Origin of the sequence: Vibrio sp. 10N.261.55.C5, assembly GCF_041470505.1 — a bacterium.
In the GTDB taxonomy this organism is placed as follows: domain Bacteria; phylum Pseudomonadota; class Gammaproteobacteria; order Enterobacterales; family Vibrionaceae; genus Vibrio; species Vibrio crassostreae_C.
Genome location: NZ_JBFRMS010000052.1, coordinates 62,612 through 117,057, shown reverse-complemented (window position 1 = coordinate 117,057; position 54,446 = coordinate 62,612). Strand labels below are relative to the sequence as shown.

Below are 54,446 nucleotides of genomic sequence, written 5' to 3'. Positions count from 1 at the left end.
GCTCGGCGCACCATAAAAAAACCGCTGACGAATCAGCGGTTTTTAAAAACATTAGCGAGTGGCTAAAGGAGAATTACTTCTTCTTTTTCACTGCTTTCTTGTTTGGAAGGTCAGTGATTGAACCTTCGAATACTTCCGCAGCAAGACCAACAGACTCGTGTAGAGTTGGGTGAGCGTGGATAGTAAGAGCGATATCTTCTGCATCACAACCCATTTCGATTGCTAGGCCGATTTCACCAAGAAGCTCACCACCGTTAGTACCAACAACAGCACCACCGATTACGCGATGAGTATCTTTATCGAAGATCATCTTAGTCATACCATCTGCACAGTCAGAAGCGATTGCACGACCAGAAGCAGCCCAAGGGAAAGTCGCCACTTCGTAGTTTAGGCCTTCCGCTTTCGCTTCTTTCTCAGTCTTACCTACCCAAGCAACTTCCGGCTCAGTGTACGCAATTGATGGGATTACTTTAGGGTCGAAGTAGTGCTTCTTACCAGAGATAACTTCAGCAGCTACGTGACCTTCATGCACACCTTTGTGAGCAAGCATTGGTTGACCAACAACGTCACCGATCGCGTGGATGTGAGGAACGTTTGTACGCATTTGCTTATCAACGTTGATGAAGCCACGCTCGTCAACTTCGATACCTGCTTTTTCAGCATCGATAAGTGCACCGTTTGGAACACGACCGATAGCAACAAGAACAGCATCGTAGCGCTCAGCTTCAGCTGGTGCTTTCTTGCCTTCCATTGAAACGTAGATACCGTCTTCTTTCGCTTCAACTGCAGTTACTTTAGTCTCAAGCATTAGCTTGAACTTGTTCTTGATACGCTTAGTGAAGACTTTAACGATGTCTTTATCCGCAGCAGGGATAACTTGGTCGAACATCTCAACTACGTCTACTTTAGAACCTAGAGAGTGGTAAACCGTACCCATTTCAAGACCGATGATACCACCGCCCATGATAAGCAGTTTTTCAGGAACTTCTTTCAGCTCAAGTGCATCCGTAGAATCCCAAATACGTGGGTCTTCATGTGGAATGAAAGGAAGTTTGATTGGGCGAGAACCCGCAGCGATGATTGCGTTATCGAAGTTAACTGTTGTTGCTTCACCTTGGCCTTCAACTAGGATGCTGTTAGGACCAGTGAACTTACCGAAACCGTTAACAACAGTAACGTTACGCATCTTAGCCATACCGCCAAGACCGCCAGTTAGTTGATCAACTACTTTTTCTTTCCAGATACGGATCTTGTTGATGTCCGTTTGTGGCTCGCCGAATACAACGCCGTGCTCTGCCATCGCTTTAGCTTCTTCGATTACTTTAGAAACGTGAAGAAGTGCTTTTGATGGAATACAACCAACGTTTAGACATACACCACCAAGAGTGCTGTAACGTTCAACTAGTACTGTTTCTAGACCTAAATCCGCACAACGGAATGCCGCTGAGTAACCAGCAGGACCTGAACCAAGTACAACAACTTGGGCTTTAATTTCTTTGCTCATTGTGACCTCTTGTAGTCATTATCCCTAACAGGCTGAGTAGATGTTCTTAAAATTATTGGGCTTTCAAACAGGAAACATTTTACAGAGATGTTAACAGTGTGAAAGTAGCTTTAAGTTAGCCTGTGAGCTAGACAACAATTCCCCATCAGATTATGAGAAATGCAGGAAACTGTTGTCTAAAAATAGTCTTTGTATAAAGAATTAAGGTGACCCGAAAGTCACCTTAATAATTACTTTCTCAATTACAGTACTAGACGACGAATGTCAGATAGTGCGCTGTTTAGGAAAGTAATGAAGCGTGCACCTTCAGCACCATCGATCACACGGTGGTCGTATGATAGAGACAGTGGAAGCTGTAGACGTGGTTGGAACTCTTTACCATTCCAAACTGGCTTAATTTCAGACTTAGATACACCTAGGATACCTACTTCTGGAGCATTTACGATTGGAGTAAATGCAGTACCGCCAATACCACCAAGGCTAGAGATTGTGAAACAACCGCCTTGCATGTCTGCCGCTGTTAGCTTACCAGAACGTGCTTTCTTAGAAACAGCCATTAGCTCTTCAGATAGCTCGTAAATGCCTTTCTTGTTCACGTCTTTGAAGACAGGAACAACTAGACCGTTTGGTGTATCAACAGCGATACCCACGTTTACGTACTTCTTAAGAATGATGCTTTCGCCATCTTCAGAAAGAGAAGAGTTAAATGCTGGGAATGCTTCTAGCGCTTTAGCAACAGCTTTCATGATGAACACAAGTGGAGTGATCTTCATGCCAGTGTCTTTCTTCGCTTCGATTGCGTTCTGTTCTTTACGGAATGCTTCTAGCTCAGTGATGTCTGCGTTGTCCCATTGTGTAACGTGAGGGATCATTACCCAGTTACGGTGCAGGTTAGCACCAGAGATCTTCTTAATCTTAGAAAGCTTCTGAACTTCAGTTTCGCCGAACTTGCTGAAGTCAACTTTTGGCCATGGTAGTAGACCAAGAGCAGAACCGTCGCCGCCTTTGCCAGATGCAGCTGCACCAGACTCAAGACGCTTAAGTGCATCTTTAACGTAAGACTGAACGTCTTCTTTAAGGATACGGCTCTTACGACCAGTACCTTTAACCTTAGAAAGGTTAACGCCAAATTCACGAGCTAGACGACGAACTACTGGAGAAGCGTGCGCGTAGTCACCGTTCTCTTGGAAGTCGCCAGCTGCTGCAGGTGCTTCTGCTTTAGGAGCAGGTGCCGCCGCTGGAGCTGCTGCTTGTGCAGGTGCTGCAACAGGAGCAGGAGCTGCGCCTTCAACCGGAGTGCCGGCCACGACGAAAGTCATGATTAGAGAGCCAGTTGACACTTTGTCGCCAGCTGCAATCTTGATCTCTTTTACTGTACCAGCGAATGGTGCAGGAACTTCCATTGAAGCTTTGTCGCCTTCAACAGTAATTAGAGATTGCTCTTCTTCTACTGTATCGCCAACCGCTACCATGATTTCAGTAACTTCTACTTCGTCACCACCGATATCAGGAACGTTCACTTCTTTTTCAGCTGCGGCCGGCGCTCCGGATGCTGTTGGAGCCGCTGCAACTGGTGCTGCCGCCGCTGGAGCAGGAGCTGCTGCAGGTGCTGAACCAGCAACCTCGAATACCATTACTAGAGAACCAGTAGAAACTGAGTCACCAGAAGCGACCTTGATTTCTTTAACTGTACCAGCGAATGGTGCAGGAACTTCCATTGAAGCCTTGTCACCTTCAACAGTTAGAAGAGATTGCTCTTCTTCTACTGAATCACCGATAGCAACCATGATTTCAGTAACTTCTACTTCGTCGCCACCGATATCTGGAACGTGAACTTCTTTAAGCTCTGCCGCTGCAGGAGCGGCTACTGGAGCTGCCTCTGCTGCTGGAGCAGGTGCAGCTTCAGCTGCACCCTCGGCTTCGAAAATCATGATTAGAGAACCAGTAGAAACTGAATCGCCTTCAGCTACTTTGATTTCTTTAACGATACCTGCTTGAGACGCTGGAACTTCCATAGAAGCTTTGTCGCCTTCAACAGTGATCAGAGACTGTTCTTCTTCAACCTTGTCGCCAACGCTTACAAGAATCTCAGTAACTTCAACCTCGTCAGCACCGATGTCTGGTACATTAATTTCGATTGTCATTGTATTTACCTACCTTAATGCCAGTCTTATGCGTATTGCGGGTTTGTTTTTTCAGTGTCGATATCGAATTTAGCAATTGCTTCAACAACTACAGATTTCTCGATATCACCACGTTTAGCCAGTTCAGTTAGAGCTGCAACTACGATGTAGCCAGCGTTAACTTCGAAGTGACGACGTAGGTTTGCACGGCTGTCAGAACGGCCGAAACCATCAGTACCAAGTACTTTGTAAGACTCGCTTGGCATGTAAGCACGTACTTGCTCAGCGTAGTTCTTCATGTAGTCAGTCACTGCGATTGCAGGTTCTTTACCAAGTACAGTTGTGATGTACGGTACTTTCTCTTCAGCTTCTGGGTGAAGCATGTTGTCACGCTCTACCGCTTGGCCGTCACGAGTTAGTTCGTTGAACGACGTTACAGAGAATACGTCAGATGCTACGCCGTACTCTTCGCTTAGAATTTCAGCCGCTTTACGCGCTTCGTTCATGATAGTACCAGAGCTCATTAGTTGAACTTTGCCCTTAGCACCAGCGTGAGATTCAAGCTTGTAGATACCCTTACGGATGCCTTCTTCAGCGCCTTCTGGCATTGCTGGCATTGCGTAGTTCTCGTTCATTACTGTTAGGTAGTAGTAAACGTTCTCTTGCTCAGGGCCGTACATGCGACGGATACCGTCTTGCATGATTACTGCTAGCTCGTAAGCGAATGTTGGATCGTAAGAGATACAGTTCGGGATAGTGTTCGCTTGGATGTGCGAGTGACCATCTTCGTGCTGTAGACCTTCACCGTTCAGTGTTGTACGACCAGCTGTAGCACCTAGTAGGAAGCCGCGAGCTTGTTGGTCACCTGCTAGCCATGCCATGTCACCAATACGTTGGAAACCGAACATAGAGTAGTAGATGTAGAACGGGATCATTGGTAGGTCGTTCGTGCTGTATGAAGTTGCCGCTGCAACCCATGAAGCCATAGAACCTAGCTCGTTGATACCTTCTTGAAGAACTTGACCAGATGTTGCTTCTTTGTAGTAAGAAACGATGCCTTTATCTTCAGGTGTGTATTCTTGACCGTGTGGGTTGTAGATACCAACCTGACGGAATAGACCTTCCATACCGAATGTACGAGCTTCATCACAGATGATAGGAACGATGTTCTTACCAATGTTCTTATCTTTAAGAAGGATGTTTAGCGTACGTACATAAGCCATAGTTGTAGAGATATCACGCTTCTGTTCACCTAGTAGAGGTGCGAATGCGTCTAGCTCAGGAACCTTGAACTCTTGAGTAAACTTAGGAAGACGTGCAGGTGTGTAACCGTGTAGAGCGTTACGACGAGCGTGCATGTATTCGTACTCAGGCGTACCTTCTTCCAATTTCAGGTAAGGAAGTTCAGCGATCTTCTCATCTGAAAGGATGTCTTGTAGGCCTAGGCGATCACGTAGGTGTTGAACATGAGTCATGTCCATTTTCTTAACACCGTGTGCAATGTTCTTACCTTCAGCTGCATCACCCATGCCGTAACCTTTAACAGTCTTAGCTAGGATTACAGTTGGCTTACCGTTTGTCTCTTTAGCATTGTTGAATGCAGCAAACAGTTTAGAAGAATCGTGACCACCACGCTTAAGAGCGAAGATTTCGTCATCAGTCATGTCTGCAACTAGTGCAGCTGTTTCTGGGTACTTACCAAAGAAGTGCTCACGTACGTATGCGCCATCTTTAGATTTGAATGTCTGGTAGTCACCATCGATAGTTTCGTTCATTAGTTGAAGAAGCTTACCAGTCGTGTCTTTAGCCAGTAGAGAATCCCAGTTGCTACCCCAGATAACTTTAACAACGTTCCAACCTGCGCCTTTAAATAGGCCTTCAAGTTCTTGGATGATGCTGCCGTTACCCATTACAGGGCCGTCTAGACGCTGTAGGTTACAGTTGATTAGGAAACATAGGTTGTCTAGCTTCTCACGCGCAGCGAAAGAGATAGCACCACGTGATTCTGGCTCATCCATCTCACCGTCACCTAGGAACGCGTATACGCGTTGCGCTGAAGTTTCTTTCAGGCCACGGCCGTCAAGGTACTTAAGGAAGCGCGCTTGGTAGATAGCAGAGATAGGGCCAAGACCCATAGATACTGTCGGGAACTGCCAGAACTCAGGCATCAGTTTCGGGTGCGGGTAAGAAGGGATACCTTTACCATCAACTTCTTGACGGAAGTTATCTAGCTGTTCTTCAGTTAGACGACCTTCAACGAATGCACGAGAGTAGATACCTGGAGAGATGTGACCTTGGTAGTAAACTAGATCGCCACCGTCTGTCTCGTTTGGAGCACGGAAGAAGTGGTTGAAACATACTTCGTAGAACGCTGCTGCTGACTGGTAAGAAGCCATGTGACCACCAAGGTCTAGGTCTTTCTTAGAAGCACGCAATACGATCATGATTGCGTTCCAGCGAATAATCGAACGAATACGACGCTCAAGAGTTACGTCACCAGGGTAAGCTGGCTCTTGTGCTGCTGGAATTGTGTTGATGTAGTTTGTGTTGATGCCTGTAGCCATATCAACACCATCTAAACGCGCTTTATCTAGAACTTGTTCTAGTAAAAACTGTGCACGTTCTACACCTTCTTCACGTACTACTGACTCAAGAGCTTCTAACCAATCTTGAGTTTCCAGAGCATCAACGTCATGCTTCATGTCAGACATGGCGATCTATCCTTTTTGTTAGTTGGATTCTACTAAACACGTAAAAAGCCGAAGTATTACGGCTATTTACCCTGTTGAATTCGACGTAGAGAACGTTCGCGGCGCGACTCTTCCTTCGTCAAATCCAGCAATGTTTCTTCGATGTAAGCTAAATGAGAGTGTGACATTTCACGCGCCTTCTCAGGCTGGCCAGAAACGATCGCATCTACGATATTAGCTCGATGTATACTCACTTTCTCCACAACGTCTTTACGACGATGCAACAGCTTTAAATTTTCTAAGACGTTTTGTTCGAGTAACGGAGCCAAGCTACGAACAATGTGCAATAACACCACATTGTGCGCTGCCTCTGTTAAAGCAATAAGAAAAGCCATCACCGCTGCAGATTCGGCTTCAATATCACCCTTTTCTTGCGCGCCGTGAATTTTTTCTTGGCAGGCTTGAATACGAGCAAAGTCTTCATCGGTTCCACGCAATGCCGCGAAGTAAGCCGAAATCCCTTCCATCGCATGACGCGATTCCAACAAGTCTAGTTGGGTTTCAGAATGGGACGACAACAAATTAAGCAAAGGATCTGAAAAGCTTTTCCAGATATTTTCGCTAACAAACGTACCTCCACCTTGACGGCGAGTAAGCAAGCGTTTTGCTTCTAAACGTTGTATCGCTTCTCGGATCGAAGGACGAGACACATCGAACTGTTTCGCCAGTTCGCGCTCAGGCGGCAGCTGCTGCCCTGGAGCCAGTGTTCCTTCCACTATCAACCTTTCTAACTCTTGTTCGATAACATCGGAGAGTTTTGGCTGACGAATCCTTTGATAAGCCATAGTTTGTTGTTCTTCTTTTTCTTCGCTGACAATTGGTAATACCAATTTTAAGTTGGGCAGAAATTAACATAATTAAAACGCCACTGTCCAGCCTAAAATTGACCTGCATCATAGAATACAGCGTGAATTAACCATGATTTAACAAATGAAATTTAAAACAGCAACCAAATTGGTCTTACCATTTACAGGGGTAATACTTTTGGGGAGTGTTCTTGCTAGAAAGTTTCAGGATAAAAATGAATTGTTTCAGAAAGATTAGTGTCACTCGTTTAAAAATCGAACCAAGCGCACATTTAGGGTGGAAATTCTGTTCATAAGTTTTAATAAATGAGTGTTTGATAAGTTCGTCACACTCTCAATTTATTGATGCGCTTCTCTCCACCACTTTCTTTACATCGCAACAACAAAAATTCACAAGTCATTATGCCAGGCGTTGACTATTCAACGCCCACCAGCGGTAAACCCATCGTCAAAAACTGAGGCTTAAGCTTTGAGATTTTTTTTAAACTTCTGCCAATCAAACACCAAGCCAGGGTCAGTTTTACGCAAAGGCGCTATATATTGATGGCCAGTGATACGCTCACTGGTGATTTGAGGAAACGTCGATACGAGCGTTTCTGTTAATTGGCTAAGCGCTTGATACTGCTGCTCGCTATAAGCTACAAAGTCACTACCTTCCAGTTCAATACCAATAGAGTAATCATTGCACCTTTCACGCCCTGCAAAACTCGACTGGCCAGCATGCCAAGCTCGGTCTAAGAAAGAAACGAACTGCACCACTTCCCCATCGCGACGAATCAAACAGTGCGCCGACACGCCCATTTGGTGAATCACCTTAAAAAACGGGTGTTCCTTCGGGTCGAGTTTGCCCGTAAAAAACAGTTCTATGTAAGGCCCACCAAATTGACCCGGAGGCAAGCTAATGTTGTGAACCACCAGCAGAGAAATATCGTCGGCACTCGGTCGAGCATCAAAATACGGAGAAGGAACATGCCGAGCGTTGTCGTACCATCCGTTGGAGCTGATCGTCATCTTGGTCTCACTTTCTTTTCTGCTAGCACAATAAGATGTGACCTTGCCCATAGAGCAGTCGCGCTAGCCTCTTTAATTTGAAGTTAAGCAAGAGTATCATTCCATTCCCACTCCCTTTCAAGATTAGATTTGCGATGAAAAACACACATAACAGCCACCAACGCCTTGACTACTTAAAAGAGCAACTGCCTCTAGAGATCACTCGTGCAGTAGCCGAGACTATCAAAGAAGACCTAGGTGGCACGTTAGATCCAGCGGCTGACATCACAGCAAGTCTAATCCCAGCAGACGCAATCAACAGCGCAACCATCATTACTCGTGAGCACGGTGTGTTCTGTGGTAAAGCTTGGGCTGATGAAGTGTTTAAGCAACTGGGCGGTGAAGTGACTATCGAGTGGAATGTAGAAGATGGCGACAAGGTTGAACCAAACCAAACGCTTTGCACCCTAACTGGCCCAGCACGCGCGCTACTAACGGGCGAGCGTAATGCAATGAACTTCATTCAAACACTGTCTGGTTGTGCGACAGCAACAGCTATCTACGCTGACAAAATCAAACACACAGAGTGCCGCCTGTTAGATACGCGTAAAACGATTCCTGGCTTGCGCAGCGCACTAAAATACGCAGTCGCTTGTGGCGGCGGTTTCAACCACCGTATCGGTGTTTTCGATGCGTACCTAATCAAAGAAAACCACATCATCGCTTGTGGTGGCATTGAGAAGGCTATCTCTACTGCAAAAGAGCTGAACCCAGGAAAGCCTGTAGAAGTGGAAACCGAAAGCCTAGAAGAGCTAGAGCAAGCTATCAACGCGGGCGCAGACATCATCATGCTAGACAACTTCACTACTGACATGATGCGTGAAGCTGTGAAGATCAACGCTGGCCGTGCTGCACTAGAAAACTCTGGTAACGTGACACTAGACACCATCGCAGAATTTGCTGAAACGGGTGTTGATTACATCTCGGTAGGTGCGCTGACTAAGCACCTAAAAGCAATGGATCTATCAATGAGATTCAAAGCGTAATTGACTGAATAATAATTAATTTCTGTAAAGGCACTGTTGATAACGGTGCCTTTTTTATTGCCTGAATTATCAGTATTTCAAGCAGTTATTTAAGCTGATCGCATAATTTTGCCTGCTATATGAAACACTACACCAATAAATACCAAACCGCTCGCGACCACACCTGAACACCATTCCACTCCCCCATCTCAACTTCTATTCTTTCCATCAACCAGTGCCTGCACTGAAACAAACTAAAGAATGGAATTAGACAATGAATAACAAAAGTAAAAGAACAAATCAGAAAGGCTTTACGCTGATTGAATTGATGATTGTGGTGGCGATTATTGGTGCTTTATCAGCTATTGCTGTACCTGCTTACAAAGACTATGTATCAAAAAGCCAAGCATCTTCAGCATTAGCAACACTAAAAGCACTAATTACACCAGCTGAATTACTAATCCAAGAGGAAGGCAGCATTAGTGGCGGCGTTAGTGCATTGGGGATTTCAGCTAGCTCAAACACTCTAGGGACTATCTCAGCTTCAGGAACTACCATTTCATTTTCGTTTGTAGACGGTAGCCTTGATGGTGACAGTATGACCATGACAAGGAGTGCAGATACTGGTTGGTCATGTTCACTATCAGCCTCAAGCGCAATCCCTTCAATAGAAGGCTGCAACTAATTTGGGACTCACCAACCTCCCAACCGTTCTTCGTCAGGCTGGTTTACTTAGCCTAACTCAAGAACAAGCCGTTGCGGAACATGTACAAGCTTCAGGTGTTTCTACACCTGAAGCTTTGCTCGTTCTTGATTTCTTCACAGGCGACTCCCTAGCACATAATATTCAAGCCATTTTCGGTGTGCCGTTAGTTCAGCTTGCCAATGTTGACTATGAAGTATTGTGCGACCAATTAGGGCTTCGCGAGCTGATCACTAAGTATCACGCTATCCCAGTTTCAACCTCTAGTTCGACTCTCACTCTAGCTTCTGCCGACCCAACCGATTTACAAGCAGAAGATGACTTCCGCTTTGCGACCGGATTGCAGATAGAACTCGTTGTCGCTAACTACTCTGAATTAGAAGGCGCAATACGAAAGTTGTATGGTCGCTCTATTTCAGGGCAAGACTCTAAGCGTAAAGAGATCACCCAAGACGAACTTGCCAACCTTGTTGAAGTCTCCGACGATGAGATGACTTCAATTGAAGACCTCAGCCAAGACGACTCCCCTGTCAGCAGATTTATCAATCAGATATTGGTCGATGCGGTACGCAAAGGTGCATCAGATATTCATTTTGAACCTTACGAAGAGCACTATCGCGTGCGCCTGCGTTGCGATGGCATCCTTGTCGAGATTCAGCAACCCGCCTCTCATTTAAGTCGCCGGTTATCTGCTCGCTTGAAGATTCTCGCCAAGCTTGATATTGCGGAGCGTCGCTTACCCCAAGATGGACGCATTAAGCTCCGTTTGAATGATGAACTCGCGATTGATATGCGCGTATCAACGCTACCGACTTTGTGGGGGGAAAAGATCGTATTGAGGCTGCTCGATAGCAGTGCGGCCAATCTCGATATCGACAAGCTTGGTTACAGCGACGATCAAAAAGCCCTCTACCTCAATGCGCTAAAACGCCCGCAAGGGATGATCTTAATGACAGGTCCAACTGGCAGCGGAAAAACCGTCTCCCTTTATACTGGCCTTCGCGTTCTTAACACTACGGAACGCAACATCTCAACAGCTGAAGACCCAGTGGAAATTAACCTGTGTGGTATCAATCAAGTACAAGTAACACCTAAGATCGGCTTTGGGTTTGCGGAAGCGCTACGATCATTTTTACGACAAGACCCTGATGTTGTGATGGTGGGAGAGATCCGCGACTTGGAAACCGCAGAGATCGCGATCAAAGCATCGCAAACCGGTCACTTAGTGCTTTCGACACTGCACACTAATTCCGCCGCAGAAACCGTCACTCGACTCGCTCATATGGGGATAGAACCTTTTAACCTCGCTTCATCATTAAGCCTGATTATCGCCCAACGACTGGCAAGACGACTGTGCGACCAATGTAAAACAGCTGATGACTCACCAGACATATTTCTGCGTCACTCGATTCCTAACAGCCAAACCATCTACAAAGCCAATCCTCACGGCTGCAATGAGTGTAACCAAGGTTATTCGGGTCGAGTGGGTATCTATGAAGTGATGCCGTTTAGCGATCAACTGAAAAGCAGCCTAATCGACAAACCTAACGCGTTAGCCATTGAAAACTTGGCTCGTCGAGAAGGCATGAGAACTCTGCAAGAGTCAGGGTTAGATAAATTGCTTGAAGGCACCACCAGCTATCAAGAGCTGCAACGTGTTCTGTACATATAAACCCATGGAGCACCAATGAGTAGCAAATCCAAACAATCACAACTAAAAAGCTATCACTGGAAAGGCATTAACAGCTCAGGCAAGAAAGTGTCTGGGCAAACCTTAGCGCTCACTGAATTGGAAGTACGAGAAAAGCTCAAAGAGCAGCATATTCAGATTAAGAAAATCAAAAAGAAAAGTATTTCAGCCGTGGCTCGTTTAACTCATAGAGTCAAAGCCAAAGACATCACTATTTTAACTCGCCAACTGGCTACCATGTTGGCGACTGGTGTGCCGATCGTGCAAGCCATCAAGTTGGTGTCAGACAATCACCGCAAAGCTGAAATGAAATCGATTCTATCGCATATCTGCAAAGGTGTAGAAGCCGGAACGCCAATCTCAAAAGCAATGCGAACCGCAAGCCGTCACTTTGATGATCTGTATACCGACTTAGTCGCAACGGGCGAACTTTCCGGTAATCTCGCGCAAGTATTCGAACGCTTGGCAACTTATCGAGAAAAGAGTGAACAGTTAAAGTCTAAGGTTATAAAAGCACTGATCTACCCAGCGATGGTGGTCATTGTTGCACTAACTGTCTCCTACCTAATGCTAACCATGGTAATCCCCGAATTTGAATCTATGTTTTCAGGCTTTGGTGCAGACTTACCTTGGTTTACTCAGCAGGTACTCCACCTTTCCCATTGGATGCAGGCTTACAGTTTTTATACGGCTGTAGGCATCGGGCTTGTTGTTCTGATTATTTACCAACTATGCCAGCGCTCCCACTCGTTCAGACTGTCTGTCAGTCGGCTAGGATTGCGTTTCCCTGTTCTCGGTGGCGTATTAGCGAAAGCCTCAATAGCCAAATTCAGCCGAACCTTATCAACAAGCTTTAGTTCCGGTATTCCTATTTTAATGAGCCTAAAAACCACAGCCAAAACCGCAGGCAACCTACATTATGAATCAGCAATCATTGAGGTTCACCGAGAAACCGCAGCAGGCATGCCGATGTATATCGCGATGCGCAATACCAATGCCTTCCCTGAAATGGTGTTGCAGATGGTGATGATTGGTGAAGAGTCGGGCAACCTTGATGATATGCTCAATAAAGTCGCTTCCATTTACGAGTTTGAAGTAGACAACACCGTCGACAATTTAGGCAAAATTTTAGAACCATTGATCATCGTATTTTTGGGAACGGTTGTTGGCGGGCTTGTGGTTGCGATGTACTTACCGATCTTTAATCTTATGAGTGTGTTAGGATAGCCAAAAGCAACTTAACACCCATGAGTAGCAAACTTCTGCTCATATAGATCAAGTGGTAAAGGACACTATGGAAGTATTTCACTACTATCCTTGGCTATTCCCCGTATTAGCTTTCATTTTTAGCCTTCTTATCGGCAGCTTCCTCAATGTAGTCATACACCGCTTACCGATTATGATGGAGCGAGAGTGGCAACAAGAGTGCTCGGAATATTTCTCTCAATATAAAATTCCAGCGCCAGAGGGAAAGTTCAATCTCAGCATTCCTCGTTCAACCTGCCCGAAATGCAAAACCCAATTAAGAATCGTCGACAATATCCCAGTGTTAAGCTGGTTGCTCTTAAAGGGTAAGTGCCACAGCTGCGCTAATCCAATCAGTGCTCGCTACCCTTTGGTCGAACTGCTTACAGCAATACTTTGCACAATGGTTGCTAGCCACTTTGGTTTCAGTTACTACGCCATTGCTTTGATTCTTTTCACCTTCGCACTGATTACCGCGACCTTTATCGATCTCGATACCATGTTGTTGCCTGATCAAATCACCTTGCCTTTGGTATGGTCCGGTATCGCATTAGCACTGTTTAATATCGGCCCAGTATCGCTGCAAGATTCCGTGGTTGGCGCAATGGCTGGTTACCTCGCTTTATGGTCTGTTTATTGGTTGTTCAAACTACTGACAGGCAAAGAAGGCATGGGTTACGGTGACTTCAAACTCCTGGCTGCGCTTGGCGCATGGCTTGGTTGGCAGCACCTACCGATGATCATCCTTTTATCTTCGCTTGTTGGCCTTGTGTTTGGTTTGATTCAACTTCGCCTGAAACAGCAAGGCATCGATAAAGCCTTCCCATTTGGTCCTTACCTCGCGATAGCTGGTTGGGTAAGCCTATTGTGGGGCAATGACATCATGGGTTGGTATTTCACTTCTGTGCTAGGGATTTAATCATGGCAATCATTATCGGATTAAGTGGTGGTATCGCCAGTGGCAAAACCACGGTAGCCAACCTATTCAATCAGCATTTCAATATTGATATTGTCGATGCTGATATCGTGGCACGCGAAGTAGTGGCATTGGGCAGCGAAGGCCTAAAACAGATCGCCGCTCATTTTGGCGAAGACATATTGCTTGAAGATGGCATGCTAAACCGAGCTAAACTGCGCGAAGTAATCTTCTCTGATCCCACCGAAAAACAATGGCTCAATGATCTTCTTCATCCCATGATCCGCGACAAAATTGACAGTGACCTGTCTAAAGTCACATCCCCTTATGCTTTATTAGTCGCACCGCTATTGGTTGAAAACCAAATGCAAGGCATGGCCGATCGCGTTTTAATCGTTGATGTGCCTACAGAAGTGCAAATAGAACGCACAATGAGTCGTGACAATGTTTCGAAGGAACAGGTTGCCGCAATTTTAAAATCACAAGCTTCAAGAGAACAGCGCTTAGCGGTTGCAGATGACGTGATTAAAAACCATACTAAAAACCAAGAACTTTTGCCTCAAATCACAGATTTACATCAAAAGTATCTGGCAATCAGTACAGTAGATGGGTCAGAATAGAACTATGTTGAATGAAGGTTTGCTCGATGATCACCCATAAATTTGAACATCCTCTAAATGAGAAAACACGCATCTACTTAAGAGTCGAATCACTCTTGAGGCAGCTACACTTGTCTTCTACATTTTCCGATGCTCAACAGTATCAACTCTTTTTCCGTTCCATCTTTGATCTGATTGAAATCTTCGAACAGATCCAACTCAAGAGCGAACTCGCAAAAGATATTGAGAAGCAACGTGTAACCTACAAAAGTTGGTTGGATGTTGAAGGTGTCGATCAAGAGATGCTGACATCACTACTTAATGACATTGGTAACATCTATCGTGATCTGATGCAGGCAGAGCGTTTTGGCCAGTCACTTAAAGAAGACCGCTTCCTAAGTGCAATTCGCCAACGCTTTAATCTTCCTGGTGGTTCATGCTGCTTTGATCTGCCCGCACTGCATTATTGGCTGCACCTTCCTCTCGATAAGAGAATGCGAGATGCCAAAGCTTGGATGGATAGCCTACAGCCTCTCTATGAAGCGCTAACACTGTGGTTGAAGCTCACCAGAGAGACGGGTCACTTCAAAGAGCAAATCGCTCGTGCTGGCTTCTTCCAGAGCGATGCCGATGAAGCGAATATCCTTCGTCTTTCTATTCCGATGCAATACGGTGCCTACCCGATGATCTCCGGTCACAAGAACCGCTTTGCTGTTAAGTTCATGAGCTTTGAAACTGGGCAAGCCTGTACTCAAGACATCGAATTTGAATTGGCAATCTGCACCTAATTAATTTCCTTTTATAGTTTGGCTTGAGTCCTCACTCGAGCCTAAACTCACTATTATTACACCTTCAAATTAAGAATCACTATGTCGAAGAAAATCACCATCGTTAAATGCCCTCAATGTAATGCTGACGTTGAATGGGGCGAACAAAGCCCGCACCGCCCGTTTTGCAGCAAGCAATGTCAGATGATTGATTTCGGTGAATGGGCAGACGAAGAGAACAGCATCGCTGGCGCACCAGATATGTCAGATAGCGATGGTTGGTCGGAAGATCCGTACTAAGCGAATAGCGAATAGCGAATAGCGAATAGAATTTGAAGGATTGGCGTTTAACGTCAGTCCTTTTTTTATTGTCTCTAACATGGCGCTAGTAGAGATTCCCTACTCCTTCCTTCATCGGTCTAGGGAATGACGGTTAAATATGAGTTTAGGTTTTGTCCGTAATCCTCGCGAGCAAGAGATGAGCGAGCTGGGGATCTTTTACCTACGAAACGCTAAATAGCAGGCACAAAAAAGCGGAGCCAAATGGCTCCGCTTTTATCGATAGAATGCAAAAAGAATTACTTCTTAGTAAGCTTCTCTTTAATACGAGCTGACTTACCAGAACGCTCACGTAGGTAGTACAACTTGGCACGACGTACTGCACCACGGCGTTTAACTTCGATGCTATCAACCATTGGAGAGTGAGTTTGGAACGCACGCTCTACGCCTTCACCGTTCGAGATCTTACGAACTGTGAATGCAGAGTGTAGACCACGGTTACGAATAGCGATTACAACGCCTTCGAAAGCCTGTAGACGCTCACGGTCACCTTCTTTTACCTTAACCTGAACTACAACAGTGTCACCTGGTGCGAATTTAGGAAGGTCTGATTTTAGTTGCTCTTCTTCAAGAGCCTTGATGATGTTGCTCATTTGTATAAATTCCTAGAATAAACTGATACTAAATTTAATAGGTTACTGCTTGCTTTTCGTTAAGAGCGTTGCTCTTTAATGAATTCAGCCAGTAATTGTTCCTGTTCGTCAGTCAGAGCTAGGTTTTCCAGGAGTTCTGGTCTTCTTAGCCAAGTTCGGCCCAACGATTGTTTTAATCGCCAGCGACGAATGTCCTTATGGTTTCCAGACTTGAGTACCGATGGTACATCTTTATCGTCTAGCACCTCAGGGCGCGTATAATGGGGACAATCTAGCAAACCATTTGCAAAAGAATCTTCTTCTGCTGAAGCGAAATCTCCAAGTACACCCGGAACAAACCGAGATACTGAATCAATCAGCGTCATGGCTGGCAGTTCGCCACCCGTCATCACAAAATCTCCAATCGACCATTCTTCGTCAACTTCAGATTGAATGATGCGCTCATCTACCCCTTCGTAGCGACCACAAATAAGAAGTAAATTCTCGTTTGTTGCCAGCTCTTCAACACCTTTCTGGTCGAGTTTACGACCTTGAGGTGAAAGATAGATAACTTTCGTCTTTCCCGGTGCTGCTTGCTTGGCCGTTGTGATAGCGTCGCGCAAAGGCTGAACCATCATTAACATGCCAGGACCACCACCGTAAGGTCTGTCATCAACAGTGCGATGTTTATCATGAGTGAAATCACGAGGATTCCATGTCTCAATAGATAAAAGACCTTTTTTAACCGCTTGACCTGTTACTCCAAAATCAGTAACAGAACGGAACATTTCAGGAAAAAGGCTAATAATGCCAACCCACATGTGTTCTCTCGCTCTGTAATTTGGAGTTAGAATCCAGGATCCCAGTCAACTTCGATCCGGCGAGCTTCGCGATCAACTTTCTTGATCACTTGCTCTTCAAGGTACGGTACTAACCGTTCCTTTTGGCCAAAAGCATCTTTAAGATTTGCTTTGATTACTAGAACATCGTTCGAGCCAGTTTCTAATAGGTCAGTGACCTCACCAAGGTCGTAACCTTTAGTGGTAAAAACTTGCATACCGAACAATTCGCGCCAGTAGAATTCATCTTCTGACAATTCAGGTAACGAAGCAGGGTCAATAGCAATTTCAAAGTTAGTCATCAGTTGCGCGTCTTCACGAACATCTAATCCCGCTAGCTTACATACATAACCTTGGCCATGACGTTTCCAGCTCTCAACTTTGTACTCAACCCACTTACCCTTTAGGTTTAAATACCAAGGGCTGTAATCAAATATGCTTTCAGCATTGTCTGTGTAGGAGAACACTTTGAGCCAGCCACGAATACCATAGGTAGACCCAAGTTTACCCATGACAATTCTATTGTTTTGCTCGCTCATAGTTTCTTTACCCTTCATCGACATAAGCTATTTCTCTTTAAAAAAGAATTAAGCCGCTTTTTGAGCGTCTTTAACTAGCTTAGCTACACGATCAGATAGAGATGCGCCTTGACCAACCCAGTGGTTAACACGATCTAGGTCTAGACGTAGACCTTCTTCTTGACCTTGAGCTGTAGGGTTAAAGAAACCTACTTTCTCGATGAAACGGCCAGTTGCAGCGTTACGGCTATCCGCAACTACGATTTGATAAAATGGGCGCTTCTTTGCACCGTGACGTGCCAAACGAATGGTTACCATGTCGTCCTCTTTGCTTTCTTAATAAAATAATTAACCCCAAGTATAAGTAAATAGCTTGGGGTCTCGTGCCAAATTAAAGCCCCGGAATTTTACTCTTATTCCGGTGCAATGCAAGGGCTTTAGCTATTTTTTCACCAACATAGCTGCCGTACACTTTCTGTGACACGGCTAACACTATGAAAAGTAACGTAGCTAAAGCTTACATTTGTAGATTATCGACCAAACGGGTTAAAGCCACCACCCATTCCGCCCATACCTCCACCGCCGCCCATCATGCCTTGCATGTTGCGCATCATGCCTTTCATGCCACCTTTCTGCATCTTCTTCATCATCTTCTGCATTTGGGTGAACTGCTTAAGCATACGGTTTACATCTTGTACCTGTGTACCAGAACCAGCGGCAATACGCTTTTTGCGGGAGCCTTTGATTAGGTCAGGGCGTTGACGCTCTTTCATGGTCATAGAGTTGATGATCGCTTCCATTTGCTTGAACATCTTGTCATCAACTTTATCTTTAACGTTATCTGGTAGCTGAGACATGCCTGGAAGCTTATCCATCATGCCCATCATGCCGCCCATGTTTTGCATCTGACCTAGCTGTTCACGGAAGTCTTCAAGGTCAAAGCCTTTCTTCTCTTTGAACTTCTTAGCCAGTTTCTCTGCTTTCTCGGTATCAACGTTTTTCTGTAGGTCTTCAATAAGAGACAGTACGTCGCCCATACCTAAGATACGAGAAGCAACACGATCTGGGTGGAACGGTTCTAGTGCGTCAGTCTTTTCACCAACACCCAAGAATTTAATCGGCTTGCCTGTGATATGACGAACAGACAGAGCAGCACCACCACGCGCATCACCATCAACTTTCGTCAAGATAACACCGGTTAGTGGTAGCGCATCACCAAAGGCTTTTGCAGTGTTCGCAGCATCTTGACCTGTCATTGCATCAACAACGAACAGTGTCTCTACTGGTTTAATTGCAGTATGAAGCTCTTTGATCTCGCCCATCATCTCTTCATCGATAGCCAAACGACCCGCAGTATCGACAAGTAGCACGTCGTAGAATTTCTTCTTCGCGTGGTCGATTGCAGCGTTTGCAATATCAAGAGGTTTTTGATCAGCTGAAGATGGGAAGAAGTCTACGCCAACATCGCTTGCTAACGTTTCAAGCTGTTTGATTGCCGCTGGACGGTAAACGTCGGCAGACACAACCAAGACTTTCTTCTTGTCACGCTCAGTTAGAAGCTTAGATAGCTTACCTACCGATGTGGTTTTACCCGCACCTTGTAGACCCGCCATTAAGATAACGGCTGGCGGCTGCGCTGCTAGGTTAAGAGCCTCGTTAGACTCACCCATCACCGCTTCAAGTTCAGCTTGAACGATCTTAATGAATTCTTGACCAGGCGTTAGAGATTTAGAAACCTCAACACCCACAGCGCCTTCTTTTACGCGCTTAACAAAATCGCGGACAACGGGCAGTGCAACGTCGGCTTCAAGTAGCGCCATACGTACTTCACGCAGCGTCTCTTTAATATTGTCTTCGGTCAGACGACCTTTACCGCTGATGTTCTTCAGCGTTTTGGATAGACGATCCGTTAAATTATCAAACATAGTTTTCTCTTCGCTCAAAACTGCGACTATTACTGTGAGTATACATTAGCGCGGATTAGAGTCATACCCGTTGTAGAGCGTTAATCATCCGTGCTTGTGATGTGAGACATTATTCACTTGGAATTGAATGAGGTTCGCCATAGCCCCAAAGAGCGATGCGAGGTATAATTCGCCAATTAGTAATCATTAAAATGGATACCATGGACAGTCTTATTGCGATCGCAGCAGCCTTTCTTTATACAATGGCGATTTCCACGATCATTCCAGGTCTCGTGCACCAAACAGGAATCCGTGTAAAAACGGTGTTTATCAGCGCATTACTTGCTCTAGCTTTCCATGCTTGGTTGCTTGGCGATTTGATTTTTAATGCCAGTGGCCAAAACCTCAGTATCTTGAACGTTGCTTCATTAATCAGTTTAATCATATCTGTGGTAATGAGCGGTGCAATGCTCAAAACCCGTCTGTGGTTTATCTTACCCGTCGTCTATAGCTTCGCTGCGCTGAACTTGATGGCTGCCACTTTTCTTCCAAGCACCTTCATCAAACATCTAGAGAATGACCCAAAACTGCTCGTGCACATCTCTTTGGCTCTATTCTCATACGCAACGTTAACTATCGGTGCGCTATACGCCCTGCAACTTGCGTGGCTAGATCACAAACTTAAAAAGAAAAAAGCCTTAGTGATAAACCCTAACCTACCTCCTTTAATGATGGTGGAAAGACAGCTTTTCAAGATCATTTTGATTGGTAATGGTTTATTAACGGGTACTTTGCTGACTGGCCTTATCTTCGTACAAGATATGTTTGCTCAAGGAAAGGCGCACAAAGCGGTGTTGTCTTTTATCGCTTGGGTTATCTACTCCATCCTTTTATGGGGTCACTACCAAAAAGGGTGGCGTGGACAGAAAGTCACTTGGTTCGCACTTGCGGGCGCCAGCATGCTCACATTAGCCTACTTCGGTAGCCGCTTCGTTCAGGAAATCATCCTGAACTAGTCTGTAAAATAAAGGCAAGATCTCACATACCTTGCCTTTAAAATATTGAGTGCAATACATTCAATTGACATCTCGACCATGTTCGGTCATAAATTAATCAAGATACACAAATAGGAAAAGAATAGTTTTGGACGACATATCAACGGGTATCTTATTTGCGCTACTCGCGTGTCTCATTGTAATTTCTGGTTATTTCTCTGGTTCCGAAACGGGCATGATGTCCCTGAACCGCTACCGTTTAAAGCACTTGGCCAATACGGGTCATAAAGGTGCCAAACGTGTAGAAAAACTTCTGAACCGCCCAGACAGATTGATTGGCCTCATCCTCATCGGCAACAATCTCGTCAACATTCTTGCATCTGCGATCGCTACTATTCTTGGTATGCGCATCTACGGGGATATCGGTGTGGCTATCGCTACTGGTACCCTGACTCTCGTGATCCTAGTATTCGCCGAGGTAACCCCAAAGACCATCGCTTCTCTATTTCCTGAACGTGTCTCTTACGCGAGTAGTATCCTTTTGATGATACTGATGAAGGTGCTATCACCATTGGTGATCTTAGTGAACTTCATTACCAACGGCTTCATTCGTATCTTAGGCGTTAAAGCCAGCCATGATGCAACCGACCACTTGAGCTCCGAAGAGCTTAGAACCGTGGTAAATGAAGCCGGTAGCTTAATCCCTCAACGTCACCAAGATATGTTGGTGTCTATTCTGGATTTAGAGCACGTCACCGTGAACGACATCATGGTGCCGCGTAATGAGATTACTGGTATCGACATCAATGACGACTGGAAATCGATCGTTCGTCAACTTACCCACTCGCCTCATGGTCGCGTAGTGCTGTACCGTGACCAAATAGATGAAGTGGTCGGCATGCTTAGGCTGCGTGAAGCTTACCGTCTGATGCTTGAAAAGAACGAATTCAATAAAGAAACCCTGTTGCGTGCCGCGGATGAGATCTACTTTATTCCTGAAGCGACACCACTCAATATTCAACTGCTTAAGTTTCAACGCAATAAGCAGCGCATCGGTTTGATTGTTGATGAGTATGGCGACATCAATGGTTTGGTTACATTAGAAGATATTCTAGAAGAGATCGTAGGTGAGTTTACCACCTCAATCACCCCAAGCTTATCTGAAGAGATTACTCCGCAAAGCGATGGCAGCTTCTTGATTGAAGGCAGTGCCAATATCCGAGATATCAACAAAGGCTTACAGTGGGCACTGCCTACCGATGGCCCAAGAACGCTGAATGGTTTGATACTGGAACATCTTGAAGATATTCCTGAGAGTCACCTGAGTGTTCAGGTTGCCAGCCACCCAATGGAAATTGTTGAGCTTGAAGAGAACCGCATCAAACTGGTTCGCGTGTTCCCACAGATCGTGAACGGCTAACTGAGTTATCACTGAATCTCTGTCTCGCCCTAAAATACGTTGACGAAAAAGGCCCGGTTCATTGAACCGGGCCTTTTAGTATCTAACTCGCCCTATCTAGGGTAGCTATCAATGACTAGTCGATCTTAAGCTCTTGCAGCATAGACTCTGGCAGTGCCAGTTCATCATTCTTGTTTACAGAGATGCCTGCAGCGATGATCGCATTCGCGATCTCTTTCGCTTCATCCAAAGAGTGCATTGCCGCGGTACCACATTGGTATTCGTTCAGCTCAGGGATCTTATTCTGGTTCTCAACTTTCAGTACGTCTTGCATCGCTGCCAACCAACCGTCAGCCACTTGTTGTTCTGTAGGCGTACCAATCAGGCTCATGTAGAAACCAGTGCGACAGCCCATCGGTGAGATATCGATGATCTCTACATCTGAACCGTTCAATTGATTACGCATGAAACCAGCATATAGGTGCTCTAGAGTATGGATACCTTTCTCAGATAGGATGTCTTTGTTTGGCGCAGTAAAACGCAGGTCAAACACAGTGATGGTATCCCCTTTTGGGGTTTGCATTGTTTTAGCAACACGAACGGCAGGTGCGTTCATGCGTGTGTGATCAACAGTGAAACTATCTAATAAAGGCATTGCTCTTCTCCATGACGGCTGGCTTTAGAAAAACCAGCTTCGATTGTCTTCTAGTTCTTTGCGGCACTGTTTCAGCTGCCATCCATAATCTTTTGCTTGCTGTTCGACTTTGCGCGCCACCTTAATTAGCGATGGCTTGCTGTTGTATGACTTACGCTTATAACCACCACGGCCTTCATGATAAGCCAGGTATTGGTTATATGGGTCCCATAGTGAGATGCCCAATTGACGACGCGTCTCGCTGGTATACCAACCGATGAACATCAATGCATCATCAAAGTTGGTTCTTGAACCACCGTTATTGGTCGCCTTTTGGAAGTCTTCCCAAGCAGGATCTTGAGCTTGTGCATAACCGTAGGCACTGCTTACACGCCCCCACGGTATAAAGCCAAGAATGTAATCTTTAGGTGGGCGCGCATCATGACGATAGCTACTCTCTTGTTTCACAAAAGCCATCGCAACGTTAATCGGCGTTCCCCATTCTTCTTGCATATCCAAGGCATCTTCATACCATGAAGGGTGCTCTCGAAAGATGCTACACAAATTATCTTGCTGCTTTGGCGGTGGCGTTGCACATCCAACCAACAGGCTAGAGACAACACCAACAGTCACTACAGGTAACCATTTACTACTCACTCGAGTAGGCTGACCTAATAAGGCTTGCTTCCTTTCCACCAAAGTCTCGCTATGCTTTTAAATACGAAAAATAATCCGCTAAGAAGCTATCAAAATCTTGAGTGCTTGCTTCTTCACTTTGTTGCTGAGCAATCACAGAACGTTGAACTTCTGCTTCCATCAACTCAGCTGAATATACTTTGTATTGGTGCGCTTTGTGTTGCTGAGCGTACGTTTTACCTAACGCGCAACCCACTTTACCTAAGCCGCCCAATTTTTTGGTCTCTTCTAGCAACTGGCCAGAAATAGTTAGCTCAGGGTTATCAATCCAAGCCTCAAGCGTATCGCATGTTTCTTGGTATGCACGACCACCTTGTTCAGCGTCCATCATCTCGGCAATAGAGCGCAGATCTTTGAAGACACGCTTCGCCCAATCTTGCAGAGACAATCGCTCACCATGACAACCGATTTGCAGCTCTAGACCAACCTGACGACCTTGTAGGATCACCTTGTTCCAGTTATCGCGCCAGCATTCAAGCTCGCAGTTATCCATCTCAGCAGAGTCCGTTAGCACACTCCACGTTAGGAATAAGTCTAGGAAGCGAACCTGCTGCTCATTGATACCAATTGAGCTGAATGGGTTTACATCTAAAGAACGAACCTCAATGTACTCAACACCACCGCGTGCCAATGCTTCAGATGGTTTCTCACCACTCTTCGCCACACGCTTAGGGCGGATTGGAGCGTAAAGCTCATTTTCAATTTGCAGTACGTTGCTATTCAACTGACGGTATTCACCATCAACCTTAGTGCCAATCTCGGCAAATTCTTCTGATGGTGTGCGAATCGCTTGATTCAAACCTTCAAGGTATTGGTCTAGGCTGTTGAAACCAATCTTCAACACACTTTGCGCACTGTTCGTGTAGCCAAGGTCGCTCAGGCGCAGTGCCGTTGCTTTTGGCAGATACAGTGTCTCGCCAATCTTTTCAAAAGGCAGGTTTGTCTCTCTTCCTTTGATGAAAGAAGAACATAGCGCAGGTGAAGCACCGAAGAAGTATGGGATTAACCAACCAAAGCGGTAGTAGTTACGAATCAAACCAAAGTAAGCATCTGACTTAGATTCACAACGCGCTTCTTCAGTTTGCTCTCCAAACAGGCTATCCCAAAAGCTTTCTGGGAAAGAGAAGTTGAAGTGAACACCAGAGATAATCTGCATCAGGCTACCGTAACGACGTTTTAGGCCTTCACGATATAGGGTCTTCATCTTACCGTTATTCGAGGTGCCGTATTGCGCTAGCTGAATGTAATCTTCACTGCCAACGTAACAAGGCATAGAAAGCGGCCATAGTTTTTCGCCGTCTAACTTGGTTTGCGTGAAGTGGTGGATATCAGACAACTGATTCAAAAGCGTCGGAACGTCGTTAGAAACAGGCGTGATAAATTCCAGTAGCGACTCAGAGAAATCGGTCGTTACCCATTCGTTCATCAACGCAGATCCCAAAGCCTCAGGGTGCGGCCCAGTAGCAAGGTGCCCATCTTCCGTGTAGCGTAATGTTTCCCTTTCAACACCACGACCAAATTGAGAGAAGGTCTTAGGGTTGGTTGCAACTTGCTTTAGTCGCGCAGCAAAATCAGTCAAAATTCAGTTCACTTATCTTATATTGTTCTGATTAGAACTATCATAAATTAGGTTGGAGGAGAAAAGTAGAGTCTCTTCCCTCCCCCTTTAATGTGTACTCTAACGAATGATTTCAAGCTCTTCTATTGGAATATCTAACTTTTCTAATTGCGGGCGAAGCGAAGTCGCGTCACCAACAACGATTATTTGATAATCATTCGGGTCAAACCATTTCTTAGATAGCTCGTTTAAGGTCTCTTTTGAAACCGTTTCAACTATCTGATTACGCTGTTGTAGGTAATCTTCATCAAGGCTCAATGCAACAATATTACTCAACAACCCCGCCTTTTGACTTGGCGTTTCGTATTTAAGTGCATCTTGTTGACCGACGGCAAGGCGCATAAATTTCACCTCTTCGTCAGTTAATCCACTTTGGCTAAACTCATTCAGCTCATTAATAAACTCTTGAATCGATGGAACCGTCGCATTCGCCCTTACCTGCGCGCTAAATACCACTGCGCCAGTTTCACGAGTACTTGCGAAGTAACCGCTTGCACCGTAAGTGTAGGCTTTGTCTTCACGTAGGTTCTGGTTGATACGGCTATTGAAGTTGCCCGCTAAGTTAAAGTTAGCTAACTGGCTCAAATACAATTCACCCGTTGCATCAAACGGCAGGCCTTTACGAACCAAGCGAACAATGCTTTGCGGCGCACCCGGTTTATCGACTAAGTACAGGTGCTGACCAGAAAGCTCTTTGACGATCTGTGGACGCGTTAATGGTGCCGCATCGCCTTGCCACTCTTCAAAGAATTGTAGCTGTTTCCCTACCTCTTTCTTCGAGATGTCTCCCACAACAACAATATTGGCACCTTCTGGTGTGTAATGTTGCGCATAGAATTTTTTCACATCGTCTAAGGTCAATTTCGATAGAGATTCCTTAGTACCATCACTTGCACGAGCAAAAACAGTGTCACCAAACAGCACTTCACGGGTTGCTTGAGAAGCCATCCAGCTTGGCTGCTGATGCTGATACACAACGCCTTCTAGCATCTGTTTCTTAACGCGCTCAAAATCTTGCTCATCGAACTTAGGATCGAATAGAACCTCTTGCACAATCGCTAAGGTTTGAGGCAAGTTTTTCTCTAGCGTCGAGACTGAAATATCTGTGGTGTAGCTGCCCGCACTAATGCTCACGCTGCTACCAAGTTTATCTAAGGTCGCTTGTAACTCTTCAACGGTTCGTTTAGTTGAGCCTTCTTCCATCATCGAAGCCGTTAGGTTCGCTAGGCCTTCTTGCCCTTTGCGAACATAGCGTTCGCCTGCAGGCAATTGAATTTGCAGCTGTACTGTCGGAGTTTCACTGGTCACGGTACCAATTAAGTCAGTGCCATTTGCAAAGTGCATGCGGTACAACTCAGGCATGGTCGCCTCAACACCAAAGTTCACTTCTGGCATCACACTGCGATCAAAGGTATCCGGTGCCTTTCTGAAATCCAGTTGATCTTCCGTCACCTTGCTGTATTCCGGCAACGTACGTGGTGGCGTGGTAAAGGTCGCTTCACGAACCGCCAAATCGAGCTTTTTCTTAGGAACCACACTCAAGGTAACCTTGTGCTTACCTTCGATGAAATCTTGGTATGCCTTGCTCACGCTCTCAGGCGTCACCGCTCGGATTTGATCGAGTTGTGATTCAATGCGATCAGGCTGACCATAGAAGGTTTGGTTCGACGCGAGTTGCGACACCTTACCTTTAACGCTTTGCAATGCAAAAACAGCATTCGCTTCGGCCATGCCAGTGATCTGGTCTAAACGCTCTTGCTCAACGCCCTCTTTCGAGAATTGCTCCAGGGTATCCATCAGCTCTTTATTGAGAACCGTCAAATCGCCTTTTTCACCTGAGTTGCCCATTGCATACACGTACATGGTACAAGCAAGCTCAGCACAATCATGGAAAGAGCCAGCGCTGACGGCCTTCTGCGTTTTTACGAGGTTTTGATATAGGTAACTGTTGGTACCTGAACCTAACACGTTAGACAATGCATTCAGTGAAGCTTGCGTCTCTTCACCGCGATACGTTGTTGGCCACCCCACCAGCACCATCGGCTGACGAATATTGTCTTCTAAGGTGATGTATTTATCTTCTGTTAGAACAGCAGGTTGCTTCTCTGCCGCCTTCACTTCAGGGCCTTGAGGAATTGAACCAAAGTACTTGTTAACCCATTCTAGCGTGTCATCAACGTCGATATCACCACCAATCGTTAACACGGCATTGTTTGGGCCGTACCAACGCAGGAAGAACGCTTTAAGATCATTCACGTCAACACGGTCAAGATCTTCAACATAGCCGATTGGTTGCCAAGAGTAAGGGTGACCTTCAGGGTAAAGCGCTTCGCCCATGCGTTCCCACATCAAGCCGTAAGGACGATTTTCGTAGCTCTGCGCTCGCTCGTTCTTGACCGTGCCTCTTTGAACCTCAAATTTCTTCTGAGAAACAGCATCCAACAAGAAGCCCATTCGGTCTGATTCTAACCACAACATTTTCTCAAGTTGGTTAGAAGGAACAGTTTCAAAATAGTTGGTGCGGTCACGGTTGGTCGTGCCGTTTAACGAACCACCCGCTTCGGTAATGATCTTAAAGTGCTGTTGGTCACCAACGTTCTCAGAACCCTGGAACATCATGTGCTCAAAGAAGTGAGCAAAGCCCGACTTGCCAATCTCTTCACGTGCTGAGCCGACATGATAAGTTACATCAACATGCACCAACGGATCGGAATCATCAGGGGAAAGAATAACTGTCAGACCGTTTTCAAGCTGATACTTGGTGTAAGGAATCACTACTTTATCTTTAGAGGGCTTAACCTCTTCTAACAGAGTGACACCTTCAGGTAACGAGGAAAAGAAGGGCGTTGAGCTAGGTACATTGTAAGAACAGCCAGCAATGGCGATAAGAGAAAATGTACCAAGTAAAACCTTTTTCATAGGTTCTCCTTAGAAAAAACCGAAGTAGATAGCAGCAAGTAAGCTATAGCGAGCGGCTTTGCCAATCGCTATCAAAATAACGCTAGGGATGAATTTCATTCTTAGCCAACCCGCAGCGAGACACAAAGGGTCACCAATGATCGGTAACCAACTAAATAACAGTGTCCAGTAGCCATAGCGACTCAGCCAAGCCATAGCCTTATGACCATGCTTTTCAGATTGAGTTCGATTAGGCAACCACAAACCAATCCAATAGTTAGTCAGGCCGCCTAAGGTATTGCCTAATGTCGCCACTAGAATGATCGATGAGGTTGAAAACTGATCTAAGCTCAATGCAGCCACAAGGCTAGCTTCTGAACCACCGGGGAGTAACGTGGCACTCAAGAAGCCACTAATGAAGAGTACCCACAGCGCCGAGTCCGAGAACCACAGCGCGATATTTTCAAAAAGGGAGTTAAAAAATTCTAACACTGCCTATCAACTTTCTTGCATTTTAAGTAGCACCTTGCCTCTGGTGTGTCCGGTTTCAACCTGCAGGTGCGCCGACTGCGCCTCGTCTAATTGGTAGATACCTTGAATTTCTGTTTTGAGTAATCCGACACTGACCATGTAAAGCATAGTGTCCATTTGCTCAGGGCTTGGTTCAACCAGCATGCCTGATGCAGTAAAACCTAATAGTGTGGCTTTTTCGCAGATAAGTTCTGCAGATAGAGTCGGCACAGTCACGACTCGCGCGTCATCTTTTAGGCACTTCAATGCATCAAGCGCGGTATCGCCGCCGACCAAGTCAATCAACACATCGACATCAGATACTCTTTCTGATGCTGGTGCAAACTTATAGTTAATCGCGTGAGCACCTAGCGTCGCAAGGTAATCAAGGTTGGCTTCGCTGCAGGTTGTGTAAACCTCTGCTTTTGCTGCCACTGCAATTTGAACCGCAAGGTGACCAACGCCGCCCGCGCCCGCCAAGATAAGCACGCGGTCGCCTTCTTTCACTTCGGCTTTGTTGAGCGCTTGTGCCGCTGTTTGACTCGCGAGTGGTAATGCAGCTGCCGCTTCTAGAGTGACAGAATCAGGAACCATACTTAATGCAGCTTCTGGAACACACACATATTGGCTGTAACCGCCACCTTGCAGTGGAAAACCAATAAAGCCAGCTACGTTATCACCAACAGTAAAGCGTTCAGCCTGTTCGCCTAGCGAGACAATTTGCCCTGAAATATCGTAGCCAGGTACCCAAGGTAGGTTATCTTTGTTTTGTGCTGCCGCCCAACCAAGGCCCGCTCGGGTTTTGACATCAATCGGATTAATGCCTGAAAAGGAAACTTTAACCACCACTTCTCCAGCCTTAGGCTCAGGGATCGCACTGGTTTGAATACTTAGATTTTCGACGCCGCCGAATTGAGTAATCGCAATCTGTTTATTTTCCATTTCCACATTTCCTTGATTGATAAAAGCCCTAGTGAGCAAGCACCCTAATTAATAAAAAGAAAGGGATGCGAAAGCATCCCTTTGACTATAAACCATTTAATAAGGCTAAGTTAACCGCTCATTCGTAAATTGACGACCAATTAACGTAACGATACATGACCCAGCAAATCCACTAGCCCACGAGAGCTAATAGAATACCCGCCGCAACCGCACTACCAAGTACACCGGCTACGTTCGGGCCCATTGCATGCATCAACAAGAAGTTCTGAGGGTTTGCCTCAAGACCAACCTTGTTCACAACACGTGCCGCCATTGGAACCGCTGATACGCCAGCTGCGCCAATCAGTGGGTTGATGTCCTCTTTCGAGAATCGGTTCAACACCTTAGCCATCAATACACCACCCGCCGTACCGATACTGAACGCGACCGCACCTAAACCTAGAATACCCAATGTTTCTAAGTTCAAGAACTTATCCGCTTGAAGCTTAGAACCAACCCCTAGACCTAGGAAAATAGTTACAACGTTAATCAGTTCGTTTTGAGCTGTTTTTGAAAGGCGATCAACCACACCCGCTTCACGCATTAAGTTACCCAAACAGAACATACCAACTAGAGGTGTTGCTGAAGGTAGGAACAAAATCGTCATCAGTAGTACAGCAAGCGGGAAAAGAATCTTCTCGGCTTTGCTAACGTGACGAAGTTGAGCCATCTTAATTTTGCGCTCTTCAGGAGACGTTAACGCTTTCATGATTGGTGGCTGAATGATCGGAACCAAAGCCATGTAGCTATAAGCCGCTACTGCAATGGCACCTAAAAGATCCGGAGATAACTTACTCGCCAAGAAGATCGCAGTTGGGCCATCGGCACCACCAATGATCGCAATTGACGAAGCATCGGCCATCGAGAACTCCATTCCTGGAACGTAGTTCAGCAAGATCGCGCCAAATAGCGTCGCGAAGATACCAAACTGAGCCGCAGCCCCTAGCCACAACGTTTTAGGGTTCGCAATCAACGCACCGAAGTCCGTCATCGCACCAACACCCATAAAGATCAGCAGTGGGAAAATACCTGTCTCAATACCAATGTAGTAGACGTAGTAGAGCAAACCACCTGGATCAGTAAACCCAGCATTTGGAATGTTTGCTAATACAGCACCAAAACCAATAGGCAGTAGAAGTAACGGTTCAAATCCTTTACGAATTGCCAAAAACAACAGTAAGCAACCAACCAGCATCATACAGATCTGGCCGAACTCAAAGTTCGCAATCCCTGTTTCAGACCATAAGGTCATCAATCCTTCCATGGTACTCCCTTACGCTAAGCTTAGTAGTGGAGCGCCTACAGTAACTGCATCGCCTTCTTTAACATTCAATTCTTGAACGATACCACCACGAGCAGCACGAACTTCCGTTTCCATCTTCATCGCTTCTAGGATTAGTAGAACGTCGCCTTCAGAAACCTCAGTACCCGCCTGAACGTTTACTTTAAAGATGTTACCCGCCAATGGAGCTGGAACCGCTTCAGCGTCAGACGCTGCTACTGGTGCAGCCTGAGCAGGTTTTGCAGATGACGCCACCGATGTCAGTTCACCTTGTGGGCCAACTTCAACATCGTAAACTTGACCATCAACCTTCACGCTGTAGCTTTCAATACCACCAGAAGCTTGTACAGGAGCTGCAGCAACTGGAGCCGCAACGTCTAGCGTTGGTGCAGGTTCAAATGCTTCAGGATTACGACGGTTCTTAAGGAACTTAAGACCCACTTGTGGGAAGAGCGCGTAAGTCAGTACATCATCAACCGTATCTTCAGCTAGAGAGATACCCTCTGATTTCGCTTTCTCTAACAGATCCGTCGTTAACGTATCCATTTCAGACTTAAGTAAATCAGCAGGACGACAAGTAATCGGCTCTGCACCGTCTAGAACTTTCGCTTGCAGTTCAGCATCCACTTCAGCAGGAGCTTGACCGTATTCACCTTTCAGTAGACCAGCAGTCTCTTTCGTGATGCTCTTATAGCGTTCGCCCGTTAAGACGTTAATAACCGCTTGAGTACCGACAATCTGAGAAGTTGGTGTTACTAAAGGAATGTAACCAAGCTCTTTACGTACGCGTGGGATCTCTTCTAGAACTTCATCCATGCGATCGGCGGCGCCTTGCTCTTTAAGCTGGCCTTCCATGTTAGTTAACATTCCGCCAGGAACTTGAGCGATTAAGATGCGAGAATCGACACCTTTTAGCTGACCTTCCCATTTCGCGTACTTTTTACGTACATCACGGAAGTAAGCCGCGATGGGTTCGATTTGGTCTAGTTTAAGATTCGTGTCGCGCTCTGTACCTTCTAACATCGCAACAACCGTTTCGGTTGGCGTATGACCGTAAGTACAGCTCATTGAAGAAATAGCGGTATCTAGAATGTCGATACCCGCTTCAACGGCTTTAACCGCTGTTGCAGTCGATAGACCAGTTGTCGCGTGGCTATGCAGTGCTAGAGGAACGTCACACGATGCTTTGATACGTGTAATCAGCTCTTCTGCTTCATACGGCTTTAATAAACCTGACATATCTTTGATACATAGTGAGTGACAACCTAGGTCCTCTAGGCGCTTAGCCAAATCAACCCAAGTATCTGAATTGTGGACCGGACTGGTTGTGTAAGACAACGTACCTTGAGCGTGGCCACCAACGTCGATCGTTGCTTTCACTGCTTTTTCAAAGTTACGCACGTCATTCATCGCATCAAAGATACGGAATACGTCCATGCCGTTTTTATGGGCACGTTCAACAAATTTTTCTACTACATCATCCGCGTAGTGACGGTAGCCCAATAGGTTTTGACCACGCAGTAGCATCTGCATTGGTGTGTTTGGCATCGCTTTTTTCAGCTCACGCAAACGCTCCCATGGATCCTCGCCAAGAAAACGGATACACGAATCAAACGTCGCGCCGCCCCAAGTCTCAAGTGACCAGTAACCGACTTTATCCAGTTCTGCCGCAATTGGCAGCATATCTTCGATACGCATACGAGTAGCAAATAGTGACTGGTGCGCGTCACGAAGTACCACATCTGTTATAGCTAGTGGTTTAGACATGCTCATAAACTCCTTTTTAATCCTTTAAATGCTACTTAGCAGTAGACGCACGGTATTGATGAACCGCGGCCGAAATTGCTGCCACTACCTGTGGGCTAACAGCTGAAGGGTTTGATTGTGATTTTTGAATTTTTTTAGGTGCTGCGATCGGCTCTGGTACTTCTTCTGGTACCAGTTTTGACATCAACCGAACGAGGTAAACTAGAATAGTTAGGAAAATAAAGACAACGGACATCCCCGTTATCATTAGAGTCGCCGCATCTCCTAGCAGGCTTCCAATATTAGTCATGTTGCTTCCTTTCTTCGTCATCCTGACATACGTACAGGATTTCAGCGAATAGTGATCCCGACCCATGGATTATCTCGATTGGTAAAAGTTTGTCAATTTTGTTTAAGGTTCTGTTACGGATAACGCACACATAAGGTTAATTATTCGCCTATCAGATCACATAAATCTGTCAAATACGTCATTTTTAGATATTTAAACTGTGACTTAAACGGGGCTTTTCTGGGAATTGATATGAGAAAGGTGGAATAACAAAGAAGCAATCAAGAACTACTTTAAATACAACAAGTTAAACAACGAACAAATTTAACATTGTCGCAACAATTTTACAGCAAGCATAAAAAAAGCCTCGTATAAACGAGGCTTTTTCTAATAATGTGGCGCGCTCTGGAGGATTCGAACCTCCGACCGCCTGGTTCGTAGCCAGGTACTCTATCCAGCTGAGCTAAGAGCGCACGGTTTTAATATCAATTCATTGTTACTAACAACAGATCAATATAAGGATTTCATTCTTATAAGAAAAAAGCCCTAAATAGTGGCGCGTCCTGGAGGATTCGAACCTCCGACCGCCTGGTTCGTAGCCAGGTACTCTATCCAGCTGAGCTAAGGACGCACGGTTTTCGATATCAGTATTTCCAATATCAGGAGTTCACAAGGAAACCCTAAAGAGTGGCGCGTCCTGGAGGATTCGAACCTCCGACCGCCTGGTTCGTAGCCAGGTACTCTATCCAGCTGAGCTAAGGACGCGCAGTTTTCGATATCGGTATTCCCAATATCAGGGGTTCATAAAAGAAACCCTAAATAGTGGCGCGCTCTGGAGGATTCGAACCTCCGACCGCCTGGTTCGTAGCCAGGTACTCTATCCAGCTGAGCTAAGAGCGCACGGTTTTAGTATCAATTCGTTGTAAACAACAACAACTCAATACAAGGATTTCTGTTCTTATAAGAAAGAAGCCCTAAATAGTGGCGCGTCCTGGAGGATTCGAACCTCCGACCGCCTGGTTCGTAGCCAGGTACTCTATCCAGCTGAGCTAAGGACGCACGGTTTTTGATATTAATTCTCGACGAACGATTTATCAATATCAGGATTCACATTCTTATAAGAACTAAACCCTAAATAGTGGCGCGCTCTGGAGGATTCGAACCTCCGACCGCCTGGTTCGTAGCCAGGTACTCTATCCAGCTGAGCTAAGAGCGCACGGTTTTAGTATCAACTTAGTCAATACAAGGACTTTCATTCTTAAAAGAAATAAACCCTTAAATAGTGGCGCGTCCTGGAGGATTCGAACCTCCGACCGCCTGGTTCGTAGCCAGGTACTCTATCCAGCTGAGCTAAGGACGCACGGTGTTCATTCATTAAGAATGAAGTTGTGAAATATATCACATTCTTCTTGCTACGAAGAAAAAAAAAGGCCATCGGCCTGTAATGAATGGCGGTGAGGGAGGGATTCGAACCCTCGATGCAGCTACAAACCACATACTCCCTTAGCAGGGGAGCGCCTTCGGCCACTCGGCCACCTCACCTAATTCATTATTCTCAAATCACTTACAAGTAAGAGAAGAGAGAATGGCGCGTCCTGGAGGATTCGAACCTCCGACCGCCTGGTTCGTAGCCAGGTACTCTATCCAGCTGAGCTAAGGACGCACATTTACATTGTCTAAATTGCTAATTTTAGACTCGCAAGAAATGGCGGTGAGGGAGGGATTCGAACCCTCGATGCAGCTACAAACCACATACTCCCTTAGCAGGGGAGCGCCTTCGGCCTCTCGGCCACCTCACCGTCTTGCGGAGGCACATATTACGTTTTACCGAAAATATGTCAAACACTTTATTGAAAAAAATTGGACAAAAACACTCAACCGTTTGCTATTTAATCAAAGCGCTTGCAAATTGAACTTATAAGATTCAAATCGCGCTTTTTCCCTTAAAAATTAAGGTGAAAGATTGGCAATAATAAACAGCCGAAAACAATTATCTAATTTCTCCAGCAGCAAGTGCTACCGCTGATGGCACAATACTACGGGATGCGTATTTTCGCCATAGGGGAAGCGAATAAATCTTGAGTTTTGCCAAACAAAATACAGAGCAACAGTTCTGTTCAATCTTGTCTGTATCTCGCAGCATCACAAAGCATTCACTTCACCACTTTGAGACCGATCCGTTATCCAACCCATCTATGTCCCAATCAGTGTTTCGGTTCCCCAAGATCAAAAAAGGCTAGCAACAATGCTAGCCTCTTCTCTACGCAAAAGTATTAGTAGTTGCCAGCTGCAACGTTACCATTACCTTTTTCAGCTTGAATGCGCATGTAGATCTCTTCACGGTGAACAGATACTTCTTTAGGTGCGTTAACACCGATACGTACTTGGTTACCTTTAACACCTAGTACAGTAACTGTTACTTCATCACCAATCATCAGTGTTTCGCCAACGCGGCGAGTCAAAATTAGCATTCTTTGCTCCTTGAGTAATCTCTAAATTTATCTAGCTACGAGAGCATTATCCAACAAAAGTTATATTTTCGTAAACTATCGATTGAGTTTATTTAACCAAAATGCACTTCTTTTTTAGGATAACCCTGTGTTTCACGCGCTACGATGTATGCATTGTGTAATATGTTAGCAGCCATATCGACTTGCGTTGGTGATATCACCAAAGTTAAAGACTGCTGCTGCAATAAGTGATGCTGTACATCAATTTCGCCTTCAGACAACAATCCATGTGAACTGACCACAATTTCTTGTGTTCGGCTTCCTACCACAGTTAACAAACTAACCTGTTCACTATTACGGATTTTCTCAGCAAAAACTAGTTTTAATTTGGCACTTATGTCTTGTTTAATAATGAGTGCTGCCCGTTCTGTTTCCTCGATCACACTACAGACTTCGATCCCCAACAGTTGGCAATGTGAAATGAAAGACGGTAAATCTTCATTCAAACACTCGATACGCACCATATCTCTTTGGATGGCGATGCCAGCAATATCATTCAAACACTGATTACCCGCGATCAATGTGCCCTCGCCTTGTTCAAAGCTTGAAAGCACTCGCAATGGCACGTTGTGCTGCCATGCATACTGAACACAAGGAAGGTGCAATACCTTAGCGCCTCGGCGAGCCATCTCTTCCATAGAAGGAAAGTCTAAAGTATCTAATTTCTGAGATTGTTTTACGACTCTAGGGTCACAAGAGTAAACACCATCTACATCAGTATAGATCTGGCATTCTTTCGCCTGCAAGGCACCTGCAAGCGCGACCGCTGTAGTATCTGAACCACCGCGGCCTAATGTCGTGATATCACCTTTCGCATTGAATCCTTGAAAGCCTGCAACAATAACAATCTGGTTGTCATCTAGCAGAGCTTGAATCGGAGCAGTATCAATACGCTCAATCGCTGCATTATTATGATTAGAATCCGTGTGTATCTTGGCTTGATAGCCAGTCATCGATGTCGCTTCATAACCTAACTTGTGTAACGTCATTGCTAACAAGGCCATGGAAACTTGCTCGCCAGCCGTTAACAACACATCCAGTTCTCTAGCGTTTGGTACGCTATCAACTTGCGTGGCTAAATTAACTAACCGATTTGTTTCACCAGACATAGCAGAAACGACAACCACGATCTGGTTCCCTTCATTTTTCGCTTCAATGATTTTTTCTGCTACATGATGGATTCGTTCAATTGAACCCACCGACGTCCCACCAAATTTCTGCACGATAAGAGGCATTTTCACCCGTCCTCACCTTCCCAAGACCAATGTCTATATATGACAAAAAAACACATACTCCGCGTCAGGGCGAAGCAATAAAAAATTAACCAAGGAGTCTAACGCCACCATTAGACTTCTTGGTTAATCTCAATCAAACCTTGTTTAAACACACTTCCAATAGGCAAAATAAAAGATGCCCAATCAACTGATTGGGCATCTTTGTATCAATTACTTAAGCTTAAAGACGCTCTTCTAGCCAAGTACGCACAGATTTAAGCGCTTCTGGCAGTGCTGCAACGTCTGTACCGCCCGCTTGAGCCATATCTGGACGACCGCCGCCTTTACCGCCAACTTGCTCAGCAACCATCTTGACGAGATCACCCGCTTTTACTTTGCCGATTAGGTCTTTGGTTACACCAGCAATCAAGCCAACTTTACCGTCTGCTACGTTCGCGATCAGGATAATGCCGCTACCTACTTGGTTTTTAGCGTTATCAACCATAGTACGTAGGTTCTTGTTGTCTGCGCCTTCAATTGCAGCAACCAAAACTTTAGTACCAGAGATGTCTTCTACTTTGCCCATGATGTTTGCGCTTTCTGCAGCAGCCATCTTTTCTTTAAGCAGTTGGATTTCTTTCTCTAGCAATTTCGCTTTCTTAGCTGACTCAGCCAGTTTCTCTTCGTAAGCGTTAGCTTGAGCTTCTACTGCATCTAGTGCAGCTTCACCTGTTACCGCTTCAATACGACGAATACCCGCAGCAATACCACCTTCAGAAGTGATCTTGAATAGGCCGATATCACCTGTGTTTGAAGCGTGGATACCACCACAAAGTTCAGTAGAGAAGTCGCCCATAGATAGAACGCGAACTTCATCATCGTACTTCTCGCCAAACAGTGCCATTGCACCTTTTTCTTTCGCTGACTCGATGTCCATGATGTTCGTTTCAATCACATGGTTCTTACGAACTTGTGCGTTAACTAGACGCTCTACTTCTTTAATCTGTGCTGGTGTTACCGCTTCAAGGTTAGAGAAGTCAAAACGTAGGTTGTCTGGCTTAACTAAAGAACCTTTCTGAGCAACGTGCTCACCTAGCACTTCGCGCAATGCAGAGTGAAGTAAGTGAGTGGCAGAGTGGTTTAGTGAGATAGCAGCTCGACGCTCAGCGTCAACCGTTGCTTCTACTTTATCGCCCTTAGCAAATACACCTTCAACTAGCTCACCGTGGTGCGCAAATGCGTTACCTAGCTTCTGAGTGTCTTGTACTTTGAAAAGACCCGACGCTGTTTTTAGTGTACCAGCATCACCACATTGACCGCCTGACTCAGCGTAGAATGGTGTCTCTTCAAGGATGATGATTGCTTTGTCGCCAGCCGATAGTGAAGATACTTCTTCGCCGTCAACGAATAGCGCAGAGATTTCACCAGCACCTTCAGTTGCTGTGTAACCACAGAACTCAGTGTTGGTGTCTACTTTGATTGTCGCGTTGTAATCCGTGCCGAATTGGCCTGCTTCACGTGCACGCTTACGCTGTGCTTCCATCGCCTTCTCAAAGCCTTCTTCATCGATAGTAAAATCGCGTTCGCGAGCTACATCGTTAGTAAGGTCAGCTGGGAAGCCGTATGTATCGTAAAGTTTGAAAACTGTTTCGCCGTCAAGCTCTTTGCCTTCAAGTGCATCTAGTGCGTCATTAAGAATAACCATGCCGCGCTCTAGCGTACGACCAAAGTTCTCTTCCTCAATGCGAAGTACTTTTTCAACCAGCTCTTGCTGTTTCTTAAGTTCATCTGCCGCAGAGCCCATCACTTCAGCCAGTACGCCCACAAGTTTGTGGAAGAACACGCCTTGTGCGCCAAGCTTGTTACCGTGACGAACTGCACGACGGATGATACGACGTAGAACGTAGCCACGACCTTCGTTTGAAGGCATAACACCGTCAGCAATTAGGAATGAACAAGAACGGATGTGGTCAGCAATAACGCGTAGCGATTGGTTAGATAGATCGTCATGACCAACAACTTCCGCAGTCGCTTTGATTAGCTTTTGGAATACATCAATTTCGTAGTTAGAGTGAACGCCCTGCATGATTGCAGAAATACGCTCAATACCCATACCTGTATCTACAGCAGGCTTAGGTAGCGGTTCCATTGTGCCGTCAGCGTGACGGTTGAACTGCATGAATACGTTGTTCCAGATCTCGATGAAACGGTCACCATCTTCTTCAGGTGTACCAGGACGGCCGCCCCAGATGTGCTCACCGTGATCGTAGAAGATTTCAGTACATGGACCACAAGGACCTGTGTCACCCATCGTCCAGAAGTTATCAGACTCGAACTGTTTACCGCCTTCTTTGTCGCCAATGCGAACGATACGGTCAGCAGGAACACCTACTTTCTTGTTCCAGATATCGAATGCTTCATCATCTGTCTCGTATACCGTTACCAGTAGACGATCTTTTGGCAGTTGAAGAGTTTCAGTCAGGAATTCCCAAGCAAATCCAATCGCTTCTTCTTTGAAGTAGTCGCCAAAGCTGAAGTTGCCTAGCATTTCGAAGAACGTGTGGTGACGAGCCGTGAAACCTACGTTTTCAAGGTCATTGTGTTTACCCCCCGCACGTACACAACGCTGAGCCGTAGTTGCTCGAGTGTAGGCACGCTTTTCGGCGCCTAAGAAGCAATCTTTGAATTGGTTCATACCTGCGTTAGTGAATAGCAGGGTTGGATCGTTATGTGGAACTAACGATGAACTGTCTACGATTTGGTGTTCTTTGCTCTCAAAGAACTTAAGGAACGCGTTGCGAACCTCATCAGTGCTCATGTACATGCAGCTCTTCCTGAAAATAGTCGAGTTAGAATTTTGCCGTATTGTAGATCATGGTTAAGGCTTCGACTAGTTTTCTTGTAGAAAAGACACCCTTGGGCAGGATTTTAGTGGGAATTCGATAAAATGAAGAATATTCCACTATATCTTGCCGTGGAAAAGCAGAACTAAATTGACGACCTAGTACCGAAGAAACTCAGTCAACGAGAGAGATTTGACCAAAGACATGCTCGACGGAGCAGATCCAATAAAAAAGCCCCGCATAAAATATGCGAGGCTTTAAATTCTTTCAAAGCGGATGCTTCTTTCAAACATCCACTCTATAAAACGTGAGCTTATAGCTCTTCGTTTTCTTCTTCTTTCTCTACGTCTTTCTCTTCAAGAACAGCAGGAGTCAGTAGTAACTCACGAAGTTTAGTATCGATCTCTAGAGCAACTTCTGGGTTTTCACGTAGGTATTTACCAGCGTTAGCTTTACCTTGGCCGATCTTATCGCCTTTGTAGCTGTACCAAGCGCCTGCTTTTTCTACTAGCTTATTCTTAACACCTAAGTCGATAAGCTCACCTTCGCGGTTGAAGCCTTTACCGTAAAGGATTTGAGTCTCAGCTTGTTTGAATGGTGCAGCAATCTTGTTCTTAACGACCTTGATACGAGTTTCGTTACCAACAACTTCATCACCATCTTTAATCGCACCAGTACGGCGAATATCAAGACGAACAGATGCGTAGAACTTAAGTGCGTTACCACCTGTTGTTGTTTCTGGGTTACCGAACATCACACCAATTTTCATACGAATTTGGTTAATGAAGATAGCCATACAGTTAGACTGCTTAAGGTTACCCGTCAGCTTACGCATTGCTTGAGAAAGCATACGAGCCTGAAGACCCATGTGGCTGTCGCCCATTTCGCCTTCGATTTCTGCTTTTGGTGTTAGGGCTGCTACTGAGTCAATAACAAGAACGTCGATTGCACCTGAACGAGCCAGTGCATCACAGATTTCCAGCGCTTGCTCACCAGTATCTGGTTGAGAAACAAGAAGTGCATCGATATCAACACCAAGCTTTTGAGCGTAGATAGGGTCAAGTGCGTGCTCCGCATCAACGAATGCACACGTCTTTCCCACTTTCTGTGCTGCAGCAATAAGCTCAAGCGTTAGCGTTGTTTTACCTGATGATTCTGGACCGTAAACTTCTACGATACGTCCCATCGGTAGGCCACCAGCACCTAGTGCGATATCTAGAGATAGAGAACCTGTAGAAATAGTTTCTACGTCCATTGTGCGGTTATCACCAAGACGCATGATAGAACCTTTACCAAATTGCTTTTCAATCTGACCAAGGGCTGCGGCTAACGCTTTTTGTTTATTCTCGTCCATTTCTATCTCCACATAATCGGTTGTCTCAACAAGCGATCTAGAATCTATTTCTAACCCACATAGGGGTGACTAATTGGCTTTCATTATACTGTTGATTCATACAGTGTCTATACCTGTGTGAAAATAATTTGTACAAATGTTACTTACCTTCCATTGATAGGTAATCATAAATAACTTGCAGGGCATGGTGCGTGGCTTGTTGGCGTACTTGTGATCTGTCGCCTGTAAATACATGCGTTTCTACTTTATCCCAGCCATTTAGCGCTTTCCACGCGAAGCATACTGTACCAACAGGCTTATCTTCGGTCGCGCCACCTGGGCCAGCGATGCCACTGATTGATACAGAGATCGTCCCGTTTGAATGTTGCAATGCCCCGCTCGCCATTTCTATTACGACAGGCTCACTCACGGCGCCGAACTCCATTAAGGTTTTAAGCTGTACACCGATCATCTCTTGTTTGGCTTCATTGCTGTACGTAACAAAAGCGCGATCAAACCATCCAGAGCTGCCCGCAATATCGGTGACTGCACTCGCGACACCTCCGCCAGTGCAAGATTCAGCCGTCACTAACACGTGTTTGTGTTTAGCGAGTAAATGTCCAAGCTGCTCACTAAGGTCTTGAGTCATCTGCATCATCTGCTTCCCTTTATTTACTGTCATATCATTTGGATTCGCATCTTTTCGCATCAGCCGCTTTTCGCACGAAACGCTTTCACGTATCCTAAGCCGCAATAGAAATAAACGAAAGAAGTTAACTGTGAAAGCCGATCAAAAACATACTCCCATGATGCAGCAGTATCTAAAACTGAAAGCAGAAAACCCAGAAATTCTGCTGTTCTACCGCATGGGCGATTTCTACGAGCTTTTCTACGATGACGCTAAAAAAGCCTCTCAACTCCTCGATATTTCACTGACTAAGCGTGGCTCATCAAATGGTGAACCGATTCCGATGGCAGGTGTTCCATACCATGCGGTTGAAGGATACCTTGCAAAGTTAGTGCAACTTGGTGAGTCCGTAGCAATTTGTGAACAGATTGGTAATCCAGCACTTTCAAAAGGCCCTGTTGAGCGCGCAGTAGTGCGTATCGTGACACCGGGTACCGTAACCGACGAAGCCTTGCTTTCTGAACGCGTTGATAACCTAATTGCAGCCATTTATCACCACAACGGTAAATTCGGTTATGCGACACTTGATATTACCTCTGGCCGATTCCAACTTTGCGAGCCAGAAACAGAAGAAGCGATGGCCGCTGAGCTACAAAGAACCTCTCCGCGTGAGCTGCTGTTCCCTGAAGATTTCGAACCCGTCGATTTAATGGCAAGCCGTAATGGCAACCGCCGCCGCCCTGTATGGGAATTTGAATTAGACACCGCTAAGCAGCAATTGAATAAGCAGTTTGGTACTCGCGATCTGGTTGGCTTTGGCGTAGAAAGCGCGAAACTGGGTCTATGTGCGGCTGGTTGTTTGATCCAATACGTGAAAGATACCCAACGTACTGCCCTCCCTCATATCCGTTCACTCACGATGGATAAACAAGATCACTCGGTGATCCTTGATGCTGCAACTCGTCGTAATTTGGAGATCACGCAAAATCTTGGGGGTGGTACTGATAACACCCTTGCCGAAGTACTTGATCACACTGCGACAGCAATGGGTAGCCGTATGCTTAAGCGTTGGTTACATCAACCAATGCGCAATATATCTGCACTCGATCAGCGCTTAGATGCAATTGGTGAAATGAAAGATTTGGCTCTATTCACAGAACTACAGCCAACCTTAAAACAGATTGGTGATATCGAACGTATTCTCGCTCGATTAGCACTTCGCTCTGCTCGCCCTCGCGATATGGCGCGTCTTCGCCAAGCAATGGAATATTTGCCAGAGCTTGCTGAAACACTGACGCAACTGAAGCACCCATACCTAACTCAACTTGCTCAATATGCTTCTCCTGTGGATGAGGTTTCTGAGCTGCTTGAACGTGCAATCAAAGAGAACCCACCGGTGGTTATCCGTGACGGTGGTGTGATTGCAGAAGGCTACAATGCCGAGTTAGACGAATGGCGCGACCTTGCAGCAGGCGCAACTGAATTTCTTGATAAGCTTGAGCAAGAAGAGCGTGAACGTCATGGCATCGACACGCTAAAAGTTGGCTACAACAATGTACATGGTTTCTTCATTCAAGTAAGCCGTGGGCAAAGCCATCTTGTGCCGCCACACTATGTTCGTCGTCAAACGCTGAAAAATGCTGAGCGTTACATCATTCCTGAGCTAAAAGAGCACGAAGACAAAGTACTTAACTCTAAGTCGAAAGCACTCGCTATCGAGAAACAGCTGTGGGAAGAGTTGTTTGACTTACTACTGCCGTATCTAGAGCGCCTACAAAATATCGCCTCTTCAGTATCTCAGCTTGATGTTCTACAGAACTTGGCTGAGCGTGCAGATACCCTTGATTACTGTCGTCCAACCATGACAGAGTCTGCTGGCGTACAAATTCAGGCCGGTCGTCACCCTGTTGTTGAACAAGTGATGGACGAACCTTTCATTGCTAACCCTATCGACCTGAATGATCAACGTAAGATGCTGATCATCACGGGTCCCAACATGGGTGGTAAATCGACCTACATGCGCCAAACGGCACTCATCGCATTGATGGCTCATATCGGTTGTTATGTTCCTGCAGAAAGCGCAACCATCGGCTCTATCGACCGTATCTTTACGCGTATTGGCGCATCCGATGATTTGGCTTCTGGCCGTTCAACCTTCATGGTTGAGATGACAGAAACCGCAAATATCCTGCACAATGCAACACCAAACAGCCTTGTGCTAATGGATGAAATCGGTCGTGGTACCAGTACTTACGATGGCCTGTCTCTGGCTTGGGCAAGTGCAGAGTGGCTAGCCAATCAAATCAATGCGATGACACTGTTTGCAACGCACTACTTTGAGCTAACTGAACTACCTAACCAACTTCCAACTTTAGCAAACGTACACTTAGATGCGGTTGAGCATGGTGATAGCATTGCCTTTATGCACGCAGTTCAAGAAGGTGCTGCAAGTAAATCTTATGGTCTAGCGGTTGCAGGTTTAGCTGGCGTACCGAAAGCAGTGATCAAGAATGCTCGTGCGAAGCTGACTCAGTTAGAAGCGTTAAGTATGGAGTCGCCAACATCGAAGCCAAGCGGTGTCGATATCGCAAACCAACTGAGCCTGATCCCAGAACCGAGTGAAGTAGAGCAAGCGCTAGCGAATGTTGATCCTGATGATCTAACTCCTCGCCAAGCATTAGAAGAACTTTACCGCTTGAAGAAGCTGCTTTAGTTTCTTACCAAGTAGCTTGTTATGGCCGTACTGCTATTTTGATTAGACGGCATGAAATACCAAAGCCACAAACAAAAAAACGCTGACTTAAAGTCAGCGTTTTTATTTGTCTTCTATTTAGAGAAGCATCATCCGTTCAATTAGTCGTTTTCTACGTTGAACAGGTTTTCCATATTCAGACCTTGCTTGATAAGAATCTCACGTAGACGGCGAAGACCTTCAACTTGGATTTGACGAACACGTTCACGAGTCAGGCTGATTTCGCGGCCCACTTCTTCTAATGTTGACGGTTCATAACCCAGTAGTCCAAAGCGACGCGCAAGCACCTCTTTCTGCTTAGGATTCAGCTCATCAAGCCAGAAAATCAACGAGTTCTTGATATCGCTATCTTGAGTTGAAACCTCAGGATCTGAATTATTGATGTCTGGAATAATATCCAACAGCGCTTTCTCACCGTCACCACCAATTGGCGTATCAACAGAGCTCACTCTTTCGTTTAGACGAAGCATCTTGCTCACATCACCAACCGGCTTATCTAACTTAGAAGCAATTTCTTCTGCCGTTGGTTCATGGTCAAGCTTTTGTGATAGCTCTCTTGCAGTACGTAGGTAGATGTTCAGCTCTTTCACAACATGGATTGGCAAACGGATAGTGCGAGTCTGATTCATTAACGCACGTTCAATGGTTTGACGAATCCACCATGTCGCGTAAGTTGAGAAGCGGAAGCCACGCTCTGGATCAAACTTCTCTACGGCGCGAATCAAACCTAGGTTGCCTTCTTCGATTAGATCGAGAAGTGCAAGGCCGCGGTTGCTATAACGACGTGAAATTTTTACCACTAAACGCAGGTTACTTTCGATCATGCGTTTACGTGCTGCTTCATCACCGCGTAGAGCTCGACGTGCATATAGCACTTCTTCTTCAGCGGTTAGTAGTGGTGAGAAACCAATTTCGCCTAAGTAGAGTTGAGTGGCATCTAAACTTTTAGACGTAACTTCAACTTCTTCTTTCGCTTCGGTTTTCTTAGTGACTGTTCGTTTTGCTTTTCCAAGAGCTTCCGGTTCCGTGGTTGCTTGGTCAAGATCGAACTCTTCTTTGGTTACTGCATTGCTTATACTCATAACGCCTCCCCCTGGCGAAATTAGCATGACATCACAACTTTATATGTCGCTAAATGACTATGTCACTCCATACAATATGTATTATTTGCATATTGTATTTAAGGCAAATATCGTTTTGGATTAACGGACTTACCTTGGTAACGAATCTCAAAGTGCAGCCTAACACTGCTGGCTCCAGAGCTTCCCATTGTTGCAATCTTCTGCCCTGGTTTCACACTTTGCCCTTCAGATACTAATAGTCGGTCGTTATGCGCGTATGCACTTAAGTAATTATCATTATGCTTCACAATCACTAGATTGCCGTAGCCTCGTAATGCATTACCCGAATAAACAACCGTTCCCCCTGCAGTAGATACTATTGGCTGACCTCGCTGTCCTGCTATGTCTATGCCTTTATTTCCTTGTTCGCCTACAGAGAAATTCTTGATTACTCTCCCTTTAGTTGGCCATAACCATTTGGATACTTTATCACTTGTTGGTTTGGTGGACGGTGTAACATTCTGTTTACCTTTAGAACCAACATACTCCTTTGATTTGGATTGTTCAACCTTCTTTGGTGGATCTTTTTTAACCACTTTAGTCGTAGTTTGAGTTGGCGCAGGTTTAGAGTTTTTACTCTTTTTAGGCGTAGTTTTAGGGGTACTTGCTGTCGATGACGTAGTGGATGCCGCGACAGGCGCAGCAACTGCTGCAACCGCCACTGTTGATTTACCATACGCTGGTGCGCTGTAGCTCGGGCGCCACAACTTAAGCTTCTGCCCTGGGTGGATTGTATAAGGAGCAGAGAGCTTGTTATAACTAACTAAATCGTTAACGTCTTTGTTCGTCACATAAGCAATAAAATAAAGCGTATCGCCTTTTTTCACTTCGTAGTAACTACCGCGATAGCTGCCACGATCAATCGAAGAGTATTTTTTATTTAAGCTTGAAACTGGCGCAGGCGAATTCGCTGCACACCCAACAAGGGCACAGCTAAGTAGTAAAGCACTTACTTTTAACAACTTCGAACGCATCGACTCTCTACCCACCTACACCATTAGTCTTGTTATTAAGCTAGTTCACCGGGAACAAGAGGTACAAATCTCACCATTTCGATAACACTCGACAAAAATTCATCGCCGTGACGAACGATCTTCAACAGTTGTTGTTCATCATCCCCAACAGGAATCAGTAAACGACCACCATCTTTCAGCTGTTGCAGAAGCGCTTGAGGAATCGACTCTGCAGCAGCGGTAACAATAATCGCATCAAAAGGCGCCTTTGAAGACCACCCTTGCCAACCATCACCATGCTTAGTTGAAATATTGTAGAAATCGAGTTGCTTCAACCTACGCTTAGCATCCCATTGTAGCGACTTTATTCTTTCAACCGAATAGACATGATCAACAAGCTGAGCCAATACTGCGGTTTGGTAACCAGAACCCGTTCCAATCTCCAAAACGCGGCTATCTTGTTGTAACTCAAGTAACTCTGTCATTTTAGCAACAATATATGGTTGCGAGATGGTTTGCCCCTGTCCGATCGGCAGCGCATTATTATCATAAGCTTGATGGTACATCGCCTGTGATAAAAAGCTCTCTCTCGGCAGTTGGTAAATCGCATCAAGAACCTTTTGGTCTCGGATACCATTTTCAATCAGAAAAGTAACTAAGCGCTCGGCTTGTGGATTGCTCACTTACTTCTCCCCTAACCATGTTGTCATCGCACCTAACGACTCGTGCGCCGTCAGATCAACTTGTAACGGTGTTACCGATACAAAGCCATGTTCGATTGCGTAAAAATCGGTACCTTCACCGGCATCTTGCTCTTTACCCGGAGGGCCAAGCCAATAGATATCGTGACCACGCGGGTCTTTTTGCTTGATCATATCTTCAGCGTGATGACGAGCACCTAAGCGCGTCACCTGAGTACCAGACAATTGTTCTAAGGCTAAATCAGGAACGTTTACGTTCAACAAGCGGTTGGTCGGGATTGGGTTTGCTAAATGTTGTTCGACAATACGACGAGCAATCGCTGCCGCTGTCTTAAAATGTTTTTTTCCCACCAGAGAAAACGCTACCGATTGAACGCCTAGAAAATGCCCTTCCATTGCTGCAGCCACCGTGCCGGAATAAAGCACGTCATCACCCAGGTTAGCACCGTGATTAATGCCCGTTAATACCAGATCAGGCATGTCATTCTTTAGCAGTTCGTTTAACGCAAAATGCACACAGTCGGTCGGTGTTCCTTGTACCGAATAGGTATTTTCAGTAATCTCTTGAACACGCAGAGGCTGTTCTAAAGTTAATGAATTTGACGCACCCGAGCGATTACGGTCAGGGGCAACAATGATAACGTCAGCAAGATCACGTAGCTCATTTGCCAGCTCATGAATACCTTGAGCGTGCACACCATCATCATTGCTGAGTAAAATCTTCATCTTGTATCCTTTCTTTTGTTCCCATGCTAAGCCAAGTCACTTAAATTCCAATATCAAGTGACTCAGCTCCAAGCAGAATCGTTATTGCTCGTAGGTTCTCTCTACGTGTACTTCTTCAACCAATTCGCGAACGATCGCTGTTGCGAAACAACCCGCATCAAGAGAGAACTTAAGCGTGACATTATCTTCGTTCACTTCCCAAGTTAAGTCTGTTGGTTTCAGTGACGCTTCACGGCGATCATGACGCATACGGTTACCACGAATCAGAGCCATTAGATCCGGTTCAGCATCAAGGTGTTTCTGTTCTAGAGCTTGAGAGTCATCAATCGTTGGTAAGGCATTATCGCCAGCCAAAGCAACAGTTATCAAAGCAGAACCGTTCGCAATGTCTTGGTTTACAGCTTCAATGTTGTCTGCTGTTACTGCCAGTTGAGCACCGTCTTTCACCACGATATCGCCAACCAATGCTGATGCAAACGCATCTTGCTCAATACGGTCTGAAAGGATCAGGTTGTAAATCCACGAACGAGCAGCAGAAAGGTACAAGCTGCGCTTATTCTGGTTACGAGTACGAACGTTATCGCGGCCCCAACGACGAGCTTCAGATAGGTTGTTACCTTCATTGCCAAAACGCTGAGCACCAAAGTAGTTTGGCACGCCCACTTGAGCGACTTTTTCCAAACGCTTGACCACATCATCGCAATCCGTTACTTCAGACAAGGTCAACTCAAATTGGTTGCCAACTAAATCGCCTGGACGTAACTTTTTGTTGTGTCGCGCTGTCGCTAAGATTTCAATGCTTGGGTATTGTGCTAAGAACCCTGAAAAGTCAGGCTCACCTTTCGGTAGGTGAACGCTCAACCACTGCTCTGTCACAGCGTGGCGGTCTTTCAAACCCGCCCAGCTCACGTCTTTCGACTTAACACCGCAAGCTTTAGCCAGCTCGTTTGCTACGAAGCTCGTGTTTTCACCAGTTTTACGAATACGAACCATTAGGTGCTCGCCTTCACCAGCAAACTCAAAACCCAAGTCTTCATTAACGACAAAGTGTTCGGCTTTTGCTTTTAGTTTTGCTTTCGCAGTTGGTTTACCGTTTAGATAAGCCAATGAAGATAAAATATCTGACATGCTGTTCTTTTCGTGTTGGTGCTTACGCACTTTTAGTAATTAGGACCACCGCTTCACATGCGATGCCCTCTTTGCGACCTGTAAAACCTAAACGCTCAGTGGTCGTCGCTTTTACATTCACATTGCTAATGCTGGTTTCTAGGTCTTGAGCAATAGCTTGGCACATAGAGTCTATATGAGGCGCCATCTTTGGAGCTTGCGCCATGATAGTAATATCGGCATTACCAATCACGTAACCTTGTTCTTTTACTCGACGGTAAACATCTTTCAGTAGCTCACGGCTATCCGCACCTTTCCATTCGTCATCGGTATCAGGGAAATGACGACCAATATCACCCGCAGCAATCGCACCCAATAGAGCGTCACACAACGCATGAAGGGCAACATCACCGTCTGAGTGTGCAATAAGACCTTGCTCGTAAGGGATGCTTACACCACCAATAATTACCGGGCCTTCACCACCAAACTTATGTACATCAAAGCCATGGCCAATACGAATCATCATTATTCCTTATTCTGACTTAAATAGAACTCAGCAAGCGCTAAATCTTCAGGCTGAGTAATCTTAAAATTATCTGAACGCCCTGCCACTAAAGCGGGCGATAAACCTTTCCATTCAAAGGCTGAGGCTTCATCAGTAATTGAAGCGCCTTGTTGCAACGCCTCACTTAATGCCTTCCACAGAGGCTTTGCTCTGAACATTTGCGGCGTAAGTGCATGCCATAAATCGGCACGCTCAACGGTATGCTCGATCTGCCCTTGGGCACCGCGCTTCATCGTGTCACGAACTGGAGCCGCTAAAATAGCGCCCACATCATGGCTCATCGCGCCGGAAATTAGCTTGTCGATATCACTTAGTTGAACACACGGCCTTGCCGCATCGTGAACCATTACCCAATCACTAAGCTGCTGCTCAGCGATATAGTTTAGCGCAGAGAGTACAGAGTCCGCTCGCTCGCTTCCGCCTGACACTCTGATCACTTGCGGGTTCAGGTTGAGTGCTAGATCAGGGTAGTATGGGTCATCATCGCTGATCGCAACGACAATTTGAGCGACTTGTGGGTGAGACAGTAATTTCTCAATGGTGTGCTCTAAAATTGTTTTGTCGTGAATCTTGAGATATTGCTTAGGGCGGTCTGCCTTCATTCGGCTACCGACGCCCGCCGCAGGTACAACGGCAATCACGCTTTGAAGTTGAGTCGACATTAATGGGATCCCTCACCAATGATGCGATAAAACGTTTCACCTTCTTTGACCATTCCAAGTTCATGACGTGCGCGTTCTTCTATCGCGTCTAAGCCTTGGCGTAGATCGTCAATTTCAGCAAACATTTCTGCATTTCGAATATGCAGCTTTTCATTTACTTGCTGTTGAACTTGGATTTCGTTGTTCACACCGTAGTAATCAGAGATACCATTTTTACCGAGCCACAGTGTGTGTTGTAGCCAGCCAAACACTATGAGCAGTACTAAAGCAAAAATTCGCATAACACCTTTCGCCGGTTGAAAAAGAAGGAACTAGAATAAGGCACATATATACCATAATGAGCTTATTGGTGCGAGATATGTGGTGTCAGGGAATCAATAAGTCGGGGAGTCATTGTCAGGAAAACAATGAGATTCCCTACTCCTTCCTTCGTCAGTCTAGGGAATGACGAACTTTATATGTGACAAGGAGGAGCTTTAGAGCCTAGAGCTTCTTTCATTCAGTTTTCTACAGACAAAAAAATGCCCCGCATAAGCGAGGCATTCAAAAGTATTAGTGCATAATTCTAACTAGTTGGTGCTGTAGCAAGGCAACAAAGAAGATTCAGCTATGGAGCATAGTTTCCTATGTGACTTAGTGAATCTTCTGCAGTTAACGCAGCTACAGTGCCAAATAGGACGAATTATTGACCTTTAACTTCTTTAAGACCGTTGTAAGGAGCTTTAGAACCTAGAGCTTCTTCGATACGGATAAGTTGGTTGTACTTAGCAACACGGTCAGAACGGCTCATAGAACCAGTTTTGATTTGACCTGCAGCTGTACCTACCGCTAGATCAGCGATAGTTGCATCTTCAGTTTCGCCAGAACGGTGAGAGATTACTGCAGTGTAGCCAGCGTCTTTAGCCATCTTGATAGCAGCTAGAGTCTCTGTTAGAGAACCGATTTGGTTGAACTTGATAAGGATAGAGTTAGCTACGCCTTTCTCGATACCTTCAGCAAGAATCTTAGTGTTTGTAACGAACAGATCGTCACCAACGATTTGAAGTTTGTTGCCTAGAAGTTCAGTTTGGTGCTTGAAGCCATCCCAATCTGACTCGTCAAGACCGTCTTCAATAGAAACGATTGGGAAGTTGTTCGCTAGCTCAGCTAGGTAGTGGTTGAACTCTTCAGAAGTGAAAGTTTTACCTTCGCCCTTCATGTTGTAGATACCAGCTTCTTTGTCGAAGAACTCAGATGCTGCACAGTCCATAGCAAGAGTAACGTCTTTACCTAGTTCGTAACCAGCAGCTGCAACAGCTTCTGCGATAACTTCTAGAGCTTCAGCGTTAGACTTAAGGTTAGGAGCGAAACCACCTTCATCACCAACTGCAGTGCTGTAGCCTTTAGACTTAAGAACTTTAGCTAGGTTGTGGAATACTTCAGCGCCGATACGTAGACCTTCTTTAAGAGTTTTAGCGCCAACTGGTTGGATCATGAACTCTTGGATGTCAACGTTGTTATCTGCGTGCTCACCACCGTTGATGATGTTCATCATTGGTAGAGGCATAGAGAACTGACCAGCAGTACCGTTTAGCTCAGCGATGTGCTCGTATAGAGGCATGCCTTTCGCAGCAGCAGCAGCTTTTGCGTTAGCTAGAGATACAGCTAGGATAGCGTTCGCGCCGAACTTAGACTTGTTATCAGTACCGTCTAGGTCAAGCATGATTTGGTCAACGTCAGCTTGTGCTTTAGCGTCAGTACCAACTAGAGCTTCAGCGATTGGGCCGTTTACAGCTTCAATAGCTTTAAGAACACCTTTACCTAGGAAACGTGATTTGTCGCCGTCACGTAGCTCAAGAGCTTCGCGAGAACCAGTAGATGCGCCAGATGGAGCAGCAGCCATACCTACGAAACCGCCTTCTAGGTGTACTTCAGCTTCTACAGTTGGGTTACCACGTGAATCGATGATTTCACGACCTAGAACTTTAACGATCTTAGACATTGAATGTTTCCTTCTCGTTGAATATATAAATGTCAAATTTAAAGGTAGCAGCACAACTTACGCAGCTACCTGTATTCCTTTTTACTTCTCTAACTCGCCGCGCTGGAACTCACCAGCCGCTTTAACGAAACCTGCAAACAATGGGTGACCATCGCGAGGTGTTGAAGTGAACTCTGGGTGGAATTGAGCAGCAACGAACCATGGGTGGTTCGGGTTCTCAATAACTTCAACCAGTTTCTTGTCCGCAGATAGACCCGATACTTTTAGGCCCGCTTTTTCGATTTGTGGACGAAGATTGTTGTTCACTTCGTAACGGTGACGGTGACGTTCATGGATCGTCGCGCTACCGTATAATTCGTAAGCTTTCGTCCCTTTCGCTAGGTGACAAAGCTGTGAACCAAGACGCATTGTGCCGCCAAGGTCAGATGTTTCTGTACGCTCTTCAACTTTACCTTCGCCATCAGTCCACTCAGTGATAAGACCAACAACTGGGTACTTAGTTTCAGTACAGAATTCAGAAGAGTGTGCCCCTTCCATTTTCGCAACGTTACGAGCGTACTCGATAAGTGCTACTTGCATACCTAGACAGATACCTAAGTACGGTACTTTGTTTTCACGAGCGTATTGAGCAGCAAGAATCTTACCTTCAACACCACGGTCACCAAAGCCACCAGGAACTAGGATTGCATCTAGGCCTTCTAAAACTTCTACGCCACGAGACTCAACGTCTTGTGAATCTACGTATTTAATATTAACGCTTAGGCGATTTTTCAAGCCCGCGTGTTTTAGCGCTTCATTTACTGATTTGTATGCGTCTGGTAGTTCAATGTACTTACCAACCATACCAATCGTCACTTCACCCGTTGGGTTAGCTTCTTCGTAAATTACTTGTTCCCATTCAGACAGGTCTGCTTCTGGAGCTGTGATGCCGAAACGCTTACATACAAGTTCATCAGTACCTTGAGCTTTAATAAGCTGAGGGATCTTGTAGATAGAGTCAACATCGCGCATAGAAATAACTGCATTTTCTTGCACATTACAGAACAGAGCAATTTTCTTACGCTCGTTCGAAGGAATGTTGCGGTCTGAACGACAAACTAGGATGTCTGGCTGAATACCAATAGACAGTAGCTCTTTTACAGAGTGTTGCGTTGGCTTAGTTTTCACTTCGCCCGCAGCTGCTAGGTATGGCACTAGAGTAAGGTGCATGAACATTGCGCGTTCACGGCCTAGTTCTACTGCTAGCTGACGAATCGCTTCCATGAATGGTAGAGATTCGATATCACCAACCGTACCACCAACTTCAACGATCGCGATATCGTGGCCAGCTGCGCCAGAAATAACACGCTCTTTGATAGAGTTAGTGATGTGTGGGATAACCTGAATTGTTGCACCTAGGTAATCACCGCGACGCTCTTTTGCTAGTACGTCTGAGTAAACACGACCTGCAGTGAAGTTGTTACGCTTAGTCATCTTGGTGCGAATGAATCGCTCATAGTGACCAAGGTCAAGGTCTGTTTCAGCGCCATCTTCCGTAACGAACACTTCACCGTGCTGAGTCGGGCTCATAGTGCCTGGATCAACGTTGATGTAAGGGTCAAGCTTCATCATGGTCACTTTAAGACCACGAGCTTCTAAAATAGCTGCAAGAGATGCTGCAGCAATACCTTTACCTAGAGAGGATACAACCCCGCCAGTAACAAAAATGTAATTTGTCGTCATGTTTAACCTGAAATTGGTTGAATGAGGGAAATGGACTACTTCTGGACGGGATGAAAATATACCAGAAGCCCCTTATCGCCACAACGTGAAATCTATCACACTGCTATTTTTTATTTTTTGCTTCAAATCAATTCATGATAAAAGCTTTGGTTATCTTTTCTCCGCCACTTTGACTTCATCCCACATGGAATCAAGCTGTTGTAGTGAAAAGTCAGTCAAATTTTTATCTTGCTGACGAACTTTTTGTTCCACCCCTTTAAAGCGACGCGAAAACTTGAGATTGGCTTTATTGAGTGCCGATTCTGGGTTTTTACCTAAATGTCGTACCAAATTGACCGTCGCAAACAGCAAGTCTCCCAACTCTTCTTCAACCAAATCTTCATTTGGCGTCACTTGAAGTGCCTCTTCCAGCACCTCATCGACTTCCTCTAAAACCTTATTAGCCACTGGGCCAATAGAGTCCCAATCAAAGCCATATTTCGCTACCTGTTTTTGAATCTTTGTAGCACGTGAAAGCGCAGGTAGAGAGTTTGGTATTGAGTCTAGAATACTTTCTTGAGTTTTGCCTGCCTGAGCTTTTTCTTTGGCTTTTTCAGCTTCCCAGTTGGCATTAATTTCTTCATCGCTCGCAAACTCGGTATCAGAAAACACATGCGGATGGCGGCGTGTTAGCTTTTCGTTAATGCCATCAACCACATCAGAGAACTCAAACAACCCCTGTTCTTTCGCTAACTGGCTATAGAAGATCACCTGAAACAACAAGTCACCCAACTCTTCTTGTAGGTTCGGCCAATCTTTGTTGTGAATCGCATCCACCACTTCGTACGTCTCTTCGATAGTATGCGGGACAATTGTTTCAAAATTTTGTTTTAAATCCCAAGGACAGCCACCTTCTGGATCGCGCAGCTTAGTCATAATTTGTTCTAGTTGTTCAATCGGGTGGCTCATGGTGCTTTCCTATTATTCTGTTTGATTGTTTTAATCTAATTCTTTTCTTAAAACTAAAAAAGGTGAGCAGCCAAAACCACTCACCTTTCTATTTTTCGTCATCTCCAAGAGCGAAGAATGAGCGAGTTGGGGATCTCAAATCGCTTTACGAGATTCCCTATCACGTTCGTCCCTCACTGTAGGGAATGACGTGGATAGTATTTTGGCCTACCCCAACCTTTTGACTGACATAACATCTTTGATTTGTTCTACTCGGCTGGTAACGCGACTCAGAATTTCAATATTGGTCACTTCCAAATCGAAATCCATTACCGATAGCTGACGCTTGTAGTCGATGCGGCT

47 protein-coding genes and 10 tRNA genes (1 of these 57 cut by a window edge) are annotated in these 54,446 nt (G+C 45.5%); 11 read left to right on the top strand and 46 right to left on the bottom strand.

What is annotated here, in order from left to right; translation table 11 throughout:
• Window positions 1-73: 73 nt before the first annotated feature.
• The 5 genes from lpdA to ampD form a co-directional block, all read right to left on the bottom strand.
• Window positions 74-1,504: a dihydrolipoyl dehydrogenase gene (gene lpdA, locus AB4263_RS19440; protein ID WP_136981624.1), complete on the bottom strand. Its 1,431-nt coding sequence runs from the start codon at window positions 1,502-1,504 to the stop codon at window positions 74-76.
• 242 nt (window positions 1,505-1,746) lie between these two features.
• Window positions 1,747-3,648, bottom strand: a complete 1,902-nt coding sequence (gene aceF / locus AB4263_RS19435) for a pyruvate dehydrogenase complex dihydrolipoyllysine-residue acetyltransferase (RefSeq protein ID WP_372098722.1) — start codon at window positions 3,646-3,648, stop codon at window positions 1,747-1,749.
• 26 nt (window positions 3,649-3,674) lie between these two features.
• Complete coding sequence (gene aceE, locus AB4263_RS19430) at window positions 3,675-6,338, bottom strand: pyruvate dehydrogenase (acetyl-transferring), homodimeric type (protein WP_136981622.1); 2,664 nt, start codon at window positions 6,336-6,338, stop codon at window positions 3,675-3,677.
• Window positions 6,339-6,400: 62 nt separating this feature from the next.
• The gene (gene pdhR, locus AB4263_RS19425) at window positions 6,401-7,162 is read right to left on the bottom strand and encodes a pyruvate dehydrogenase complex transcriptional repressor PdhR (RefSeq protein WP_008222726.1); all 762 of its coding nucleotides are present in this window, start codon (window positions 7,160-7,162) and stop codon (window positions 6,401-6,403) included.
• 483 nt (window positions 7,163-7,645) lie between these two features.
• A complete protein-coding gene (gene ampD, locus AB4263_RS19420; protein WP_017059444.1) occupies window positions 7,646-8,245 on the bottom strand; it encodes a 1,6-anhydro-N-acetylmuramyl-L-alanine amidase AmpD in 600 nt (199 codons plus the stop codon).
• Between the two features lie 83 nt (window positions 8,246-8,328).
• Here ampD and nadC point away from each other — a divergent pair, with 83 nt between their 5' ends.
• From nadC to yacG, 8 genes are all read left to right on the top strand, one after another.
• A complete protein-coding gene (nadC, locus tag AB4263_RS19415) occupies window positions 8,329-9,219 on the top strand; it encodes a carboxylating nicotinate-nucleotide diphosphorylase (protein ID WP_004738163.1) in 891 nt (296 codons plus the stop codon).
• Between the two features lie 253 nt (window positions 9,220-9,472).
• A complete protein-coding gene (locus AB4263_RS19410; RefSeq protein WP_102398315.1) occupies window positions 9,473-9,883 on the top strand; it encodes a pilin in 411 nt (136 codons plus the stop codon).
• A gap of 1 nt (window position 9,884) precedes the next feature.
• Window positions 9,885-11,573 (top strand): type IV-A pilus assembly ATPase PilB, encoded by a 1,689-nt coding sequence (gene pilB / locus AB4263_RS19405; RefSeq protein WP_372098721.1) that lies wholly within the window; start codon window positions 9,885-9,887, stop codon window positions 11,571-11,573.
• 15 nt (window positions 11,574-11,588) lie between these two features.
• Window positions 11,589-12,818 (top strand): type II secretion system F family protein, encoded by a 1,230-nt coding sequence (locus AB4263_RS19400; RefSeq protein ID WP_372098720.1) that lies wholly within the window; start codon window positions 11,589-11,591, stop codon window positions 12,816-12,818.
• Window positions 12,819-12,885: 67 nt separating this feature from the next.
• On the top strand, window positions 12,886-13,755 hold the full coding sequence (locus AB4263_RS19395) for an A24 family peptidase (protein ID WP_372098719.1): 870 nt from the start codon (window positions 12,886-12,888) through the stop codon (window positions 13,753-13,755).
• A gap of 2 nt (window positions 13,756-13,757) precedes the next feature.
• Window positions 13,758-14,372: a dephospho-CoA kinase gene (gene coaE / locus AB4263_RS19390; protein ID WP_372098718.1), complete on the top strand. Its 615-nt coding sequence runs from the start codon at window positions 13,758-13,760 to the stop codon at window positions 14,370-14,372.
• A gap of 26 nt (window positions 14,373-14,398) precedes the next feature.
• A complete protein-coding gene (zapD, locus tag AB4263_RS19385) occupies window positions 14,399-15,139 on the top strand; it encodes a cell division protein ZapD (protein ID WP_017063237.1) in 741 nt (246 codons plus the stop codon).
• Window positions 15,140-15,220: 81 nt separating this feature from the next.
• Entirely contained in the window at window positions 15,221-15,418 is a 198-nt protein-coding gene (yacG, locus tag AB4263_RS19380; protein WP_010435916.1) for a DNA gyrase inhibitor YacG, read from the top strand.
• Between the two features lie 278 nt (window positions 15,419-15,696).
• Here yacG and rplS read toward each other — a convergent pair whose 3' ends face one another.
• The 5 genes from rplS to ffh form a co-directional block, all read right to left on the bottom strand.
• Window positions 15,697-16,050 (bottom strand): 50S ribosomal protein L19, encoded by a 354-nt coding sequence (gene rplS, locus AB4263_RS19375; protein WP_004735514.1) that lies wholly within the window; start codon window positions 16,048-16,050, stop codon window positions 15,697-15,699.
• A gap of 59 nt (window positions 16,051-16,109) precedes the next feature.
• Entirely contained in the window at window positions 16,110-16,850 is a 741-nt protein-coding gene (trmD, locus tag AB4263_RS19370; RefSeq protein WP_017061056.1) for a tRNA (guanosine(37)-N1)-methyltransferase TrmD, read from the bottom strand.
• Window positions 16,851-16,876: 26 nt separating this feature from the next.
• Window positions 16,877-17,431 carry a ribosome maturation factor RimM gene (gene rimM / locus AB4263_RS19365; protein WP_017063236.1) on the bottom strand — a complete coding sequence of 185 codons (555 nt, stop codon included), beginning with the start codon at window positions 17,429-17,431 and terminating at the stop codon, window positions 16,877-16,879.
• Between the two features lie 24 nt (window positions 17,432-17,455).
• A complete protein-coding gene (gene rpsP / locus AB4263_RS19360) occupies window positions 17,456-17,704 on the bottom strand; it encodes a 30S ribosomal protein S16 (protein ID WP_004410028.1) in 249 nt (82 codons plus the stop codon).
• Window positions 17,705-17,916: 212 nt separating this feature from the next.
• Window positions 17,917-19,311: a signal recognition particle protein gene (ffh, locus tag AB4263_RS19355; protein ID WP_010435884.1), complete on the bottom strand. Its 1,395-nt coding sequence runs from the start codon at window positions 19,309-19,311 to the stop codon at window positions 17,917-17,919.
• Between the two features lie 200 nt (window positions 19,312-19,511).
• Here ffh and AB4263_RS19350 point away from each other — a divergent pair, with 200 nt between their 5' ends.
• Complete coding sequence (locus AB4263_RS19350; protein WP_019825854.1) at window positions 19,512-20,306, top strand: inner membrane protein YpjD; 795 nt, start codon at window positions 19,512-19,514, stop codon at window positions 20,304-20,306.
• 127 nt (window positions 20,307-20,433) lie between these two features.
• The gene (locus AB4263_RS19345) at window positions 20,434-21,705 is read left to right on the top strand and encodes an HlyC/CorC family transporter (RefSeq protein WP_017063233.1); all 1,272 of its coding nucleotides are present in this window, start codon (window positions 20,434-20,436) and stop codon (window positions 21,703-21,705) included.
• Window positions 21,706-21,820: 115 nt separating this feature from the next.
• Here the strand turns inward: AB4263_RS19345 and luxS are convergent, their stop codons facing one another.
• The 24 genes from luxS to pncC form a co-directional block, all read right to left on the bottom strand.
• Window positions 21,821-22,339, bottom strand: coding sequence for an S-ribosylhomocysteine lyase (gene luxS, locus AB4263_RS19340; RefSeq protein ID WP_017056597.1), 519 nt, complete (start codon window positions 22,337-22,339; stop codon window positions 21,821-21,823).
• A 24-nt stretch (window positions 22,340-22,363) separates the two neighbouring features.
• Window positions 22,364-23,014 (bottom strand): hypothetical protein, encoded by a 651-nt coding sequence (locus AB4263_RS19335; RefSeq protein ID WP_017629422.1) that lies wholly within the window; start codon window positions 23,012-23,014, stop codon window positions 22,364-22,366.
• Window positions 23,015-23,024: 10 nt separating this feature from the next.
• Window positions 23,025-24,593: a glutamate--cysteine ligase gene (gene gshA / locus AB4263_RS19330; protein WP_017063229.1), complete on the bottom strand. Its 1,569-nt coding sequence runs from the start codon at window positions 24,591-24,593 to the stop codon at window positions 23,025-23,027.
• A gap of 99 nt (window positions 24,594-24,692) precedes the next feature.
• A complete protein-coding gene (locus AB4263_RS19325) occupies window positions 24,693-27,551 on the bottom strand; it encodes a pitrilysin family protein (protein ID WP_017063228.1) in 2,859 nt (952 codons plus the stop codon).
• Between the two features lie 9 nt (window positions 27,552-27,560).
• Complete coding sequence (locus tag AB4263_RS19320; RefSeq protein WP_017059555.1) at window positions 27,561-28,022, bottom strand: YqaA family protein; 462 nt, start codon at window positions 28,020-28,022, stop codon at window positions 27,561-27,563.
• Between the two features lie 6 nt (window positions 28,023-28,028).
• On the bottom strand, window positions 28,029-28,982 hold the full coding sequence (locus AB4263_RS19315) for an NADP-dependent oxidoreductase (protein ID WP_102319878.1): 954 nt from the start codon (window positions 28,980-28,982) through the stop codon (window positions 28,029-28,031).
• Between the two features lie 172 nt (window positions 28,983-29,154).
• Window positions 29,155-30,285, bottom strand: coding sequence for a sodium ion-translocating decarboxylase subunit beta (locus tag AB4263_RS19310; protein WP_029235759.1), 1,131 nt, complete (start codon window positions 30,283-30,285; stop codon window positions 29,155-29,157).
• Window positions 30,286-30,294: 9 nt separating this feature from the next.
• Entirely contained in the window at window positions 30,295-32,070 is a 1,776-nt protein-coding gene (gene oadA, locus AB4263_RS19305; protein ID WP_372098717.1) for a sodium-extruding oxaloacetate decarboxylase subunit alpha, read from the bottom strand.
• A gap of 31 nt (window positions 32,071-32,101) precedes the next feature.
• Window positions 32,102-32,359, bottom strand: coding sequence for an oxaloacetate decarboxylase subunit gamma (locus AB4263_RS19300; RefSeq protein ID WP_004741884.1), 258 nt, complete (start codon window positions 32,357-32,359; stop codon window positions 32,102-32,104).
• 375 nt (window positions 32,360-32,734) lie between these two features.
• Window positions 32,735-32,811, bottom strand: a tRNA-Arg gene (locus tag AB4263_RS19295).
• Window positions 32,812-32,892: 81 nt separating this feature from the next.
• A tRNA-Arg gene (locus AB4263_RS19290) sits at window positions 32,893-32,969 on the bottom strand.
• Between the two features lie 57 nt (window positions 32,970-33,026).
• Window positions 33,027-33,103, bottom strand: a tRNA-Arg gene (locus AB4263_RS19285).
• A 58-nt stretch (window positions 33,104-33,161) separates the two neighbouring features.
• Window positions 33,162-33,238, bottom strand: a tRNA-Arg gene (locus AB4263_RS19280).
• Between the two features lie 82 nt (window positions 33,239-33,320).
• Window positions 33,321-33,397, bottom strand: a tRNA-Arg gene (locus AB4263_RS19275).
• An 80-nt stretch (window positions 33,398-33,477) separates the two neighbouring features.
• A tRNA-Arg gene (locus tag AB4263_RS19270) sits at window positions 33,478-33,554 on the bottom strand.
• 67 nt (window positions 33,555-33,621) lie between these two features.
• Window positions 33,622-33,698 (bottom strand) — tRNA-Arg (locus AB4263_RS19265).
• An 89-nt stretch (window positions 33,699-33,787) separates the two neighbouring features.
• Window positions 33,788-33,880, bottom strand: a tRNA-Ser gene (locus AB4263_RS19260).
• 44 nt (window positions 33,881-33,924) lie between these two features.
• Window positions 33,925-34,001, bottom strand: a tRNA-Arg gene (locus AB4263_RS19255).
• A 43-nt stretch (window positions 34,002-34,044) separates the two neighbouring features.
• Window positions 34,045-34,137, bottom strand: a tRNA-Ser gene (locus AB4263_RS19250).
• A 474-nt stretch (window positions 34,138-34,611) separates the two neighbouring features.
• Window positions 34,612-34,809 carry a carbon storage regulator CsrA gene (gene csrA / locus AB4263_RS19245; RefSeq protein ID WP_102451467.1) on the bottom strand — a complete coding sequence of 66 codons (198 nt, stop codon included), beginning with the start codon at window positions 34,807-34,809 and terminating at the stop codon, window positions 34,612-34,614.
• Between the two features lie 92 nt (window positions 34,810-34,901).
• On the bottom strand, window positions 34,902-36,083 hold the full coding sequence (locus AB4263_RS19240; protein WP_081090215.1) for an aspartate kinase: 1,182 nt from the start codon (window positions 36,081-36,083) through the stop codon (window positions 34,902-34,904).
• A gap of 220 nt (window positions 36,084-36,303) precedes the next feature.
• The gene (gene alaS / locus AB4263_RS19235; protein WP_372098716.1) at window positions 36,304-38,886 is read right to left on the bottom strand and encodes an alanine--tRNA ligase; all 2,583 of its coding nucleotides are present in this window, start codon (window positions 38,884-38,886) and stop codon (window positions 36,304-36,306) included.
• Between the two features lie 332 nt (window positions 38,887-39,218).
• A complete protein-coding gene (gene recA / locus AB4263_RS19230; RefSeq protein WP_017056586.1) occupies window positions 39,219-40,259 on the bottom strand; it encodes a recombinase RecA in 1,041 nt (346 codons plus the stop codon).
• Between the two features lie 139 nt (window positions 40,260-40,398).
• On the bottom strand, window positions 40,399-40,893 hold the full coding sequence (pncC, locus tag AB4263_RS19225; protein WP_029235458.1) for a nicotinamide-nucleotide amidase: 495 nt from the start codon (window positions 40,891-40,893) through the stop codon (window positions 40,399-40,401).
• A 124-nt stretch (window positions 40,894-41,017) separates the two neighbouring features.
• Between pncC and mutS the strand changes: the two genes are divergently transcribed.
• Window positions 41,018-43,579 carry a DNA mismatch repair protein MutS gene (gene mutS / locus AB4263_RS19220; RefSeq protein WP_017059026.1) on the top strand — a complete coding sequence of 854 codons (2,562 nt, stop codon included), beginning with the start codon at window positions 41,018-41,020 and terminating at the stop codon, window positions 43,577-43,579.
• A gap of 140 nt (window positions 43,580-43,719) precedes the next feature.
• On the opposite strand, the gene rpoS is transcribed toward mutS, so the two are convergent.
• The 12 genes from rpoS to relA all read right to left on the bottom strand — a co-directional run.
• Window positions 43,720-44,700 carry an RNA polymerase sigma factor RpoS gene (gene rpoS, locus AB4263_RS19215; RefSeq protein WP_017059027.1) on the bottom strand — a complete coding sequence of 327 codons (981 nt, stop codon included), beginning with the start codon at window positions 44,698-44,700 and terminating at the stop codon, window positions 43,720-43,722.
• Between the two features lie 98 nt (window positions 44,701-44,798).
• Entirely contained in the window at window positions 44,799-45,713 is a 915-nt protein-coding gene (gene nlpD, locus AB4263_RS19210; RefSeq protein ID WP_016790276.1) for a murein hydrolase activator NlpD, read from the bottom strand.
• A gap of 35 nt (window positions 45,714-45,748) precedes the next feature.
• The gene (locus AB4263_RS19205; protein WP_017633213.1) at window positions 45,749-46,375 is read right to left on the bottom strand and encodes a protein-L-isoaspartate(D-aspartate) O-methyltransferase; all 627 of its coding nucleotides are present in this window, start codon (window positions 46,373-46,375) and stop codon (window positions 45,749-45,751) included.
• On the bottom strand, window positions 46,376-47,119 hold the full coding sequence (gene surE, locus AB4263_RS19200; protein ID WP_372098715.1) for a 5'/3'-nucleotidase SurE: 744 nt from the start codon (window positions 47,117-47,119) through the stop codon (window positions 46,376-46,378). It lies immediately after the preceding gene.
• Window positions 47,120-47,200: 81 nt separating this feature from the next.
• Entirely contained in the window at window positions 47,201-48,247 is a 1,047-nt protein-coding gene (gene truD / locus AB4263_RS19195) for a tRNA pseudouridine(13) synthase TruD (protein WP_372098714.1), read from the bottom strand.
• 22 nt (window positions 48,248-48,269) lie between these two features.
• On the bottom strand, window positions 48,270-48,749 hold the full coding sequence (gene ispF / locus AB4263_RS19190) for a 2-C-methyl-D-erythritol 2,4-cyclodiphosphate synthase (protein ID WP_004739053.1): 480 nt from the start codon (window positions 48,747-48,749) through the stop codon (window positions 48,270-48,272).
• Between the two features lie 2 nt (window positions 48,750-48,751).
• Window positions 48,752-49,453 carry a 2-C-methyl-D-erythritol 4-phosphate cytidylyltransferase gene (gene ispD / locus AB4263_RS19185; protein ID WP_017059032.1) on the bottom strand — a complete coding sequence of 234 codons (702 nt, stop codon included), beginning with the start codon at window positions 49,451-49,453 and terminating at the stop codon, window positions 48,752-48,754.
• Window positions 49,453-49,734: a cell division protein FtsB gene (ftsB, locus tag AB4263_RS19180; protein WP_017068691.1), complete on the bottom strand. Its 282-nt coding sequence runs from the start codon at window positions 49,732-49,734 to the stop codon at window positions 49,453-49,455. The genes ispD and ftsB overlap by 1 nt, the downstream gene beginning before the upstream one ends.
• A gap of 401 nt (window positions 49,735-50,135) precedes the next feature.
• Entirely contained in the window at window positions 50,136-51,434 is a 1,299-nt protein-coding gene (gene eno / locus AB4263_RS19175) for a phosphopyruvate hydratase (RefSeq protein ID WP_017063215.1), read from the bottom strand.
• An 81-nt stretch (window positions 51,435-51,515) separates the two neighbouring features.
• Window positions 51,516-53,156, bottom strand: coding sequence for a CTP synthase (locus tag AB4263_RS19170; protein WP_017063214.1), 1,641 nt, complete (start codon window positions 53,154-53,156; stop codon window positions 51,516-51,518).
• Between the two features lie 150 nt (window positions 53,157-53,306).
• Window positions 53,307-54,104, bottom strand: a complete 798-nt coding sequence (gene mazG, locus AB4263_RS19165; RefSeq protein ID WP_137001308.1) for a nucleoside triphosphate pyrophosphohydrolase — start codon at window positions 54,102-54,104, stop codon at window positions 53,307-53,309.
• Between the two features lie 207 nt (window positions 54,105-54,311).
• A protein-coding gene (gene relA / locus AB4263_RS19160; protein WP_017059036.1) for a GTP diphosphokinase crosses the window boundary here: on the bottom strand, window positions 54,312-54,446 show its end. The gene runs 2,088 nt beyond the window's last position; only the last 135 of its 2,223 coding nucleotides appear in the window; its start codon lies off the right edge, out of view — the gene reads right to left on this strand; its stop codon occupies window positions 54,312-54,314.

What these genes read in the sequence shown, in the direction of transcription:
- AB4263_RS19170 (WP_017063214.1), bottom strand. Translation starts at nt 53,156, where the DNA reads ATGACGACAAATTACATTTTTGTTACTGGCGGGGTTGTATCCTCTCTA.
- alaS (WP_372098716.1), bottom strand. Translation starts at nt 38,886, where the DNA reads ATGTACATGAGCACTGATGAGGTTCGCAACGCGTTCCTTAAGTTCTTT.
- nlpD (WP_016790276.1), bottom strand. Translation starts at nt 45,713, where the DNA reads ATGCGTTCGAAGTTGTTAAAAGTAAGTGCTTTACTACTTAGCTGTGCC.
- ftsB (WP_017068691.1), bottom strand. Translation starts at nt 49,734, where the DNA reads ATGCGAATTTTTGCTTTAGTACTGCTCATAGTGTTTGGCTGGCTACAA.
- AB4263_RS19240 (WP_081090215.1), bottom strand. Translation starts at nt 36,083, where the DNA reads ATGCCTCTTATCGTGCAGAAATTTGGTGGGACGTCGGTGGGTTCAATT.
- yacG (WP_010435916.1), top strand. Translation starts at nt 15,221, where the DNA reads ATGTCGAAGAAAATCACCATCGTTAAATGCCCTCAATGTAATGCTGAC.
- aceF (WP_372098722.1), bottom strand. Translation starts at nt 3,648, where the DNA reads ATGACAATCGAAATTAATGTACCAGACATCGGTGCTGACGAGGTTGAA.
- AB4263_RS19395 (WP_372098719.1), top strand. Translation starts at nt 12,886, where the DNA reads ATGGAAGTATTTCACTACTATCCTTGGCTATTCCCCGTATTAGCTTTC.
- rpoS (WP_017059027.1), bottom strand. Translation starts at nt 44,700, where the DNA reads ATGAGTATAAGCAATGCAGTAACCAAAGAAGAGTTCGATCTTGACCAA.
- ampD (WP_017059444.1), bottom strand. Translation starts at nt 8,245, where the DNA reads ATGGGCAAGGTCACATCTTATTGTGCTAGCAGAAAAGAAAGTGAGACC.
- trmD (WP_017061056.1), bottom strand. Translation starts at nt 16,850, where the DNA reads ATGTGGGTTGGCATTATTAGCCTTTTTCCTGAAATGTTCCGTTCTGTT.
- AB4263_RS19310 (WP_029235759.1), bottom strand. Translation starts at nt 30,285, where the DNA reads ATGGAAGGATTGATGACCTTATGGTCTGAAACAGGGATTGCGAACTTT.
- lpdA (WP_136981624.1), bottom strand. Translation starts at nt 1,504, where the DNA reads ATGAGCAAAGAAATTAAAGCCCAAGTTGTTGTACTTGGTTCAGGTCCT.
- coaE (WP_372098718.1), top strand. Translation starts at nt 13,758, where the DNA reads ATGGCAATCATTATCGGATTAAGTGGTGGTATCGCCAGTGGCAAAACC.
- eno (WP_017063215.1), bottom strand. Translation starts at nt 51,434, where the DNA reads ATGTCTAAGATCGTTAAAGTTCTAGGTCGTGAAATCATCGATTCACGT.
- aceE (WP_136981622.1), bottom strand. Translation starts at nt 6,338, where the DNA reads ATGTCTGACATGAAGCATGACGTTGATGCTCTGGAAACTCAAGATTGG.
- nadC (WP_004738163.1), top strand. Translation starts at nt 8,329, where the DNA reads ATGAAAAACACACATAACAGCCACCAACGCCTTGACTACTTAAAAGAG.
- surE (WP_372098715.1), bottom strand. Translation starts at nt 47,119, where the DNA reads ATGAAGATTTTACTCAGCAATGATGATGGTGTGCACGCTCAAGGTATT.
- luxS (WP_017056597.1), bottom strand. Translation starts at nt 22,339, where the DNA reads ATGCCTTTATTAGATAGTTTCACTGTTGATCACACACGCATGAACGCA.
- ispF (WP_004739053.1), bottom strand. Translation starts at nt 48,749, where the DNA reads ATGATTCGTATTGGCCATGGCTTTGATGTACATAAGTTTGGTGGTGAA.
- zapD (WP_017063237.1), top strand. Translation starts at nt 14,399, where the DNA reads ATGATCACCCATAAATTTGAACATCCTCTAAATGAGAAAACACGCATC.
- pdhR (WP_008222726.1), bottom strand. Translation starts at nt 7,162, where the DNA reads ATGGCTTATCAAAGGATTCGTCAGCCAAAACTCTCCGATGTTATCGAA.
- ispD (WP_017059032.1), bottom strand. Translation starts at nt 49,453, where the DNA reads ATGTCGACTCAACTTCAAAGCGTGATTGCCGTTGTACCTGCGGCGGGC.
- oadA (WP_372098717.1), bottom strand. Translation starts at nt 32,070, where the DNA reads ATGTCTAAACCACTAGCTATAACAGATGTGGTACTTCGTGACGCGCAC.
- csrA (WP_102451467.1), bottom strand. Translation starts at nt 34,809, where the DNA reads ATGCTAATTTTGACTCGCCGCGTTGGCGAAACACTGATGATTGGTGAT.
- pncC (WP_029235458.1), bottom strand. Translation starts at nt 40,893, where the DNA reads ATGCAGATGACTCAAGACCTTAGTGAGCAGCTTGGACATTTACTCGCT.
- truD (WP_372098714.1), bottom strand. Translation starts at nt 48,247, where the DNA reads ATGTCAGATATTTTATCTTCATTGGCTTATCTAAACGGTAAACCAACT.
- AB4263_RS19300 (WP_004741884.1), bottom strand. Translation starts at nt 32,359, where the DNA reads ATGACTAATATTGGAAGCCTGCTAGGAGATGCGGCGACTCTAATGATA.
- AB4263_RS19400 (WP_372098720.1), top strand. Translation starts at nt 11,589, where the DNA reads ATGAGTAGCAAATCCAAACAATCACAACTAAAAAGCTATCACTGGAAA.
- AB4263_RS19350 (WP_019825854.1), top strand. Translation starts at nt 19,512, where the DNA reads ATGGACAGTCTTATTGCGATCGCAGCAGCCTTTCTTTATACAATGGCG.
- mazG (WP_137001308.1), bottom strand. Translation starts at nt 54,104, where the DNA reads ATGAGCCACCCGATTGAACAACTAGAACAAATTATGACTAAGCTGCGC.
- rplS (WP_004735514.1), bottom strand. Translation starts at nt 16,050, where the DNA reads ATGAGCAACATCATCAAGGCTCTTGAAGAAGAGCAACTAAAATCAGAC.
- AB4263_RS19325 (WP_017063228.1), bottom strand. Translation starts at nt 27,551, where the DNA reads ATGAAAAAGGTTTTACTTGGTACATTTTCTCTTATCGCCATTGCTGGC.
- AB4263_RS19410 (WP_102398315.1), top strand. Translation starts at nt 9,473, where the DNA reads ATGAATAACAAAAGTAAAAGAACAAATCAGAAAGGCTTTACGCTGATT.
- recA (WP_017056586.1), bottom strand. Translation starts at nt 40,259, where the DNA reads ATGGACGAGAATAAACAAAAAGCGTTAGCCGCAGCCCTTGGTCAGATT.
- rpsP (WP_004410028.1), bottom strand. Translation starts at nt 17,704, where the DNA reads ATGGTAACCATTCGTTTGGCACGTCACGGTGCAAAGAAGCGCCCATTT.
- AB4263_RS19315 (WP_102319878.1), bottom strand. Translation starts at nt 28,982, where the DNA reads ATGGAAAATAAACAGATTGCGATTACTCAATTCGGCGGCGTCGAAAAT.
- ffh (WP_010435884.1), bottom strand. Translation starts at nt 19,311, where the DNA reads ATGTTTGATAATTTAACGGATCGTCTATCCAAAACGCTGAAGAACATC.
- rimM (WP_017063236.1), bottom strand. Translation starts at nt 17,431, where the DNA reads ATGTCGATGAAGGGTAAAGAAACTATGAGCGAGCAAAACAATAGAATT.